The sequence below is a fragment of the Achromobacter deleyi genome, assembly GCF_016127315.1.
In the GTDB taxonomy this organism is placed as follows: Bacteria; Pseudomonadota; Gammaproteobacteria; order Burkholderiales; family Burkholderiaceae_B; genus Achromobacter; species Achromobacter insuavis_A.
Genome location: NZ_CP065997.1, coordinates 4,620,646 through 4,678,316 on the forward strand (window position 1 = coordinate 4,620,646; position 57,671 = coordinate 4,678,316).

Here is a 57,671-nt window from a genome sequence, read left to right on the forward strand (position 1 = left end):
TCCGGCTGGTGACGCACATCGGCGACGTGGGGCATACGCTAGTCGCTGGCCCAACCGGCATGGGCAAGTCGGTCTTGCTGGCGACGCTGGCCTTGCAGTTCCGCCGCTACTTCGGCTCGCGGATCTTCGCATTCGACATGGGCCGCTCCATGCGCGCCACCATCCTCGGCCTCGGCGGCGAGCACTACGACCTGGGCGCCGATGGCGGCATCGCGTTCCAGCCGCTCGCGCGCATCGACCATGAGGGCTACCGTTCCTGGGCCGCCGAATGGGTGGAAGGCCGGCTGTTGCATGAAGGCGTGACCGTCGGCCCGGACGAGAAGGTGGCCATCTGGTCGGCACTCGGCAGCCTCGCCGGTGCGCCGATGGAACAGCGCACGATGACCGGGCTTTCCGTGCTGCTGCAATCGAACGCGCTGCGCCAGGCGCTCTCGCCCTACGTGCTCGGCGGAGCCCACGGCAAGCTGCTGGACGCCGACCAAGACCGGCTGGGCATGGCCGACGTGCAGGGCTTCGAGATGGAAGAACTGATGCACAGCCCCGCCGCCGTGCAAGCGGTGCTGCGCTACCTGTTCGCCTGCTTCGACGAGCGTTTCGATGGCGCACCCACGCTGCTGATCCTAGATGAAGCGTGGCTGTTCCTTGATGAGCCGTCTTTCGCGGCCCGCATCCGCCAATGGCTCAAGACGCTCAGGAAAAAAAACGTCAGCGTCATCTTCGCCACGCAGTCGCTGGCCGACATCAAGGATTCGAGCATCGCGCCCGCGATCATCGAAAGCTGCGCGAGCAGGATTTTCTTACCTAACCCGCAGGCCACCGAGCCGCAGATTCGCACGATCTACGAGGGCTTCGGCCTCAACAGCCGGCAAATCGAAATCGTCGCCACCGCGCAGCCCAAGCGCGACTACTACTACCAATCGCGCCTCGGCAATCGCCTGTTCGACCTCGACCTGGGGCCGGCCGCGCTCGCGTTCGCGGGCACATCCACGCCGCAAGACCAACGCGACATAGACCGCGTGCTGACGCAGGCCGGCGCACCCGGCTTTGCCGGCGCATGGCTGCGCCATCGCGGCCTTGATTGGGCCGCCGACCTGCTGCCGTCCGCACCGGCGGCCGCTTCGTTCCTCAACGCCCAACCACTGGAGGTTTCACCATGAAGACCAAGCCCTGTTTGCTGTCCGCCTCGCTCGCTGCCGCGCTGTCTGTCTCGCTGATGCTCGCACAGCCGGTGGCCGCCATCACTGTGTTCGATCCATCGAACTTCGTGCAGAACACGCTGACCGCCGTTCGCACGCTTGAGCAGATCAACAACCAAATCAACCAGCTCCAGAACGAAGCACAGATGCTAATGAACCAGGCGCTCAACCTCGCGCGTCTGGACTTCAACATCGTCAACCGTCTGCGCTCGACGCTCGCCACCACCGAACGCCTGATCGCCGAGGCGCAGGGGCTGGCCTACGACGTGACGAGCATGGATCGGGAGTTCGCGCGCCTATATCCCGAGCAGTACGCCGCCACCGTCAGCGGCGACCGCATGGCGCAGGACGCCCGCGAACGCTGGCAGAACAGCTTGAACGGCCTGCACACCGCCATGCGGATGCAAGCCCAGGTGTCGCAGAACCTGACCCAAGACGAAAGCGCGCTGGCCGATCTGGTCAGCCAGAGCCAGTCCGCCACCGGCGCGCTGCAAGCCATGCAGGCGACGAACCAGCTCCTTGCCTTGCAGGCCAAGCAGTCCATCCAGGCGCAGCAGCTCCAGATCACGCAAGACCGTGCGGCGTCGCTGGAACTGGCGCGGCAGGCGGCGGCCACCGAGCGCGCCCGCGAAATGCGGCGGCGCTTCCTCGGCACCGGCACGCCATACACGCCGCAGCGCGTGGACTTCTACGGCAACTGACGGGAGACGGCCATGCAATGCGTCCTCGCTCTGTCGGCTTCTCTGCTGGCCCTGCTGCTGACCGCGTGCGGCCAGCAGCAGGCCGAAGACCTGGCCGATGCCTTGACCGCCGATCCCGTGCGGCTCACGGCGCTGCGCGCGCAATGCGCGGCCGACCGGCAAGCCGTGGGCGAGGACGCCTGCCGCGCTGCCGCCGAAGCGTTCCGGCAGCGCTTCTTCGCCGGCCAGGCCGGGCCGGACGAATACCGGACGCTGGCCGATCTGCCGCCCATTCCGCCGAGCTTCGATGAACCCGCCGATGGCGGCGAAACGCCGGCCTCGCCTGCATCCGAGGACACGCCATGAACGACGTGACCATCATCGACCGCTTTCTGGATACGTTCTCGCGCTACATCGACTCCGGGTTCGGGTTACTGCAAGGCGAAGTGGCGTTCCTGACCGCCACGCTCATCGTCATCGACATGACAATCGCCGGCCTGTATTGGGCCATGAGCCACGCAACCGGCCAAGGCGAGGACGTGATCGCCAAGCTGCTGCGCAAGGTGCTCTACGTCGGCGCCTTCGCCTACATCATCGGTAACTTCAACTGGCTGGCCGGCATCGTGTTCCGCTCGTTCGCCGGCCTGGGCCTGACGGCCACCGGCTCGGCCATCACGATGGAGAACTTCCTGCAACCGGGGCGGCTGGCGAAGACCGGCATCGACGCGGGTGCGCCGATTCTGGAGCAGATCGGCGACATGGCCGGCTTCCCCGAGGTGTTCGTGAACCTCGACCCCATCGTGGTGATGTTCCTCGCCTGGCTGGTGGTGATCCTCTGCTTCTTCGTGCTGGCGGTGCAGCTTTTCATCACGTTGATCGAGTTCAAGCTGACCACGCTCGCCGGCTTCGTGCTGGTGCCGTTCGCGCTCTGGAACAAGACCTCGTTCCTCGCGGAAAAGGTGCTCGGCAACGTGGTGTCGTCTGGCGTCAAGGTACTGGTGCTGGCCGTGATCGTCGGCATCGGTTCGGGCCTGTTCGCCGAGTTCCAGACCGTGCCGGATGAACCGTCCATCGACCATGCCCTGGTCGTGATGCTCGCCTCGCTTGCGCTGCTGGCGCTGGGCATCTTCGGGCCAGGCATCGCCACCGGCCTGGTGTCCGGTGCGCCACAGCTTGGCGCGGGCGCGATGGCCGGTGCCGCTGTCGGCGCTGTTGGCACGGGCGTTGCCATTGGCGCCGCCGCGACTGGTGTGGGCGGTGCGGTCATGGCCGGGGCGCGTATGGCGCCGGCCGCCGCCAAGTTGGCCGGCAGCGGTGCGCGTGCCGCTGCCTCGACGGCCGGTAGCGCCCGGTCGGCGTTCCAGGCCGGTTCCGCCGCAGCCGGTGGCGGGGCCAAAGGCGCGATGGCGGGCCTGGGCAACGTCGCCAAGACCGGCGCGCAGGCCGCCGGCCAGAATGCCGCCGCCGGGGCGCGTTCGCTCAAAGACCGGACAGCCGCCGCTTTCCGCGCCGACGGCGCGGCACCGGCTTCTGGCGGCGGTGCGGCAGCGACCAGCGGCGCCGCCACCCAAGGGAGCGCAGCCGAAGGCGATGCCCCGGCCGCCGCCGGGCAGAAGCAACCGGCCTGGGCCAAGCGCCTGCACCGCCGCCAGCAGATGACCCATGCCGCGACCACCACCGCCCACACGCTGCGCGGTGGCGATGGCGGCGGCTCAGGGCAAGGCCCAAGCCTGCGCGATTCCGATTCATAAGGAGAGACGACCATGCGATTCAAGCGACCGCAGGTGCGCTATGCCGATACGCCGCAGCCTGCCACTCCATATCAATCCGCTGCGCAGGTGTGGGACGAGCGTATCGGCTCGGCCCGCGTGCAGGCGAAGAACTGGCGGCTGATGGCTTTCGGCTGCCTGGTGCTGGCGCTGTTGATGGGCGGTGGCCTGGTGTGGCGCTCGGCGCAGTCCATCGTCACGCCTTATGTCGTGGAAGTGGACAATGCCGGACAGGTACGCGCCGTGGGCGAAGCGGCCACGCCGTACCGGCCCAACGACGCGCAGACGGCGCACCACATCGCGCGCTTCATCACGCTGGTTCGGTCGCTGTCCATCGACCCCATCGTGGTGCGGCAGAACTGGCTGGATGCCTACGACTACACCACCGACAGGGGCGCGGCCGTGCTCAACGACCACGCCCGCACCAACGACCCGTTCGCACGCATCGGCCGCGAGTCGGTGACGGTGCAGATCACCAGTGTCGTGCGCGCCAGCGACACGTCGTTCAACGTGCGCTGGACGGAGCGCCGCTACGTCAATGGCGCGGCCGCCGGGCTGGAGCGGTGGACGGCCGTGGTGTCCATCGTGCTGCAAACCCCGCGCACCGAGGAACGTCTGCGCCACAACCCGCTTGGCATCTACGTCAACGGCCTGTCGTGGAGCCGCGAGCTGGATTCTTCCGAAGGAGCCAAGCCATGAACCTGCCTTTCCGCTTTTACGCTTTGCCGTTGATGCTTCTTGTCCTGGCGGGCTGCGCCACGCAGGGCAAGCCGCCGCCGACCATTTCGCTCGATGAGCCCGTGCAGGCCCAGCCGTTGCCTGAACCGCCCAAGCCGGTCGAAGTGGTGGAGGTGCCAACGGTGCTGCCGATGCCGGCGCAGTTGAAACCGCTGCCCGAGGTGGACGAAGCGGCGCCTGAGCCGACCGACGAAACCGTGCGCGTATCGAAGGCTAACGCCGAGGCGCGCATTGCGCCCACGCGCGAGGGCTACGTCAACGCGATTCAAGTCTGGCCGTACACCGACGGCGCGCTGTATCAGGTCTATGCCGCGCCGGGGCGCGTGACCGTGATTTCGCTCCAGCCCGGCGAAGAATTGGTGACAGTCGCCGCCGGCGATACCGTGCGCTGGATCGTCGGCGACACGTCCAGCGGCAGCGGCGACGAACTGCACATCAATGTGCTGGTGAAGCCGATCCGTTCCGGGTTGAAGACGAATTTGGTCATCACCACCAGCCGCCGGACGTACCTGCTGGAACTCACTTCGACCGAACGCGCCTGGATGGCATCGGTGTCCTGGGATTACCCGAGAGATCGGATGCTGGCCTTGCAGCGCCAGGCGCAGGCCGCGCAGGCGACCGCGCCAGTCGATACCGGCCTGTCGCTTGAGCGCATCCGCTTCCGCTACGCGATCAGCGGCAGCAATCCGCCGTGGAAGCCGCTGCGCGCTTTCGACGACGGCGAGAAGGTCTATATCCAGTTCCCGCCGGGCATCGCCCAAGGCGAGTTGCCGCCGCTGTTCGTCATCGGCGCACAGGGCGACGGGCAACTGGTGAATTACCGCTTCCGCTCGCCGTACTACATCGTCGATCGCCTGTTTGGCGCGGCCGAACTGCGCCTCGGCGGGGATAAGGGCGACGTGGTACGCATCGAGCGCACCGACGGCATTGCGCGGGGGAACTGACCATGAGCCAGGATGACACTCCCGACGTTGCCGCGCCGCAGGCGGTCAAGGTCGAACCCGAGACGGTGGCGCTGCGCGCCCAGCCGCGGCCGGTCACACGGCTGAACCGGCGCACGCTGGCCATCCTCGCCGGCGGCCTGTCGGTCGCCGTGCTCGGCGCGTTGATGTGGTCATTGCAACCGCAGCGGCGCACGGTCAACGAGCAGACCGAGCTTTACAACGTCGATCGCGTTTCACGCTCCGAAGGACTCGATCAGCTTCCGGCCGACTATTCCAAGCTGCCGCCGACATTGCCCCCCGGTCTGCCCGAGCTGGGGCCACCGCTGCCGGGCGATCTTGGGCCGGCCATCGTGAACTCGCAGCAGCCGGCCGAAGCCGCCTACGCCGCCCCTGGTCACGACCCGGCCGAGGCGGAACGCCTGGCCCGCTTGAAGGAGGCCGAGGAAGCGGCTGCATCGTCGGTATTCTTCCGCACCGGCACCCAGCAAGCCGCGCCGGTGGCGCAGTCGCAGGTGGCCGCCGCGCCGGGCTTCGCCGCCACTGCGGCCTTCGACCCGATGGCGGCCGGGCCGGCTTCGACGGCGGCCCAGCCCGCCGACCCGACGGCCGTGCAGAACAGGCAAGACCAGAAAGAGGCGTTCCAGCAAGCCGGAACCACGGAAACCCGTAATTCCGGCAACCTGCAAATGCCCGCATCGCCGTATCAGGTGATGGCCGGAACGGTGGTCGCCGGCGCGCTGGTCACGGGCATCAAGTCGGACTTGCCCGGCGACGTGATCGCCACGGTGACAGAGCCGGTCTATGACACGGCCACCGGGCGCTTCCTGCTGATTCCGCAGGGTTCGCGCATCCTCGGCCGCTACAACAGCCAGGTCAGCTACGGGCAGAGCCGCGTTCAAGTCGCCTGGAACCGGATCATCCTGCCCGACACGTCTTCGCTCACGCTCGACAACCTGACCGGCACTGACCCGGCCGGCTACGCGGGCCTGGAGGATGGCGTCGATTGGCATTGGGATCGCATCTTCGCCGGCGCGGTGCTGACCACTCTGCTGGGCGTCGGTGCCGAGCTGGCCGCGCCGGAGAACCGGCAAGACGGCGATCGCATCATCATCGCCGGACGCGACAGCGCGCAGGACAGCATCAATCAGGTCGGCCAGGAGATGACCCGGCGCAACCTCAACATCCAGCCCACCTTGACCGAGCGGCCGGGCCTGCCGGTTCGCATCATCGTCAATCGGGATCTGGTGTTGCGGCCGTACCAGCCGCTGTTCTTCAATCGGGGGACTTCACGATGAGCACGACCAAGAAGCTGCGACTCGGGCCGCTGCCGAAGACCGAGAGCATCAAGCTGACCTTCGCTTGCCCGGCCAGCCTGAAAGCCGACCTCGACCGCTACGCCGCGCTGCACGCGCAGGCGTATGGCGAGACGGTCGATGCCGTGACGCTGATCCCGCACATGCTGGAGGCGTTCATCGCTGGGGATCGAGGATTCAGAAGAATACGTGGGTGACTTGATGTCGAAATGTGGGCCAAAAGCAGGCTGTCATTGCTGGGTGTTAAACGGCGTACCCGATGTTCAGAGCAAGTGACATCCGAAGTCCCGAACGATTGGTCATGGGCATCCCCCTAGATGACCGCCAGGCGAGGGTACGCAGATCAGCGTTGGAACGTCGGTATAATTTTGGCGCGTATTTTTATACAAGATAATGACGGATCTAGCGCTAACTTTTCTACAAAACTACGCTTCAGCTAAATCTCAAGAAGTACTTTTGATCTCAGCGGCAGCTTCGATGAGACGCTTAATCTCTTTTTCTGTAAAACATGCGTCACGTAGATAACGTAACAGATTGAGCACTTCACGTTGGTCTCGAAGGTAGTCCACAACGTCTGGGTCCGTAGAAGAGGACAACCGAAAGAGAACATCCGGGTCCGCCGCAAGAACTCGCGCCAGTTCTTTGATCACTTCAGGTCGAGGTGGGCTCTCCTTGCCTCGTTCAATACGGCTGAGGTAAGCCGGCGAGATGCCAACCTTGGTGGCTGTCTCTCGTAAGCCTAGATCCTGGGCTGTACGCAGTGAGCGGACAGTGTCGCCGAAATTCTTCATCCCTCGCATGCTATCTCAATGTTTAGCGTTGCGCAACACTTAACGAAGCTGGTAAAGTCTGGCGTTTAACGGCAACTTCCAGTATCCCGTCCCCAGGTGAGGGGAGGGCAGGAGCAGTGTCATGAGCAACGACGAAGTGATGCGGATAAGGGAAGTCGCGGCCCTATTGAAGGTCGGAGAAAAAACCGCCTATTCCATGGCCCAAGCCGGCGAGCTTCCCGCATTTAAAGTTCGGGGCCAGTGGCGCTTCTCCCGAAAGGACATCGACATGTGGATCGAGCAACAGAAACACGCAACCCAAGAGTTCGGCGAGGACAGTCACCAATGACATCTAACTCGGCGATCGGAGCTTTTATATGAGCAAAAAGAAGAACATGCACGCCGAGAGCACGATTCCGGCGGGATACGTGCTCGACTATGTTTCCGGAGAACAACTCAAAGAAACAAAAAAAGAGCTTGTCCGGCAGCGCGTGGTTCGCGCCTTGATTCACGAATATGGATTCTCGCCAGAAGATATGGAGCTTGATTTTTCCATTGGCGGCCGTAAGAAGGTTGACATAGCGATCTTCCACCACGGCAAAGAACACAGTATCGAGAATCTGGGCCGCGCTGTAGTTTGCCGTCAGGAGCCGAACGTCGGTAAGAATGCGGTGCGCATCCGTGACTTCGAACAAGCGTCAAGAGACCTCGATGATATCGAGGTCATCATGCGGGAGGTCGAAGCGGTTCAGTACGGTCTGTGGACCAATGGTCTGGAGTTCTTCTTCGTCGAGAAGGAACAGAAACGCTTTGAAACCAAGTGCAGCCCCATAGGCGACTGGCCGATTGCAGAGGAGTCAGTCGGCACCAAGGACGTCATCTCCGATGCTCATACCCGAATCGCCGACAACGAGATGCTCAAGATCACCTTCCGCCGTTGCCACAACTACATCCATGGCAACGAAGGGATGCCGAAGGATGCCGCCTTCTGGCAGTTCCTCTATCTGATCTTCTGCAAGATGCACGATGAGAATCTGCGGGGCAAGCAGCGCCAGGCGTGGAAACGCCGATTCTGGGCGGGCCCAAAGGAGCAGTTCGAGCCACAGGGCCGCAAAGCTATTCGCGCCCGTATCGAAGAGCTCTTCACCGACGTCAAGAAGCAGTACAAGAGCATCTTTCGGGGCAATGAAGAGATCGCACTCTCCGATCGGGCGTTGGCTTTTATCGTTTCCGAATTGGCCAAGTACGATTTCACCCGTACTGACGTCGATGCCAAGGGCGTGGCCTATCAAGAGTTGGTAGGCGTCAATCTCCGCGGCGATCGTGGTCAGTATTTCACTCCTCGAGGGGTCGTGAAGCTGGTAATTGAAATGCTCGAGCCCAAGGAGTGCGAAACATTATTGGACCCGGCATGCGGCACAGGCGGATTTCTAGTTGCCACCCTGGGCTACATGTTGAAGAAATTTCGCGATGAGAAGGACACGCAAGCTGGCAAAGAGAGCACAACAGACTTTCTAAGCGTCCATGAGAGACTAAAGGAGTACGCAGCTGCCAATGTGTTCGGAGCAGACTTTGACCCGTTCCTGATCCGCGCGGCCCAGATGAACATGGTGCTGGCAGGCGACGGTCGGGGGCATATCTACAATATCAATTCCCTGGAATTTCCCCTGGGACACTTGGGTGATTTGCCTCCCGCAAAAAAAGATATCCCGCTGGGGTCGGTGGATATCATTGCCACCAATCCTCCTTTTGGCTCCGATATTCCAATAACTGATAAGCATATTTTGGAGCAATACGAGCTGGCGCACACCTGGGAACCGGACGGCGATGGCGGCTTCCGCAACACAGGCACTTCCAAGAGCAGCGTTGCGCCGGAGATTCTCTTCATTGAGCGCTGCATCAAGTGGCTCAAGCCGGGCACCGGCCGCATGGGCGTCGTCCTGCCCGATGGCGTTCTCGGCAACCCGGCGGCGGAATACATCCGCTGGTGGATCATGCGTGAAACCCAGGTGCTTGCCTCTGTTGACTTGCCTGTGGAAGCCTTTATCGCCGAGGCAAATGTCAACATCCTCACCAGCCTGCTGTTTCTGCGCCGAAAGAGTGAAGAAGAAAAACGCGTTGAGGCTTTGGGCGGCATTGATGGATATCCAGTCTTCATGGCTGTGGCCGACAAGGTTGGCTTCGACCGCCGTGGCAACAAGCTTTACAAACGCACGCCGGACGGCGAGGAGATCGTCGAACCCAAACAGCATATTGAACGCATCCGCATCGGTGGGCGCATCGTGGAACGCACCCTGACCCGTAGAGAAAAGATCGAGGACAACGATCTGCCGGTCATCGCTGAGAAGTACCGCGAATTTCTTAAGGAGCAGAACGGATGAGCGATCAAGACGACATCATTGAAGCTCCGCAGGATGCTGCCGAAGAGAGCGGCCCGGATAACTTTTTCATCGACATCCTGACCGGCAACAAGGAAAGCGCCTCAGCCAAGAAGCTGCTGGTGCAGAAGGTTCTGCGCCAGCTCATCGAAAGCTACGGGTTTGATCGGAACGACCTGGAGGTGAATTACAGCCCCCAGATCTCTGGGCAAGGGCGCAAGCGCATCGACATCGCGATTTTCCGTCCCGATGCCGAGCACAACAACGACAACCTGCAGCGCATCATCCTCTGCAAGAATCAGAAAAAGCGCGACAAGCTCCGCTCCATTGCCGAGGCCGACGCCGACCTGCGAGAGCTCAAGGAACTGCTGGAACTGATCCCAGGCGCGACCCTTGGCATGTGGACCAACGGGCAGGAGGAATTCCTGTTCCAGATCGAGCGCGCCCGTTTTGAAGTCCGGCCCAAACCGTTGGGTGTTTGGCCGGTTCCGGGCGAGCGCACCACCGATCTCGATCGCACCGGCGGTGTCATTCAGGTCAGCGCCGAAGTGGAAGATCTGGAAGACGCCCTGATGCGCTGTCGCCAATATCTGAACCGCAACCTTGGTCTCGATCACAAGGATTCCTTCAAGCAGTTGGCCGTGCTGATGCTGGCCAAGATCCACGACGAGACCCTGTCCACCGGTGAGCGCAAGTTCTGGATCAGGGGTGACGAGCCTTTCACCGAGGCCGGCCAACAGGCCATTGCTCAGCGCATCACCGAATCCATTGCCGCCGCCAAGGCCTGGCAACCGAACCTGCTGACCCGTGGCTGGGATCTGACGCTGGCACCCCACGAGACCGCCCGCGTGGTCATGGAGCTGGCCCGTTACTCCCTGAGCGAAACCCAGCCCCGTTACCGTACCGGGGCCTTCCGTGCGGTTGCCCGCAGCGTGATGGACGGCCGCGAGGGCCGCTACCCCACGCCGCTCAACGTGGCCGAAATGGCGGTGGAGATGCTTGACCCGCAACCCGGCGAACGCATCATGGACTGCTCCAGCGGCACCGGCACCTTCCTGGCCATGACCGCCGCGCACATCTTCAAGAAGAAACTGGCAGGCCTCGGCACCACGCCTGAAGAGGCCACCAACGAACAGATCCGCCAGGCGCAAAACGAGACCGCCGCCTGGGCGGCCAGCAATGCCCTGGGCTGTGACATCGATCCCTTCCTCGCCGTCGCCAGCCGCATGAACGTGTTGTTCACCACCGGCAATCCCGGTCGTGTGTTCCGCATCGATGCTCGCACCTTCCCGGACGGGGATCTTGACGGTGTTGAGGATGCTTGTCGCGCGATGAGCCGGAACCTAGGAGATATGGATATAGTCCTGCTTAACCCCTGGTTCTCCACCCAAGACACCGTGAGCGACACCTCCATCCTGGAGCGCTACGACCTGGGCAACAACTGGGAGCGCGACGAAGAAGGTGGATTCCGCAACACTGGCAATCTAAACATCGGCGGTGTGCCGCCCGAGGTGCTGTTTATCGAACGCGCCCTGCAATGGGTGAAGCCCGGCACCGGCCGCGTTGGCATCCTGTTGCCCGATGGCTTGCTGGGCAATCCCAGCGACGAGTACGTGCGCTGGTGGATTCTCCGCCACTGCGAGGTCTTGGCCTCGGTTGACCTGCCGGTGGAGCCGTTCAAGGTCACGGTGAAGGAATATGGCCTGACGCCTGCCTTGCCCAGTCTCTTGGTTCTGCGCCGCCGCAGCCAGGAAGAGCTCATCAATACCGAACACCCCGAATACAAGGTCTTCATGGCCGTGGTGGACCGGGCTGGTGTAGACGCCCGGGGCAATCTCCTGTTCCAGCGAGCCCCCGATGGAGAGGAACTGGTTTTCGATGAGGAAGTGATCGAGCGGGTTCGAGAAGGCGGTGAAGTGGAAATCCGTCGGACCACACGCCGTAACCGCCGTGTTCATGACGAGCTGCCGCTGGTGGCAGAGAAATACAAGGAATTCCGCGCAAACGGCGAGGTGACGTTATGAGCAGAAAGTTTCAATGTAAGGTTGTGCCAAGTATCTGGATTGAACACAACGGTCGCCGCCTTGACTGCGGGCCTTATGTGTCAGGAGCGATAGAAGCAAAAGAGCTTTTAAGTCAGATGAACACAACTCCGCTGACGGATTTGACCACTGGGCATAAGGGTGGGATCTATAATGGTTCACCCTTTGTCCGGAACTATGTGGAAGATCCAGATCATGGCGTTCCATTTTTGACCACATCCTCTTTGCTTCAGGCTGATCTGACCAATCTTTCACTGCTGAGCAAGCGAGATGCCCGCTCCAGACAGCTTAGTTTCCTCGAAATAAAGCCGGATATGACTCTCATTACCTGCTCTGGAAGCATCGGCAGAATGGCCTATGCCAGGTCAGACATGAAGGGGATTTGGTCAAATCAGGACATCATGAAGGTTGTCCCAAATCCAGACTTAGTTAAATCTGGTTATCTCTATGCCTACCTATGCAGCAAGTTCGGAGTCCCTCTTATTGCCTCCGGAACATATGGCGCAATTATTCCGCATATTGAGCCGCAGCATATCGCCGATCTCCCTGTTCCGCGCCTTGGCATCGTGGAAGATCAGGCTCATGAGCTAGTTCAACAAGCCGCAAATAAACGCGTTGAAGCCAGTAGAATCATTGCGAGAGCTATCGCGCAATTAGAAAGTGCCGCGGGCCTACAAGCGCTACCTTCCAGTAAATCAGATGGCATTCCACTCAGCTTGAGTGTCACACCTTCTTCGAACCTGATGAAGCGGATGGACGGCGCCTTTCATAGTTTGTTTCATCGTGATGCTGTAAGGGCCCTCGAAACCGCATCGGTTCCGACGACCACTGTAGCAAATAAGGCGGTATCCATAGTCGAGCCGAAACGATTCAAGAGAATCCAGATTGATGATCCGGAGTTTGGTATTCCAATGTTCGGAACATCGGCATTGATGTGGGCGGACCCACAGCCCAGCTATCTCATACCAAAAAACATGAGTGATATTGATGAGCTGTTGGTAGATCAGAAGACAGTGCTCGTTCCTCGATCTGGGCAGATATCTGGCATTATCGGCACTGCCGTCCTTCCTTATGGCGCCATAGTTGGATCTGCTGTCTCAGAAGATGCAATTAGAATTAATTGCTCGAATGAGATTATTGCCGGTTTTCTTTTCATTGTACTTAGATCCGAGTATGGGCGCCGCCAACTCAAAGCTCGCGCATATGGCTCCTCCATTCCGCATCTAGATGTTAACCAGATCGGGGAAACTCTGGTGCCTGACCTAGATGATGAGGTCATCGAGGAAATTGGTGCAATGGGCCTACAGAGCGCCAAACTTCGACATGAGGCCATTGAACACGAAGGCAAAGCCCGCCGCCTCGTGGAGCGTGCAATCGAAGAGGGCGGCCGCTAATGGCAAAAGTCATACCCATCGGGCAACCCGCGAACGAATCTGAACGTCAGGCCATTGGTTTCCTCCGGGATCATCTTCCCGATGGCTGGCTGATCTTCCATAACTTCGAGATGCGCCAAGGGCAGGAGGTGTTCGAAATCGACATCGCCATCCTCGCGCCTCATGCGGTGTATCTGGTGGATGTCAAAGGGACGCGGGGCAACATCGATGTGTATGGCTCCAAGTGGTATCCGCAGGGGCGGCAACCGTTTCACTCGCCCCTCGCGAAGCTTCGTCACCACGCGAAGGTGATGGCCAGCTTCATCCGCGATAGCAATCCCGGTCAGATCGAGCTGCGCAAGGCTCATGTCCATGCCGCGGTGTTGCTCACTGCTGATGACGCCGCCGTGTTCGATCAGGCGGGCATCGACAGCCCGGACGTGACCGACTTCAAGCACTGCCTGAAATACTTCCGCGACGCGAGCCGTATCCCTGACAACCGGCTGGATAACATCACCCGCTTCCACTCGCAGATCGCCAAGGCAATCACCGGCACCGCCAAGCCTAAGAGCGCGGCGCTGGTGTTCCGCGACTGGCAGGTGGAAGAGAAGCTGGGCGGCACCGACCGCTACACCGAGTACCGCGCCAAACACAACCTGTTGGGCAAGAGTGGCGGCATGGCCCGCCTGCGGGTCTACCAGGCAGACCCATACCAGGATGAGGCCGCCCGCAAGGCAGAGTTCAAGAAGATCAGCAACGCCTATCGCGCCGTGGCGCACATGCCGACCCACGCCAATGTGTTGGCGGTGAAGGATCTGTTCGTCTCAGACGATGAAGACAAGGTGGTGCTGGTCACTGAGGATCTGCCTGGCCAGGCCCTGCGCCTGCACATCAACAAGGTCTCGATGGCGCTGACCTTCGATCAGAAGCTCCAAGTGATGCGCGACGTGCTGTCGGCCCTGGACCATGCGCACCGGCATGAGGTGATCCACCGCAACCTGACCCCGGACGCCATTCTGCTGACCAAGGGCGGCCAGGCCCGGGTAACCGATTTCGATTTCGCCAGGGTGGGCAAGAACCGCACCTCTACCATCGCCGATCAGGTGGTGGATGATCTGGATGCTGTCTACCAGGCTCCAGAGTGCTTCAAGGACCCGACCCAGGCCAGCATTGCCTCTGACCTCTATGCCGCCGGGCTCATTTTTTACGAGCTGCTGACCGGCGAGCTGCCATTTGAAAGCGTCGACCAGATGATGGAGGCCGATGGCAAGTTCCCCATCAAGCCGTCGGAGCACAAGCCGGACCTGCCCAAGGGGATCGACGAGTGGTTGCAGAAGTTCTGCGAGTTTGACCCCGAGGAGCGGCAAACGAGCGCAGCCATCGCTCGCAAGGCCCTGGATGACCTGATTCTGCCCGAGGCCAAGAACGACTCCGGCCCGGCCGTGGTTGTGCCACAGCTCCCGGATGGCCTGATGAACTTGCCGCAGGATTTCATCCTGGCGGATCGCTTCCGCATTCAGAAGAAGCTGGGTAGCGGCGGCTTCGGCGTCGCCTACAAGGTGTTCGATTCCCTGGGCGATGTGGTGCGCGTCATCAAGCTGGTGACCAAGGACCGCCGCAGCGTGTACGAACGGCTGCGCCGCGAGTACAAGACCCTGACCAATCTCCCCGAACATCCGCATGTGGTGAAGGTGATCTGGGCGGATCGCATGGCCGATGCCAAGCAGACGCCTTACATTGTCTTTGAGTATGTGGAAGGTTTGGATGTTTCCGATCTGATCGATGCCGAGGCGTTGTCGCTGGATGATGCCGTGCGCATCGTGCGCGAGGCAGCCGAGGGGCTGGCCCATCTCCACAAGCACGGCGTTTACCATCAGGACGTCAAGCCCTCCAATCTGCTATGGACGGACAAAGGCGTTCGCATCATCGATTTCAACGTCGCGGTCTCCGAGAACGATGAGGTTCAAGGTGGTGGCGGCACGCGCCGTTACCTGCCGCCGGATTACGACTACTCCTCCGAGCCGGATGCTTCGGATCGAATGGATCGTGACCTCTATGCCTTGGGCATCTCCTTCTATGAGTGCCTGACCGGCAAGTATCCATTCGACGATCCCACGCCACCGATCAAGACTCAGCTCAGGGACCCCAAGCAGTTCAAAGGCTGCGCCGACCTCAGCTCGTCGCTGGTCAATGTGCTGGCGAAGATGATCGCGCCGGAGCGCAAGGATCGGTTTGCGTCGGCGGAGGAGTTCTTGATTACCCTGGCCGAGGTCAAGCGCCTGCGCTCGGTGCTGACGACCGGCGAGATTGGTGCCGGACCCAAGGTGGTGTCCAAGCTGGGTTTCGAGCTGACCAAGCCCAACACCAACCCCTTTGTAACCCACCTGCTGACGCTCTATAGCCAGAGCCAGGTGTCCAACGCAGGCACCCGTGGCCTCGACGAAGTTGGCAAGGCCACCTACGTGTCGACTTATCTGGACGAAAAGCTCAAGCCCACGCTGCTAAAGGGCGAGTTCCGTTTGGTCATCATCAGCGGTAACGCCGGCGACGGCAAGACGGCCTTCATCCAGCAGTTCGAGGCCTTTGTCGAGAGCAAGGGCGCACAGATACAGCGCGGCGCGAACGGGGCTGTGTTCCAGCTCAAGGGGCATACCTACCAAAGCAACTACGACGGCAGCCAGGATGAAGGCGACGAGCGCAACGATGCCGTGCTTCAGAAGTTCTTCGCTCCCTTCGCGGGCAAAGATGCCTCCGGCTGGCCCGAGAATCAGACCCGCCTAATCGCCATCAACGAGGGACGGCTGGTCGACTTCTTCCTTGAGCATGAAGAAGAGTTCCCGTTGCTTGCCAAGCAGATCCAGCAGGGCTTGGCCGGAGCTGCTCCGGAAGACGGTATCGCAGTTATCAACCTCAACCTGCGCTCGGTGGTCGCCGAACCCGAGGAAGGTCAGCCTTCGATTCTGGAGCGACTGATCGCTCGCATGACGCAGCAGGAATACTGGCAGGCATGCGACAAGTGCGATCTCAAGGGCAAATGCTACGCCTATCACAACGCCCGGACCTTCCAGGACCCGGTTGCCGGTCCCAAGGTGATTGAGCGCCTGAAGATGCTCTACACCATTACGCACCTGCGCGGCCGACTGCACATCACCATGCGCGACCTTCGTTCGGCGCTGGCCTTCATGCTGGTAGGCACCCAGGATTGCGACGGCATTCACCACCTCTATCAGAACGGCGGAGAAGAAATCCAGAATCGCATCCTTGACGGTTTCTATTTCAACTCGTGGCTTGGCGGGGCGGAAGGATCCAATGACCGGCTGATTGCCTTGCTGCGCGAAATTGACGTTGCCGAAGTCAGCAATCCCGACCTGGACCGCGAGCTTGGCTTCCTCAATCCCAAGACCAAGACCATGAGCCGCTTCTCGTTCGCGGAGCGGGCTGGGTATGACGATGAACTTGTGGCGACGCTGTTCCGCAATCTGCCTCGCGATTACTCGTCGAAGAACCGAGCGCGACTGATCGCCAAGCATCGCAATTATCTATCGCATATGCGCCGTCGCCACTTCTTTGAGCGACGCGACACCGGCTGGAAGGAGATGCTGCCATATGGAAGCATCGATCCCTTCCTAGATGCCATTGAGCAGCCGGGAGCGAAAAGCGCAGATGAGGTTACAGCTATTCTTCGAGCCATCAACCGGGGCGAAGGTCTGAGCGATCCGGCGCGTTTGGGCAACCAGTTGGCGCTGCGTGTTCGCCAGGTGGATAAGGGCACCATCCGCAGTTACCGTCTCTTTGACGGCAACCATTTCACGCTCCGCACCGAGCAGGAAACAGCGGCTCATCCTTTCCTTGAATGCCTGTCTCAGGCGCTAGTGCTGCTTTACGACTCCGGTGACGGGCATAAGGCCAGCCTGCGCATCAATCTTGACATCTATGAAATGCTGATGCGGCTCAACAACGGCTACCGTCCCAGCATCGAGGAACATGAAGGTTTCCTGTTAAGTCTGGCGGTATTCAAAAACCTGTTATCTGCTGCACTCTATCAAGAAGTTCTGCTGACGGAAAATGGGCTCCGGTTCTACCAGATAAACAGAAAAGAGGATGGCGTATTGGCATTGGGTGTTTCTGAAAAGGGGGCTGAATATCATGTCAATCAAGGGTAGAGACAAGGAATTCAGAACACCTAAGGTCAGTTATTTGCATTGGCAGCACACGGAAATGGATCGTGTGCTGACCATGCTATTTCCTCGCCTCAAATTCAATGGCTATGGCAGTCGCAAGCCGCCACGCGCAAATATTTTGCAGCCAGAAGAATTTGCAGATGAAATGATGCTGTCCGAAGAGGTTAAGCAGTATTTTGAGGGCTTTGACGAACATCCCTCCATTGTCCACAAGTGGGTAGAGACCGAACTTCTTGATGTGGTAAATCGGGGCAAGTCGAATCAAGCTGTCGCCTCTCCACGACCGCTTCATGGAGAGACCTACAAATTTCGAAATGCGAAGCACTGCCGTGACTATGGGGCAGCCGAGCAGATTTATTGGATGCTCTACTATGCCCGCAAAGGCAAGGGCCAGGCCGCCCGAGACACGCTAAAGCGCTTCTTTTTTCCTGGGATTGACCATGTAACCGGTAGGCATGAATCCGGCACGGTCGTCGATGTAGAAACCCAAGCGCTACTTCGCTTCGATTCTCAAGTTACTCAGGACACACAGGACTCCAAGGAGCCCGAGCGCTTTCCACCACTTCTGATCGATCATGCCGACACCATGGCCGACGACCTTCTGCGGCTATTGGCCTATGAGCCCTATATTCCTCGCTCGGTGCTGGTGGATTACCTAAAAACCCTGATGGCATTCCATCTGGCGCTCTACCACCTCAAGCTGTTGCAGATACTGCCCAAGCTGGTGAAGCAGCGCTCGGACAATGCGCTGGAGAGTTCACCTGATCCCGTGGCGCTGGTCGTGGATATGGGGAACGTCAACAATCCGCATATGGTCGAGCTGGCTCGCAGGTCCACTGACCGGCTCTATCGCCAGATTCCTGCCTTTGTGCAGGCCAATTTCGTCGTCAAGAAGCTCGATGAGATGGCGGAATACCTGAGCAAGAAGACGGGCAAGCTGGCTACTCCAGGGGGCGGCGTGTTCACCGTCGGCGATCTGGTTTCTCTACTGAAGCCCGAGCACGACGCCGAGCTCCAAGCCTACTTCAAGTTCCGCCTGGCCAGCTTGATCGAGGAATCGACCTCTGGAAACGAGGACATCGATCCGGAAATCCGGGAAGTCACCGCCATGGGCCTTGGTGAGTTCGAATCCTTCATCGAAATCCTGATGGCATATCGCGGGAAGTATCACCGCCAGTACATCACTGAGTGCCTGGACTCACTGCTGCTGAAGAACAAGGAGAACGGCCTGTTGGCCCAATCCCGAACCAAGGGAAGTCCTCGGCGGTTTGTGCTGGGAAGCAAGCTTCTTGAAGTGCTCCTTCAGGTGGCTGTGCTCACTCAGGATGGCGGGCGTTTCGTGACCCGCGAGGTTCGCATTGAGGAGTTGCTGGCCTTTTTGAGAAGCCGCTACGGCCTTCACATCGACCGGCTGCCGGAAGGAGCACAGGCCAACAGCAGCATCCTCGACAGACGCGCCCTGCGCCTCAATCTAGAAGCCTTCAAGCGTCGCCTGCGTGAAATCGGGTTCTACGAGGACCTGTCGGATGCCTACGTGACCCAGAAGGTATCGCCCCGCTATGCGATTGAGAGAAATGACGGAACAGATAAAACCGGGAGGCGTGCATGAGTAATGCGTTCACCAGGCTTTCCCAGGATAAGTTGAACGCGGCGGTCGCTTGTCTACTGTGCCCCCGTATCGAAGCGATCCTGGGTGACCGTGGCCCAGGCCACTGCATGCGGGTCACCGATCTCGATGACGAGGTAATGGAGTCGGTCTGCAAGAAACTACGTCGGACCCGGCCCGACGGAAACATCTTTATCCTCGGCAGCCATGATCAGGAGGGCCAGCCCTTCCGAGTCACTTCCACCAAACTGGTGGAGTTGCGCAACCCGGACGCGAACGGCGACCTGCGTCAGCCTTTGCTGGTCTTCATACCGACTTCGCTTCGCACCAGCGCCGAGGACTCGTTCGGTGTGGCGACCTTCGAGGAGCTGACCTTCGCCGGTATCTACGAGGACCTTATCGACTCGCTGCTTGATCGGCTCCCGACAACACTGGTTCGCCATGCTCGCGATCTTTTGGGCATCCTCACCGAGGAGGAGTGGTTGTTTGCTGACCATGTTTCGCGCGTGCGGTACCTGCTCACTGCGCTCGAAAACGGGATTGATGGAGAAACCCTCGGGGCCAGCCTGTATGAATTGACGTTGATTCCAGACTTTAAGCTCTTTGCCGATCCCGGCCTGGTCAATGGCAAGATTCGCCGTAACCTCGGCAGCGTCCGCAGTCTGATGGCCTCGCACAAGTCGGTTCGTGGTCGTATCGCCCATCTGGGACTCAGCGACAAGGCATTGGAGTCGCGACTATTCACCTATTTTGAAAAATACGATGTCCAGGAGCCCGAATCCTGGACGCCGCCCATCGCGACCGACAAGAGCTGGTGGAGCATTTCTTTCGACAAATGGACGTTCCAGGAAGAGCTTTCGCTGGACAAGGTCCTGCTGACAGTGCTGGAGACCGACTTGCCGGTCGTTCAGGAGGATGAGACTGACGACCAACTCTCCGGCCTCATCGGGCAACAGGTTCTGGTGCCGAACGACCGCCGCAAAATGAACGTGGCGTTCGAGGTTAGCCCTCACCCTGGCAAGGTCAGCGGGCTTGATCATTTTACGGTTCAGATCATTTCGCAGAATGACGGCCCGGTAGGGAAATCTAAAAAAGTCAAGGCGTGGACGCCGAACCGCCTGCAATGCACGACCAACTTGGCCAAGCTCAATAAGATCGAATTCGAAGAAGGATGGCATTTCATCCGTGTAATGCCTTGGACGGCCGATGGCGATCCGATTCCGCTGGAAGCGGATTCCGCCTCGGAGGGTGCAAGACGTTCCTACGAGAGCGAACCTTTCTACGTCCTGCCCGGTGGCAACATCGAGGAAGAACCACCCCAACGCGCCATACCCATTGAGCAGAGCCTGGAGCATGCGCGTTTCCGGCTGCAACTGACTGCCCTGGGCGATGAACGCGATCCCGATGATATCGCCATCAGTGGTGTCGCCTGGGCCGAGGGCGGTCGTTCCAAGAAGACCTCTCGCCAGGAAACGCTACACGCAAAATTCGGTCGTGAGGGCGCGGTTCAGATCCCGCTTTCGCGTATGCTCAAAACCATCGAGCAGCGCATCTTGGCAGAGCCTAAGCACCCGTCAGGCTGGCGAATGCAGATCAATCTGGATACCGCCGAGCCGCCTTCCGAGGTTGGACTCACGCTGCCATCTTCCGCCGGGATGGCTTCCTTCCTAGCTGCCCGCGAAGAGTTTTTTGCAGCAGTACGCAAAGGCACTGCCGAGCTGATCATGCAGGGGCTTTCGTTCCGCGACTCGGAAAGAGAATGCCTCGCGTATGCTGAAAGCTACCTTGACTTGGTCAGGAGCCTCATCCGTCAGGCCGAGACGACTTCTGGTGCCGAGCGTCAGCAACACTTGCAAGCGCTCAGAAATGTGCTGGCCGTCGACTCCATTCATGTCATCTTGACCGACTTCGGTGGAAGGCACCGGGAGGCTGTTTTGGTCTCCCCAACCCATCCGCTCCGTGCCTTGTGGCTGAGCAGTTGGGTCGCCCTGGGTAAGGATTGGATTGAGAAGATCAAGTCAGGCGGGAAGGATCACATTCCTCACGTCCGTTCCGCGCTGTTGGATGGCCTTGTGCCCTCTGCCTACCCGGTCGGTATTCCCGTCGAGGATGGCCGCATCTTCACTCCGGTGGACAACCTGAATGCTTTCTGGGCGCTCTACGCCCCGACGACCGAGGAAAATTCCCGTGGTCTGATGGCGGAAATCTGTTCGGCTCTTGGCTTGGCCGAGCCCTCTGCGGCGGGAACAGATATTTCCGGACAGGTCATTGCGGACAAGATCGAGCGCTATCTCTCTCAGCATCCCTATGTTCGAGAGTTATCACTGAACATCTTCAACCCTGGGGCCGGATCGGTGATTGCGGAGGCTCTGCTATCGCTCCAGCAGAAGCGTGAGCATGCCGATTTGCGCTATGACGTGCGGCTCTTTAACACCGATCCTGACTCACCTGTTTTGGGCGAGGCCCTTGAGTCGATGGTCCGTCCCGGAGCCACGGTAAACGAGGCCGCCGACGCATTTGCGACCTCAACGGGTAGCCATCTGTTCTCCAAGCTGAACTTGGCCAAGCACCCACTGAACGAATTTCATGCAAATTCCAAGGAGTTCCCGGCGCACATCAGCGTTCTTCTGGATGTTTTTCCCGCCGAGGAGCTTTCCATTGCAGAGAAACCGATGGGAGTGACCCCGCTGCATGGGCTGATACAGGACTTCGACACTGAGTTCGTTGATGACGATTCGGGGACCTTCTGGAACAAGCGGCCGATTGTCGGGCGCTCCCTCGGCGCGGACAACCATACGGCGTGCTTCGATTTGCTGTCGTCCCTGAGCCGACACGTCTGTTTTGCTACCTCAGCGGTTGCTGCTTCTGGTGCCAGCTTCAAAGCTGTGCCTGTGGTGACCCTTGGCCTCGATGTGGCCCAACGAGAACTGATCTACGAGGTTCACCAGGTCAGCGATTGGGTGTTCACCATCGACCGAAATATGGGGATTGAGTTCTTCGACCATGGCGGCCGGAAGAACAGACCGGACTATCTGATTGACTATGTGCCGGGAGCCAGCTCCCAGGCGACACATAACCTGATCATCTCGTCGCGCTCGAACGATGAACTGGAGGCGATGCTGAAGCCGGTGCTGCTTGAGCATGGCTTGTCCGCCGACGGCGAGCAGTCGGTTCAGATCCTGGCAAATCTGCGGTCGCTGTCCGGTCAGCTTGCCCTGAAGCTGATTTCTGCTCGCACACAACAGGCGGAAGCACTTGGTCTGGCTTTGGCTCGGCTCTACCTCGAATATCAGGGCGCATTGAGCAATCAGGTCATTGTGCCGTTGGATGCGCACACAGACCTTTACCGCTCAAGCGGTGAGTCAGATGGTGTCAATGATGCAATCAGCCTACAACGCACCGACTTGGGATTGTTCGACTTGGATTTGAACACCAGAACGATCACTTGCAACCTGGTCGAGGTGAAATGCTATTCGCAAGTTGGCGACTTTGCGGCCTTCAACCAACTGAAGGAACGGATTTCCGCCCAGATCAATCAGAGCGAGCGCATCCTCCAGCGCCACTTTGACCCGGCCTTGAAGAAGCCGGATCGGCCGGATAGATTGCTCAAGAGCCGGGAGTTGGCTCAGATCCTTCGTTTCTATCTAGAGCGCTCACTGCGTTACGGGATCTTTGATGCGACTGCTGCGCAGGAAGCACGAGGGTTACTTGAGTCCATCGAGCAGGGCTACTCGCTTCAGTTCAGACGCTGCGCCCTGATCTTCGACTTCGACAAGACCGGAACCGAGGCCCCTGACAACGAGGTGGGCATTGAATTCCACCGCATCGGCAAGGATCTCATTCACGCCTTACTGCAGAACTGCCGCAATCCTGTTTCAGTCGAGATTGAGGAAGAACCGACCGCACGCCTTCTTAGCGAGCAGTTCATACCAAACGTGCCGAAACTTGAGACCGCGGCCTTTATCGCACCCAAGAGAGCACGGTCAACGTCCTGGACGATGGATGAGCTCTGGGACGATGATCCGGAGGTACCAATCACCGCGCCAGCACTCGCGGCCGCAGAGGATGCACCTGCGCCTGCTCATCAAGAGGCAGAAGAACAGGTGAGCGCTGTCGAGCCAACCTCACCGCCTTCTATCGCTTCGGAAGTAGACAGCGAGGACGAACAACCTGCCGTGGCTGCGGTACCGGAAGCACATGCTGAACCAGAGCCTGAAGGACACCCGGCGTCTGAGCCTGTGCCTCAAGCAGAGGCCAGCTATGACATCATGCTCGGCGTCAATGGCGGCTCGCCTCAGTACGGACTACTCGGAGAGGTCTCCGGTAGAAAAGTCGCGCTAGATCTCAACCACACCCACACGATCAGTCTCTTTGGGGTTCAAGGCGGCGGCAAGAGCTACACCCTTGGAACGGTAATCGAGATGGCCTCTATGCCGTTCCAGCATATCAACGTGCTGCCAAGCCCGCTTGCCACGGTTATCTTCCATTACAGCCCGACGCAGGATTATGCGCCGGAGTTCACCTCGATGATCAATGCCAACTCGGTGGAAGAGGAGATTCACGTCCTTCGCGAACGTTACAAGGCCAACCCAGAAGCGCTTAAGGATGTGCTGATTCTTACCCCTGCGAACAAGGTGGATGATCGCCGGGCCGAGTACCCGGATATCGAGGTTAAGCCGATTGCTTTCTCTGCCTCCGAGCTTAAGGCCGCCCACTGGAAATTCCTGATGGGCGCGATTGGCAGTCAGAGCATGTACATGCGCCAAATCAATCTAATCATGAGGGGACTGCGCGACAACCTGACCTTGGACGCCCTACGAGCAGGCATTGATAACTCTGGCCTGTCCGATCACCTGAAAGAGCTGGCCCAGACGCGCCTGCTGTTCGCTAGTGAATACATTGAGGATAACCAACGGCTTCAAGACCTCATCCGTCCGGGCCGCTTGATCATCGTGGATCTGCGTGACGAGTACATCGAAAAGGACGAGGCGCTCGGTCTGTTCGTTGTGATGTTGCAGATTTTCTCGGAAGCGACTTACCAAGGAGGCGCTTTTAACAAGCTCGTGGTCTTCGATGAAGCTCACAAATACATCGAGAACGATGACCTAGTTTCCGGCTTAGTAGAAGTCGTCCGTGAGATGCGACATAAAGGGACCAGCATCATGGTTGCCTCTCAGGACCCACCATCGGTACCTGTCTCCTTGATCGAGCTGTCATCACAGATCATCTTGCACAAATTCAACTCGCCTGCTTGGTTGAAGCATATTCAGAAAGCAAATGCCGCCCTCGGTGAGTTGACTTCTGACAAGATGAGTCATCTTGTCAGCGGTGAAGCTTATGTGTGGTCTAGTAAGGCTTCTGACGACTCCTTCACCAGGGGGGCGGTGAAAATTAAGTGCCGTCCTCGCATCACACAACATGGTGGCGGCACTAAGACCGCCGTGGGGCGGCCGCCGAAGCAAGCGCGTTAGCGTCCCGTCAGCGGCTTTGAACGGCTCATGCTAGGAATGCCGTCGGCTTGTTGAATGATTATTTTTAGCGGTCCATGTGGGCATTCGGCCGCGAGAGATGTTCTCACGTGAGCCAAGCCGCGCTAAGATGTAATCCGATTGACAATGAAGTCGAAAACGTCGCTTCCTCGAGAATCGCCCCATGTCCCGCGCCAGCAAAAGATGTGGGCCTCTGACGGTAAAAGCGACGGTGAGTACTCATGTCAATTGCAGTCAATCCCTTTAACCATACGGGTTTGAGAGCCCCGTTGATGATCGAGTGGGCGGACGGGTTACAGCGTAGCTGAGCGAACTTTATCGTGGTTAGCGGCGCCACTCTGAATCAGCTCACACGCTATTTTTGTTTGATTCGAGATCAGCGCTGAAGGTGTTTGAGGGCTCGAGCTGAATTTGGAGATCCTCAAGAGCTGTAATGTCTGAGCCATCCACCATGAGCGTATGAAGGTATTCCAATAACTCGTCTTGTCTCGGCTGTCCGAATGCAAGTCGATATATAGCTAGACTACGTTTAAGCCACGCGAGTCGCGTGATTTCCCGACTGAACGGCAGCATCGGCACGCGCCGCTCGACGCGCACGGAACCTTCGTAGATCCAATAGGGGATGAGATCGGTGTCCACTGCCGCCTCAGACCGCGCGTGCTCGAACATCAGCTTCCACGGATCGTCAGGAGCCTGCCCGCGGCCCCTGACGACCGCGGCCTGACGCTCGGCTAGGTTGAGGCGCACGGCATGGCCCTTGAAGCGGTGGACGCGGCCTTCGCGCTGCTCGAGGTCCACCGGGTTGCTCGGCAAGTTCCAGTGATAGACGCGATAGCAATAGGGATGAAAGTCCAGCCCTTCCTGGCCGACTGACGTGGTGGCGAGAACGAACGGCCGGAACGGTGAGTTGAAGGCGTCGCGCACGCCTCCGAGCCGCGCGACGGCGCCGTCTTCGTCCTTGTAGTCGGCGAGCCGCATGGCGAAGCGTCCGCGCATCTGGAACTTGCTGATGGCGAGGGACTCTCCATCGACCTGTACGTCATCGACGTCGATCTGCGACGGGCGGATGGCCAGGGCCTGAGCCATGGTGTGGGCAACACCGATTGCGCGATCCTCGGCTGGGCGGGCCCCGAGACCTTCGGCATCGACGAGGTAATGTGCGTATTCGTCCAGGACGGCCTGTAGGTTGTGCTGGGCGCAATAGGCCAGCACGCGGCGCCAGTAGTGATCGTCGGTATCCCGTCGCAGCAAGGCGACCGCGTCATGCTGATTGAACAGCGCCCGGAACGACCAGGCGACTTCAGCCGCTGCGCTTAGCAAGCGCGGGTCATCCCACGCCAGCTCGGGCGCGATCCGCTTGAGGGCACGAAGAGCGCAGACGGCCGGACTGCCGAGCGCGACGTCAACCAGTAGATCCGAAAGATCGTCGGACGGAGCGCCGATGTCGCGAGTCTTCACCGCTGTCGCTAGTTCGGCGACATGATCGTGGAAGGCGTCTTCGCTCGCCAAGGCGCGCATGCCGTGCGGCGTTTCTAGCCAGGCGCGGGATCGCGCGCCCAGCAGGTCATCGATCACGGCTGGGGCGGCCCACTCGGCGCTGTGCGCGTCCTGATGCGATACCGCGCTTTCCTTCAAAGCACCGAGGGCGGGCTTGAGGCGGTCGCCCACAGCGGAGCGCATTCCCTCCAGCGACAGGGCGGCCCTCGTTCCGCTGAACACCGCCAGCGGATCGGCCAGCTCGGCGAGCGCCGGCGAGGGATAGATCAGCAGCAGCGCGCGCAGACCCGCGAGCCGGCCGTGATCCTGCCGAAACTGCAAGGGACGCAAGCGATGCTGCTCGAAATAGCGCCGGCCGGATTCGCCGACGCCCATGCGCCGTTCGGCTTCGTAGGACAGCAGGGCTGCGATCGCATCGGGCACCATGGACCAGGACGAAAATATCAGCGCCTTGGTCAGCGGGGCCTTGGCTCGCGCCTCGCCGTAATAGGGCATGGCGGCGGGTATCCAAAGGTTCTGTTCCAGATGCTGGCCGAAGATGTCGTCCATGATCGCGCGCATGCGACCGTTGGCCGGGTCCAGCGGCGCATAGGCGTCGATGGCGTCGTGATCGAGCATGGCCGGTCGAGCCGCCTGGATTGCGGTGCGGAGCACGGCCGAAGGCGCGTCGATCTGGTCTTCCAGTAGCCGCTTCAGGCTGTAGTGGCGCATGAAGTTGAGCAGATAGGGCGAAGACTTCCAGTATTCGATGATCTCCGGTGCATCGAGCGTGCGCGCCACCTGAGAAACGGCGGATGCCTGCGCGAGGTCGGTGGGCGCGATCGAGACCGCAATGGGAGGCTCGCTCATCATAGAGTCGCGCTCGACCGTGGATGCGACCCGCTCGGTTCGGGCGATCACACGACGCAGGCGCCGTTCGATGGTCTGGCGGGTCTCGACCGCTGAGGCATGTGACTGTGGGAGGGCATGTAAGAGGCCGCGGAAGGCGCGCATTTCACGCGCCAGCGTGGCTGCCACCTCCGGCCCCTTTTCCCGGCCGTAGAGGAAACTCAGGGTCTCAAGGAAGTCCTGATAGTGGTCGCCTTCGTCGGGCTCGTCGCCGGCGAGCGTGAGCATCCGGTAGGGTGTGGCGGAGAGCAGCAAGGTGCGGGCGCCATGCCCGTCGCCTCCCGAGTAGTCGAACAGTTCGCGCGCGAGGATCGCCGCGTCGCTGTCGCCATGCAGCAAATCCCGAAACCGCTGGAACTCGTCCATGATGATGAGGTCGGGTTTCAGCGCATCCACGCAGGCGTGGGACAGCTTGGCGCGGAGCCGGGCGACCAGGCTGTTGCGGGGCTGTGTCATTTCTGCGGGATAGGTGTCCCGGCGGCGCGGGAAGAGTTCGCAAATCCGTTCGAGTTCCTCGAACAGGTCGCGATCCGCCTGCACTTCGCGGCGGAAACGCTCGAGGATGCGCTTGTCGACGCCTTCGAGGGTGAGGTTGTCCACAGCGCGGTTCCAACCCTCGACGCCGGCCGTGACCTGCAACAGGTTGTGCAGGCCGCGCGGGCGCGTAACGAGGTCGCGCAGGAGATGGAACAGCAAGGCGCGTTCCTGCGTCACACCCGTCGCGGAGCGCAGATCGAAGGTTGTGCCCGGCGTCAGGCTGATGAAGTTCACCCTGTTGGCGTCGAGGCCCGCCTGGTCGCGCAGTTGCAGGGGAACGAGCGTCATGCGGGTCGGCAGGGCCAGCTCGCGCCGCCCGAGGACGTTCAGCCGGTTGAGGTTCTGGGCGGCGATCGCCTGGTTCGAGCAGATGTAGAGGATGTCGATCCGCTTGGTGTTGTCCCACAGGTGTTCGATCATGCGGGCGATGACCCCCCGCGCCACCATCGTCTTGCCGAGGCCGACTTCGTCGGCGACCAGGAACTGGCGGACAGGATCGTCCTGGCCGTAGAGCCGATCAAAGACGTAGTCGACGGTGCGCCGCTGAAAGACTTTGAGGGGAGCGAGCGCCACGTCGGCGCGAAACCGTTCATTCGGCATGCGCGGCATCCTGCGTGGCGAGCGCAATGCGGAATGTGTTCCAGAGTGCGCGGAACTCGGCCGGAATCGGATCGGTATCGTCTCCGTCGCCGGTTTCCAGGCGTGCGATCAGCCGTTCAACGGCGCGAAGCTGGTCCCCGCCCCGGCAGAAGGCCCGAACCATCTCCTCGAGGATGGGCGCGTCGTCGCTTGCCGCGCGCCAGGCGCCCTGACCTGACCTGTCCTGCGCCGCGAGGGCGGCGGCGAATGGATCGCCCAATTCGGAGAGGAGCAGCCGGAGATAGCGGAAGAAGGCGTCCTTGCTGTCGATCACCCAGCGCAGGATCGCGGCGTGGCGCTCTGCGGGCAGCCCCTCCATCTTGAGCCCGGTGCTGAATAGGATCGAGACGTCTTCCGTCTCGTCCGTCAGGTGACAGGCGAGGAACCGGGTAAGGTCGACCAAGGGCATTGTGCCAAGGTCGGCGGGCTGTCCCTGTCGGAGCGGCTCCAGCACATCGCACGCATGTCCTTCGCCCCGCGTGATCGGCCAAACTCGCAGCGCACCGAGCCCGGTAAGGGGCAGCGGTTCGGACGGGATCAGCCAGACCCGCCAGACCGGCGCGCCATCGGCGGCGTGCTCGCCGCGCTCGCAACGGAGCGTGAGGCCGCTGCGGCAAATCTCGCGCCGGGCCTGATCCAAACGGGCCTCGGCGGCTCGTTGCGTGGCATCGGCGGCTCCCGTCTCGTCGCGGACGAACGGCCGCGTCAGCCGGCCAAACCCCTTGTCGCCGAGGATCTCCTCGACGCTGCCGACCCGCGATCGCTTCCCGGTCAGGGTGGTGAAGATCTCGACATTGCTGCCGGTCAGCAGTGCCGGCCGCGTGGCGTTTCCCGAGCCGACCGTGATCGCGGTGTCCCAGCCGCGTTCGGCGATGAACGCCTTGGCATGGAGCCCTTGCAGGGCCGCTGCGTCCTCCTCCTCGCCATCTTCCGTGGCCGCCATTTCGTCGAGCACGGCCACGCGGGCAAAGCCATCGAGAGTGGCGCCGGGCACCTGGGCGAGTTCGTCGGATCGCCCGATGAAGATGGGCTTTTCGGCGCTGGCCAGACCGGCGAGCATCGACAAGGTTTGATCGTCGCAGAAGGGCGAGACTACGCCCAGCCGAACGCAGGGTTCCGGGCGCCATGGCTTTCCGCCGAGGCCATTGACGGCGAAGGAGACGCTCTGGAACGGTTCGGGCAGGCTCCATTCGGCGCGGCGCATGTCTTCGGCCAGGTCATCGACAAGCGTCTTCATTCCGTCGGGAACGCCGACGGTCGCGAGGTCGGGGAGCTGGCGAAGGAAGTCGGCGACCGGGCGGTTGACGGCTTTGGGCTGCCTGGTGATCACGCCATCGAGGGTGGCGGCGATGTCCCATGAGCGATCGCGCGTCAGGTTTCTGGAGAGAATGAGCAGACGCAGGCGGGCGGGGTCTTCGGGCTGCAACGGCGTGAAGCGCAGCGCCCACATCTTGGGGTGGAAGGCCCCGCCTTGAGGGGCGGCGACCTCGACGATGATGCGTTCGAGCAGCGAGCAAAGGCGGGAATGTGGCCGGGCGCTCGCCTGGATATGGCCGGCGTCGGTGAAGACGACGAGGCGGCCGGCGATGCGCTCGGCGCCTTCCAGCAGCGCCAGAGGATGAGAGAGAATGTCGTCGCGGTTCTCGGAGGCGAAGAGCGCCAGACTGACCGGCACGGCGAGCGCGGTCTCGAAGTCGAGCGAGAAGGTCGCGGCGACCGCCGAGTCGAAGACATAGCCCGCCGGCGGCTGAAGATTGGCGCCGTAGAGCATTCGCTGTTCGGGATCTAGGCTGCGGCTATTCAGCATGGGCGAGATCCCGCAGGTGGGATTTGGCCTGCGCCCAGCGGAAGCTGAGGCGATCTGCGCCCGATGCGCCGGTCCAGCGGTCACGGACAGCGTGATTAGCGTAGCGGGACTGGCTGGTCTTGAGCCGGCGTTCGCGCTCCTCGACGAGCCGCCGCGCCGCGGGCGCCGAGATTACCTGCTCCGTCCCGGCCAGAACCAGATCGCGCCACTCATTCACGAACTGCTTGGCGGCTGGTCGGACGGCGTGCGCTGGGTGCTCCACGACATTCCAGAAATCATCGAGCGACCACGCGCGGACTGCGCCGGTATCGAGTTCGTCGCTCCAGGCTTCAAGCCGAGCGCGATAGTCCTCTATCCAGTCGTCGCGCTGGCGCAGCTCGCTGAGCGCGAGGTTATAGAGCAGCGCGGCGCCGTGCATCACATGGGAGAAGATTTCCCCATGCTGGACGAGGCGGCGCGCTGCGGATGGAAACGCCGACAGATGGGGGTGCGTCCAGATGTAGTCGCAGCCCGCGTCGATGCCTTCGCGCGCCAGCATCGTGAGCAGTGCGGTGGGCTGGCTGGCGATCAGGCGGTCGATGAGGAATTGCGCCTCGTCGGTGGTCAGGCGGAAGACGGCGTGCTCAAGCAGGTCGCCGGGCATCTGAGGCAAGGCTGGATTCCAGAAGGCGGGCGTCTGGGCGCCGGCCAGAGCGTCTTCGCCGCTGGATGCGCCGCGCGACCGGCCACGGCCCCGCAAGGCGACGAACAGACTGTCGAGCGAGCCCGGAAAGACCCGGATGCCCCACGCGCCCAGGCCAGCCCAATAGACGGAACTCGGCAACCGCTGGAGCCGTGGTCCTGCATCCCGGCCGATGATGCCGTTGAACTCACCGCCGGCTTTCAGGGCGTCAGCAAGCCGGATTTCGGTGTCGCGCGCCTCGGTGCGGAGCTGCGCTTCAGGGACTTCGCGCTTTTCCAGCGCCCGATAGAGCCAGGGAATGAACAACATGTATCGCAGGCGCGTCTGGATCGTGCTCGTGCCCGGAAAGAGGTGATCGGCGATGGAATCCCGGATCGCCCCCAGCCCCAGCTCGTCGCGGGTCTCGCGCTCCTGAAAGAGCGCCATGATGCGCTGCGCGCGCTCCCGCTCGGCTTCATCGAAATCGATCCAGGCAAGAGACGACATGGGCTCAGGCCGCCTCGCTCTCGGTCGGCTTCGTCGGCAGGACGGGAATGACGGTGCCGGAGGTCATCAGCACGATCAGGCCGCGGTCGGCGCCGGTCATGTCGAGATAGGCCCGCACCTGCGCGCGATAATGATCGAGCGTTCCCGGCGTCGGCGTCACATCGCTTTTCCAGTCCACGACGACGGCGGGGCGGCCCTCGGCCGTCAGGGTCAGGGCATCGGCGATCCCGGCCGTTGCGGTTTCCACGCCGTCGGCCGCCTGTGCGGAATAGACGGGAAATTCGGCGAGAAGACCCGGCCGCAGGGCCGCGATGTCAGGCAGAGCCAGGGCGCGGGCCACGCAGGCCGCCAATTCCTGCGCCGACAGCCCCGTCGCCGGGTTGGCGACAGGACACTGGCCGAGGGCGCGGATGAGGTGGCCAGCTCGTTCGGTCAGGGCGGCTTCCTCCTCCTGGGTTTCGCCGGTCAGCACCTCTTCCATGAGCTTGTGGAGGATCAGCCCGCGCTCGCGGCCGCCCTGCACCGGGGCGACGGCATCCAGCTCGGGAGGCTGGTCGTCGCCTGACCCTGTCCAGAGGGCCGCCTCTTCTTCCCGCATCACGGTCCCGGCGGCGTTTTCGTCACGGCTGGGCGCGAGCCAGGTCAACCGCGTCTGCGCGGCCGCGATGGCTTCGGCTTCGGCGGCGAAGCTCGCGCGCGTCTGGGTGTTGCCCGCGCCCGCGCCTGCGGCCGCGAGACCGATAGGTAGGTGAGAGACGTCCAGGCCGGGCAGGTCGGCGAGCGACAGATCGACGAGACCGATCCAGGCCGATTTCGACGGCGTGGCGTTGAGCCGGGGCAAGACGAGGAGTTCGCGGGCGCGGGTGGCCGCGACATACCAGAGCCGGATGCGTTCGCGGTCCAGCTCCTCCTTCTCCGCCTGGCGCGCGGTTTCGTAGCCCTCGGGCACGACTCCCAGGACCGGGCAGTAGAAGGTCTCGGTCTGGCGGTCGATCACGGCGCTCTCGGGCGCCATGACGCCGGTCATGGTGTTGACCGGAATGACGATCGGCCATTCCAGCCCCTTGGCCGCGTGCATGGTGAAGAGCGCGACCGCTTCCTCCTGGGCGTCGGGCCTTCCCTCGACGGCGCGTGCCTCGTCGGACCACGCCGCTGTCATCGCCTCGGCGAAGGCGCGCAAACCGCGCACGGCGTAGCCGGTCGACAGGCTGAGATAGAGATCGACATTGGCGAGCGCACGCTCGGCCTGGCCGCGATGGCGCTCGAGGAGGAGCGGACGGACGCGCAACACATCCACGGCCTGCGAGAGCAACTCGTGCGGGGTCGTGCTGTTGCCGCGCCGGGAGAGCGATTGCAGCCGCTCGATGACGTCGCGCGCGAGCGGGTGCGCGATGATGGCGGGATCGATGCTGAGATCCAGACGCGGAATCCGATCCGGCTGTTCCTCCGAGCGCGGAAGCCCCCAGATGATGTCCAGCAGGTCTTCTTCGGTGAGTCCGACAAGAGGCCCGCGCAGCAGCGCGCCGAGCGCCAGCGTGTCGCGGCGGTCGGCCAGAACGCGGGTCAGCGCGATCAGATCCTGCACCTCCTGGCGGCGGAACAGCCCCTTGCCGGCTTGTGTCGCCACGGGGACGCCGCGGCGTTCCAGGGCCTCCTCATAGCGCCACAGCTCCGCGCCGGTTGGCGCCAGCAAGGCGATGTCGCCCGGCTGGCAGGGGCGCTCGGCGCCGCTACGACGGTCGATGATGGGGTGGCTTTCGATCAGCCGGGCGCACAGCTCGGCGATGGCGTCGGCTTCAGCATCGCGCTGCTGTTCGGCGCTGGCCTTGCCGTTTTCGTCGGCCACGGCGATGTCGAGAGCCGCCAGGCACAGGCCGCCCCGATCGTCATGGAATGGGTCGAGCGCGGTGAAGCCCGGCTGGCCATCGGCCGAGAGAACGGCCTCGAAGCGCTCGTTGACGAAGGTGAGGATCGAGGCGCAGGAGCGGAAGTTGGTGGAGATCGACAGAAGGCTGTCGGGGTCCTGGGCGCGGAAGGCGTCGCGCGCCTGCACATAGGCGCCGACGTCGGCGCCCCGGAAGCGATAGATCGCCTGCTTCGGGTCGCCGACCAGGAAGAGCGCGCCCGGCCGGATTTGGAAGCGGGTCCAATCGTCATCGCCATCGACCGGCTCGCCACACAGCCGCCAGAAGATTTCGGTTTGCAGGGGATCGGTGTCCTGAAACTCGTCGACGAGGACATGGGCGAAACGCTGTCCCAGCGCCTCGCGCACGGCGTCGTGGTCGCGCAGCAAGTCGCGCGCGGCGAAAATCAGATCGTCGAAATCGAGCTGGGCGCTGGCGCGCTTGTGGTCGCGATAGCGTTGCAGGATCGGACGCGCTTCGCCGATCAGCGCGGCCAGGGCATGGCCGGCGACGGCCTGCGCCAACGCGACCCAAGCGTCGCAACAGGCGGTGTAGTGGGTCTCGGCGGCGTCGTTCAGCCGGTCGCCATCGGCCTTGGAGAGACCGGCCTGTTTGGCCGTGGCGGCCCATTTGCCCTTCTTGCGGTAGGAGGCGAAAGCGCCGGTCTTGGTGCAAAGATCCGGGTGGGGCCGCGCGGTCAGGAGCCGAACGAGGCCCGCGGGCGTCGCGGGATCGGAACCGTTCGCCACGGCGGTCGCCATTTCAGCCAGCCGCTCGACGATCGTTACCGTTTCCGGCTCGGCCGCCGCCGTGCCATCCATGAAGTTCGCGAAATCCGCCGTGGCCTGCCGGAACGCCGTGAGGTGGCCGCCAAGTGGAGAGACGGGCGGGGCCGTGAGTGTGGGGCGACGGCGTATACTCTCGGCGATCTTATGGATGAGCGCCACGGTCTCGCCGGGGCTGTGCAGCACCAGCTCGGCCAGGATACCGCCCTGACCGCCGGACAGGCGTTCGCGCAGCCAGCCATCGACAATCTCAAGGAAGGTGAGGTCGGCCTGGTTGCGATCCGTAACGCCGGCGCCGGGATCGATGTCGGCCTCCGCCGGATAGGGCTTGATCAGGCGCTGGCAGAAGCCGTGGATGGTCGAGCAGGTGATTTCGTCGATCGCGGCGCTGGCGGCGGCGAGATTGTCGCGATGGGTCTGGGATAGCCCATCGGGCAGCGCCACACGCAGCTCGGTCGCGATCGTGCCGGCCGAGAGATCGGCAACGAACTCGCGGACACGTGATAGCAGCTCGCTCGCGGCGAGTTCGGTGAAGGTGACGGCGGCGATGGAGCGCGGCGCGACGCCTTCGGCCAGCATGGCGGCGATGCGGCCGGCCATGACGGCGGTCTTGCCTGAGCCCGCGCCGGCCTCGACCAGGATCGAGCGATCATGGAGGCTGATCGCATCGCGGCGCGCGCCGTCGTCCTTCAACACTTTGGACACGCTGCTCATCATTCCGCCTCCCAGACCTGAGCGACTTCGCCAAGCCGCTCCGTGGCGGCCGGCATTTTGCGTTTGCAATAGGTGGCGCTAGCGTTGGCCGGCAGGGCGAAAGCGAGGTCGTCATAGTCGCCGCCGGTATCCGGGCCAGGCAGGGCCGCGCCTCCGGCGAGACTCGACCGTGCCGCGCGCAGATAGCCCGTGATCTCCTCGAGCACGGCCTCGGGATCGTCGAGCTGGAGATTGACGGGCTCGCGCGGATAGAGCAGCGAGGCGCTGATGGCGACATCGTCGCCGAGGAGCGCCTTCACCGCGAAGGCATAGAGACAGCGCTGAAGCTCTCGTCCGCCATTGAGGCGGATGTCGCCGCGCGGCGGCCGTCCGGTCTTATAGTCCCGCACGAGGGCGCGCTTGCCGTCGCCCGAGATGTCGAGCCGGTCGATATAGCCGGCGATGTTGAAGCCCGTGTCGGGAATCGCGACCGGCTCGCTCGCATCCCAGGGCGTTTCCGCGTCGGATTTCGGCTCCAAGCCGCCGAAGGGCACCTCTCCGTAGGAGCGTGCGCCCGGCAGGACATCATCACCATAGGACAAGGCGCGGCCCGCCATCACGCGGGCGTCGTCGAGCGTGCGGCTCCAGATGACGGCCGGCGGAACCGGGCGCTCGCTTTCCCAATCGGCGGCGACGGCTTGTGCGGCCCGCGCCACCGCTGCTTCGATGGCCTCGGCGTCGGCGGAGGCAAGACCGTCTCCGGTTTCGAGGTCGCGCAAGGCGCGGTCGAGAACCAAGTGAACGAGATCGCCGATCCCGAGCGCGTCGAGCACGAGCGGTTCGGTGCTGCTCTGCGGTTCATGCCATCCGAACGCGTAGACCCACACGAAACTCAGCGGATTGCGCAGCAGGCGGCGCAGCGAGCTGGCCGACTGGGTGCGGCCGAGGATGGCGAGAACGAGCGGATGATCTGCCCGCACGAGCCCGTCATGGGGAGTAATCTCGGCCTGCCCCCAGTCGCGCCAGCAGCCCTGCGCACCGACCGCTTGCGGATCGGCTGCGAACTCTTGGGGCCGGGCCATGAGGCGGTCTGTTTCGCTGAAGGCGTGCGCCGGTGTCGCGTTGCGGCGCAGATAGGTTTCGTCGCCACGCCCGGCGAGCAGAGGGCTGCGACCCAGGAGACGCCCGTCGTTGTCGCGCCGGGCGCGCGACAGAACGACGGTGTCGGCCGTCGTGGCAAGGATCGTCTCGAAGTCGCGGCGGTCGGCGAGGTTGACCGGCAGCGGGTCGAGCACCTGGGTCGGGATGATATGGCCCGGGATCAGCCGGTCCTCGGCGATCCCGCGCGGCCAGCGCGAGGAATTAAGCCCGATGAGCCGCACGAAGCGGCGGGGCGATGCCGCGAGCGCGCTGGCCGGCATCCAGGCGACGCAGACGCACGCTTCCAGTCCGTCGTCCTGCTTCAGGGTCTCCAGCGTGGCGTCGATCGAGGCGGCGGGGCCGGCGAGCAGAGCCTTGCGCCAGATCGCTAGCGCGCGGCCCTTGAGGAAGGCTTCTCCGATCTCGCTGGCGGCCGCCGATCCTTTCACAAGGGTCTCGACCGCCGTGCGCAGCGCAGCAACGTGGTCGGCGCCGTCGGGCCAGTCTTCTGGCGTCAGCCGGGCCAGCAGGCGGTTCCAGGCGCCTAGCGTCGAGAGCGGCGCATCGGTCGGCAGCACCCGCAGCCAGCCTTCGGGCAGGGTCTCGAAAGGCCCGCTGTCCCGGCAGAGCGCCGCGAGGCGGCGCAGCCGCGACTGCGACAGGCCGCGAACTACGATGTCGGCCAGCGCCGCAGCCGCCTGGCCCTCGCGGGTGGCGACGGTGCGGATGCCATGGATGAAGTGAAGGTCGATGTTGGCGTCGGCACGCAGGGCCAGGAAATGATCGTCATAGTCGGCGGGCGAAGCGGTCGCGATGGCGATGTCCGAAGCCGGGATGCCCGAGGCAAGCAGGCTGCGCGCCCAGCGCATCGCCTCAATGGCCTCGTGATAGGCCGTCGCCGCGCTGGCGGCACTGATTCCCGGCGCATGCGCCGGTGCGCGCGAGACCGTGACGCCGGTGCCGTCCAGCCATGCGGGAACGCTCCTCGGGCCGGCCGTCCATCGCACGGGGATATGGGCGGTGAGCGCCTGGAGCAGCGGCCGCCAACAGGGCGAGAGTTCGGTAAGGCCGACGATCTCCAATGGGCCGAGGACCGCCGTGGCATGACAGATACGGGCGGTTGCGGCGGTGACGATGTCGCGAGGCCGCATCATGCCGGACGGAAGCTGGTCGAGGACGGCCGCTTCCAGACGCGCGATGGCGGCGAGACGCGGGTGATCGGCCGCGCGTGCGGCAAGATCGATGCCCGCGCGCCAGGCTTTGTGGAGCGTGTCGGCCGCGGCGTCGATCATGCCGGGAAGAGCCTTGATGCTCTCCAACTCCCCCATCGGCGTGGCAGGCAAGGCCGCCTGGATGGCCGCGCGCAGGCTCTCGTCGTCGATAGGGCGGGCGAAGCCGCCCGCCAGCCGGACGGCGGCCTGCTCGAAGGACATGATCTGGAGACCGTGCCGACCACCAAGGCTCGCCGCCAGGCGACTCACCCGCATGGCGAGGCGACCGTGAATGATCAGGGTAGATCGGTGAGTAATGCTCATAGCAGCACGCCCACTTGTTCGCTGCTGAGTTTGGTGGCCGGCCAGAGCCCCCCTTCCACCGGGTCGCATTTTGTAAAGTCTGCCAATTTGGCGAAGAGAACTACGTCGATCTTCAGCTCGGCAGCGACGGCCGGACCTTGCGGTTGTGTCTCGTCCATGGAATCCCCTGTGGCGCCCCTCCGTAACAGGCATTACGCCCTGTTACGCTCTGCCAAGATATTAGCGCTAGTTGCCAGACATTTCGGCAGGCAAGAGCCAGCGCAGCGCGGGAGGTAGATCGGGGCCGGCGGATCCGGTTCTTGCAGGTCACGGCAGGCAGGGGTAATATGTCAAAAATATAAGACATTTTAATCGCTTGCTATTTGCCATGAATCTCATCGATATCGGCCATTCCGTGCGGGTCCGGCGCTCTGAACTGGGCTTGTCCCAAGCGCAGTTGGCTCACCTCAGCGGCCTGTCTCGTCAGACGCTGGTCGGCCTGGAGAACGGCACCCTGAGCGATCTGGGCGTCAACCGGGTGGGAGAGGTCATGGCGGTGCTGGGTCTGGACAGTCCGAAGCCGGATACGCAGGCGCGGCGCAAGAAGCGCGGGCTCTGGATGGCCGCCAAGACGGCGAGTGTCAGCTATGCGCAGGAACTGGCGCCCGAGACGCTGGAGCAAGCCTTGGCGAGTGGGGAAGTACCTGCTTCATTTGCTCCGCACCTGACGCATTTGCTGGATGAGGCGCCCGTGCCTGTCGTCGTGATGGCTGTTGAGGAGGCTGCCTCGCATACACACCAGCCGCCAAAGCAGGTCTGGCGCAACGTGGCGAAGCTGGCCGGATCGTTGTCCGTGCATCGTCGCGAACTGTGGGCATGAAGTCCGGAGCATTGCCCAGCGGTCCCTGGGAAAAGCTGTTCCCGCGGGCGCTGGCGCTGATTGACGAGATCAGTCGATATGGCGGCATTACGGACCCATTCTGGACGTTGGGTGGTGGAACGGTGCTGATGTTTCGGTACAGCCATCGGCTGAGCAAAGACATCGACATCTTCGTGCCTGACCCCCAGTACCTCGGCTTTGTGTCGCCGCGATTGAGCGACACCGCTGCGGATTTGACGCAGGACTACACCGAGCAATTAGGTACCTTCGTCAAACTGCAGTTCGAGGAGGGCGAGGTCGATTTCGTCGCTGCTCCCAATTTGCTGGAAGATGCCTGGGACACATGGGATATCGGCGGTCGCGCAGTCAAAGTAGAGACTGCCGCTGAAATCATTGCCAAGAAGATGGACCACCGCGGTGATCGGGTCACGGCGCGGGATCTTTTCGACTTTGCGCTCGTGATCGAGCGCGAGCCTCGGCAGCTTCTGGCAGCGACGCCATTCCTTCTACGCCATCGGGAGGCATTCCTGTCCCAGATCCGAGCGCCGCATGCCAGCTTGCGCGCTGCGTTCGAGGCCATCGCTACGTTGGAGTACACGCCCAGCTTCGATCATTGCGTAGCCGTGGTCGGGGATTTTCTGGGTGAACTGTAGCCTCTTCGCATGTGGTCATTCCCCGTCGTATTGGAGCGCGCTAAGATGCATCCTGATCGACAATAAGTTCGAAAATGTCGACGCCGCGCAAATCGCTCCATAATCCGCGCCAACCTTAAACGCACGATTTTGACGGTAGACGGCGACGGTATGGAATTTGTCGATCACAGAAAATCCCTTAAATCATAGGGACTTACGAGGCCCGTTGATGACAGAGTGGGAGTGATTCCGCTTCGCTTTGCGAACAGTAAATGAGCCTGTCCGTATTTTTGTGGGCGAGGCGTTTTAAAAGTTGTTATCCCCGCACCGCGGTAAAGCGCTCGCCGAACAGGATAGCAAACTGGTTCATGGCGACTTTCCAGTCGAAGGTCGCCCTGACAGACTTGGCCAGCACGTTGCGTAGCGCCAGCCATAGAAGCTTGATGGCGGCCTCATCCGTTGGGAAGTGGCCTCGCGTCTTGATGATCTTGCGCAACTGCATGTTCAAACTTTCTATGGCGTTTGTGGTGTAAATCACGCGCCTGATGTCCGGCGGGAAGACGAAGAACGGGGTGACGTTCTCCCACGCCCGCTGCCAGGCCGCGACGATCGTTGGGTACTTGATCCCCCAGGGCCCGTGGGCGAACGCCTGGAGCGCCTGCTCGGCCGCTTGTGCGCTGGCGGCAGCGTAGATCGGGCGCAAGGCGGCGGCCACGGCCTTGCGATCCTTCCAGCCGGCGTAATCCAGGCTGTTGCGGATCAGATGCACGATGCAGGTCTGCACCGTCGTGCGCGGGAAGGCCGTGCCGATGGCGTCGGCCAGGCCCTTCAAGCCGTCGACCACGGCGATCAGGATGTCCTGGCACCCTCGGGTCTTCAGTTCATTGAAGACCTTGAGCCAGAACTTGGCCCCCTCGGTCTGCTCGACCCACAGGCCCAGCACGTCGCGCTGGCCGTCGGCCTGCACGCCCAGCGCCAGGTACACCGCCTTGTTGCTGACCCCGCCGTCGTCGCGGATCTTGACCCGCAGCGCGTCAAAGAACACCACCGGGTACATCGCCTCCAAGGGCCGGTTCTGCCAGGCGATGGTCTCGGCCATGACTTCGTCGGTGACCGAGCTGATGAAGTCCGGTGAGACCTCGGTGCCGTAGCTCTCAGCCAGGAACGCCTGGATCTCGCGCACGCTCATGCCTCGGGCGTACATGGCGATGATCCGGTCATCGAACCCGGTGAAGCGCCGCTCGTGCTTGGGGATCAGGATCGGGGCAAAGGAGCCGTCCCGCTCGCGGGGCAGCTCCACGCGCACCGGACCATGATCGGTCAGCACCGTCTTGCCGCTGGCGCCGTTGCGCTCGTTGGCCTGGCCTTCGGGCTTGTCTTGGCCGGGTCGATATCCCAGATGCAAGTTCATCTCCGCGGCCATCGTACGCTCGATCACCGCCTTCTGGAACGACAGGAACAGGTCTTGAACCTCGCTGGGCGTCATCGGTCCCTTGACCAGATGATCCAGCAACTCGGCCGGCACTTCAGGCAGCGGCCCACGGGCCGCTGCCTGAGCGGCTGCTGTGCGTTTCTTCTTCATCGGCATATCCATGATCTTTAGTCCTCATGATATGCCCCGCACACAAAATTGCGGATAGGCCCAGATTAATCGGTTGTCTCCGGCGTGCCTTTATCTTCATTGAAGCTTAGATTCAACTCGGACTCCCAAGCTCCGCCATGTTCGACGACCGCCAGTTTTCGTGCAAAGGTTCCAATGACAGTCGCTCTGCGTGATTCGTCTTCTCCCGCAGCCAGAAGCTCTGTCTCCATTTCTTCGACAATCTGCTGTACGCGAGTGTCATGTGCTTCGGTACTCCATTGGCTAAGTGCGCTATTAAATGCTTGGCTGACACTTTGCGTAATTTTTGTATGCTCAGACGAAAAAGAGCTAGGCGATTTTGCGTTATAAGTCTGTGGAGCACTAAAATTCACGATGAAGCGAGAGAGCGTTGTGCTGCGCGGATTTACTGCCAGACCCCGGGCGGGCAGTCCGGTTCTTGATCCGAGCACTACGGAAAATTTCCAGTAGCCAAATATGGTCACATACGCTACGGATACGTCTCCTACATCGGCGACACTTAATGAGTGCTCGAATCCAGACGGCTGTGCATCTGGTGTCTTGAGATGTGGCTCAAGCTTGAGAATGCTGGGCCATTCGTTCGTAAAATCCCATCCAGCGAAATTGTTGATTGGTGGAGTCCCCGTGCGGATAGCACTGCGAAGATCACTCGAAATGAATGCTCTGGCCTGCTCGTTTCCGTAAAGAACAACAAATCCAACTACGGCCGTTTTTGCTACGCATCGCCATACCTTTGGTCCATCAAATGATGGACGGAAATGCACTTGTGGAACTTTCTGCTGCACTCGTGTCGCAGCACCAACTTTGGCGGAAAGCCCTCGCTTGGAAAGAATATCGAGCATCCGCTTTGCGTCGGCCTCATCGCGTGCGGAGAGTTGATGCTCAGAGTTCAGGGTGATCTGCCCTGGTATCCGGCCAGGTCGCATTATCGGGACGAACCCGGGCGCCAAATCGAATTCTGCGCCGTTCTGCATCGTGCCTGCTTTGAGGAGCGTTGGTGGAGGTGCTTTTCTTCCAGACCAAATCTTCAAGCCGTTTCGGATTTCTTTAAAGCTTTCGGCTAGTGCATCGTCGATCTTGCCCGTTTCATCTGAAGCAAACGCGTTGTTGCACGCTTGGCATGTTGCTCGATATGTGCTGATTCGTCCGCCAAGTGCAGAAAGAAATACGTGTTCTTCACTACCTGGGGCCAGCTCCGTATCGCAAAACAAACATTTTTCCATCGCCGCTCCGTTGTGACGCGGCTTTCTCCATTTCCGAAGAGATGTGCAAGCCGCCTTGATTATTGAGATAAGGCTTTTGGGGAATATTAGGCTGAAAACAATCATTTATGGGCCCGTCGCTCCGTTTGCCTGTCCGTGCCTTCGTTGAAAGAGCAGGGCTGGTCTTGCCGTTTCCTTCACCGTACCACGGCGTTCTCGCCGTCAAGGGCTACGCGTGCTCGCACGCTTGCGGCCGTAGCCGGCTACGCCCCCCGACGGCTTGCGCTGCGCCGTGCTGGCGACGGTTCCGGGCAATTCCGCCCGTGCAACCGGAGATCGCCATGAGCGCACTCATCACCGACGAACAACGCTACCTGCTGCTGGCCAACGGCCGCGAATCACTCCAGAACCCGGACTTTGATCCGGCACCCGTGGTCAAGCTGTTCACGCCGGACGCCGGCGCGACCTGGCTGCTGACCGAGATCGACCCGGACGATCACGACCACGCTTTCGGCTTGTGTGACCTGGGCCAGGGAGAACCCGAACTCGGCTGGGTCAGTTTGCAGGAGTTGGCGACTGTCCGGGGAAAGCTCGGCCTGCCGATCGAGCGCGACTTGCACTTCCGCGCGGAGAAACGCTTGAGTGCCTACGCGCGTGATGCGCGGCGGGCTGGGCAAATCGTCGTCTGACTTCGCAAGCGCGTCGTCCTTCGGGCGACGCGCTTTTTTCTGCTGCGCCGGCATGGCATCCCGAAACCGCAAAGGCTGCTTGCTCACCATCGAAGACCACGGGGCAACTTCATAACTGCATGGGCGTCCCCGGCCAAGCAGCATGGCCGGTCGCGCTGTCGTGCTTCGCATCGAGCCTCGCTGCACGAGTCTCGCTCCTGACGGGCTTCCATCGTTCCCTCGCTCCGCTCGGCTGACGTCTCCGGCCCGGATTCCTCGATCCCGGCCTGCGCGCTTCGCTTGCGTGCGGTCGGCGCACGGGGATGTCCGGCACTAGCTGTATTCGCCTAGCAACTAGGCGTCCTGCTATTTGAACTGGATACCTTTGATAGCCAGCATGGGTGAAAGCAGGCACGTGAACGTGACTGCGGCAAGGTCCGGTCCTGACGATTTGTAGAAAGTCGTGCACTCTACCGCGATGTCGTACCGTTTCGCGGCATTTACATCAGTTAATGACTCGGTACAGAACGCAAGAGTCATCGGTCGGAACGGCCCGCCCCTTGCGGTACGATCTCCGCTCCTACCGCGTCCCCCTTTTGCGACACTACCTTTCGAGCGATCACGGGCGCTGCCAAAAGCAGCTGTCGTTCCTTCGAAGGCCAACGCTTTGTCGTTCAACAGCAAGCCTGGTATCCATCCCCACGCTGAACAAATCACGAAAACGGAGAAACCGAATGCACGTAAAGGCTCTTGCACTGTGTTTGATGGCAGGCTTCGCCACTTCCGCCGCAGCCCAAGACAGCACCCAAACCCTGCAACAAGCCTTGAAGCAGATTCCCCAGGTCGTCCTCTCCGCGCCGGCGGCGATGCAGGTGTTTTTCCTGGACGTGCAAGCCTGGCGATCGCTGGAAAAAGCCGGCCCTTCCGCGGACGGCATGCGCCGCCTGTCCATTGCGCAACCGATCCGTCCGCTCGAATCCATCGGGTTTGGCCTGGAGCAGTGGTCGGCCAACGCCAGGGTCCCGTTCGACGAGGTCTCCTATTTCGCCGGATTTGGCCAGGCGCCCTCGAACATCAGCTATTGGGGATTGAAGGACAAGAAGGCCGTCGGGACATTGGTTGCCAGCCTGAAGCAGGGCGATTTCGCCGCGGTCGACGGCGATGCGCCGGGCCTCATCGCCAATGATGGCGAAGGCAAGATGAACATGCAGAAGGCCAATCAGAAGGATCCCTGGCGCGGCATGATGGGCAAGGCCAGCTTTGTGCTGCCGCTCGATACCGCGTTGATCCAGGCGTCTTCGGCAACGGGCATGAAGATACTGGCCCAGCCTGCGCCGTCGGTGGCGGATAGCGAAGTCGTGGCCGCCTCGCTTGCCGGCCTGAAGGAGGGCGTGCCCGCGGACCGAGGGCGGATCGTGCAGGCCGCGGTCATCTCTCCTGTCATGGGTCTGGCCGCCGTGGATCCCGCGAAGGTGCTGTTGTCGACCAATGGCGATATGGATATCGCGAAGCAGAATCTCAAGGCCGCCGTCGAGGCGAATGGCCGGGGTATTCCGCCGTATTTCTCGGGGATCCTGGCCGATGCCCAGATCAATAACCTGCCCGCGGTCGTGATTTCCCTGGCGTATGCCGATTGCGCCACGGCCAAGCAGGCCGTCGACGGGATCCGCGCCGCGTGGAAGGAAAGCATGACTGGCGTGAAGGATGCCAAGGTCGCCGGCACGACGGCCCAGGCCGGCAAGCTGTGCGCCGCAGTGGTGAGAGTGACTGCGCCGACGGCGGAGAATGCTGGCAATCCGGTGCTGGCCGAGGTGATGAATCGCTATATGCGGCGCGAGTTCACCGTGCTGCAGATTGGCACGGCGCGCTGATCGGACCCCGCATGGGGGAGCGCGCCGTTCGTCGCGATCAGGAGGTCGCGGCGTTCGCCAATTCCCCCACCGCAATCGCGATCTTCCCCCGCAGCCCATTGTTCGCGCTCTCCAGCCGCGCATGCGCCGCCGGAATATCGGCAAGCGAATACACCGCGCCCACATGCGGCCGCAGTTGACCGCGCTCCACCAACGCGCTCAGCTCATCCAGCTTGCCGCGATTCTGCCGCGTGAACACGAAGTGGAAGCTGGCGTTCTTGCCCCACGCCTGGATCAGGTTCTGCGGCTGGGCGATATCGACAATCGAGACCACGCGTCCCAGTTGCGCCAGCACGTCGGGGCTGCGCGACAGCGTGTTGCCGCCGATGGTGTCGAACACCACGTCGACGCCGCGCCCGCCAGTCTCGCGCAGGATCGCGTCGACGTAGTCTTCCTTTTCGTAGTCGATGGTGACGTCGGCGCCCAGGTCGCGCACGAATTCGGCATTGTCGTCGCGCACGGTCGTGAAGACCCGGGCGCCGATGGCCTTGGCGAGCTGGATCGCCACATGGCCGACGCCGCCGGCGCCGCCATGCACCAGGATGCTTTCGCCGACGCGCAGTCCGGCGCGCACGACCAGGGCTTCCCAGGCGGTGCCGCCGACCAGCGTCAGGCTGGCCGCTTCCAGATGGCTCAGCGAGGCGGGCTTCTTGCCGACGATGCTTTCGGCGGCGACGTGGTATTCGGCGTAGCTGCCGGGGCCGTCGAAGATCTGCGGGGTGTACCAGACCTCATCGCCGGGGGCGAAGGCGGTCACGCCCGGCCCGACGGCTTCGACCACGCCGGAGACGTCGTGGCCGGTGATGGCGGGCAGGGGCGCCAGGTCGGGGTAGTCGCCGCGGCGGACCTGGTAGTCGAGCGGGTTGATGGAGGTGGCGTGGACGCGGACCAGGACCTGGCCCGGTTGCGGCACGGGCTTGGGCACGTCGCGCAGTTCAAAGGATTCAGGGCCGCCGAAGGCGGTGAGTACGATGGCTTTCATGGGAGGATTCCTCATTTCGATAAAACGGGATATCGGGAAATTTCGATATCAAGGGGCAAAAAAAATGGAGCGGCAGGGCAAAGCCACAACACCCTACAGCTCTTTCCCGATGATCTCGGCCAGGGCGCTGATGGTGGCTTCGTTGCGCTTGTAATACGTCCACGAGCCGATGCGCGTGGCTTCGACCAGGCCGGCGCGTTGCAGCGTGGCGAGGTAGTCGGACACCGTGGACTGCGACAGCCCGACGCCTTCCTGGATGCTGCTGACGCAGACGCCGACCGTATTCACATCCCCCTCGTCCTGCGGCGGGAAGCTGTTGGCGGGGGCCTTCAAACCCTTCAGGATTTCAAGGCGCGTGCGATTCGAGAGGGCTTTGAAGACGTCGAGCAGGTCCATGGGAAGGTATGATATCGGAAATTCGCGATATGTCAATGCCTCGCTTTTTCAAGACCCGGGCGCGCTCACCGGAAGGTGCCGCCCCTCGAAACACTCGATCAGCAATTCGGTCAGCGCCCGCACTTTGCGCGGCGGATGCTGGCCCGGCGGGCGGATGACGTAGATCCCCGCGGGCGGGGGCGGGTGGCGCGTCATCACCGCCACCAGCGCGCCGGAGGCGATGTAGTCATCGACCAGGTAGTCGGGCAGCACCGCGACGCCCAGCCCGGCGGCCGCGGCGACGGCGAGGGCGACGCCGCTGTCGGCCTTGAAGCGGCCCTGCGGGCGGACGCTGATGACCTTGTCGCCATCCTGCAGCTGCCAGGCTTCCGTGCCTTGCATGACGGCCTGGTGGGCGGCCAGTTCCTCGGGCGTCTGCGGAGCGCCGTGCGTTTTGATGTAGTCCGGGCTGGCCACGAACTTGCCCAGCAGCGGGCCCACCCGCCGGGCGATCAGGTTCGAGTCCTGCAGGTTGCCGACCCGGATCGCGCAGTCGAAGCCCTCGGCGATGAGGTCGACGAAACGATCGCTGTAGGCAGTGTGGATCTGCAGTTGCGGATGGCGCCGCGCCAGTTCGGCGAGCACCGGCGCGACGTGGGCCGGGCCGAAGGACAAGGGCGCGGCCACGCGCAGGCGGCCGCAGAGTTCGCCGGTGGGCAGGATCGTTTCGCGGGCGGTCTCGATTTCGGCGCAGGCTCTGGCGGCATGGTCGCGGAACGTGGCGCCGGCCTCGGTGAGCGCCGCGCCGCGGGTGTTGCGCGCGAGCAGCTGGACGCCCAGTTCGGCTTCGAGCCGGGCGAGCCGGCGGCTGACGATCGACTTGGACACGCCCAGCCGCAGCGCGGCCGGCGAGATGCCGCCGGTATCGGCCACTTCCACGAAGGTCTGTAGGTCCTGGATGTCCATTGCGCGTTCCCTGTTGCCCGGCTGCCGAGCCTTGAATGGTACCCGGCGCCGGTGTTGCGGATTACGCGACACAGCTCGTCGCGGGACGGCACTACCGCGCGGGATGCCCGGCCAAGACAATGAAAGCCCGGGGAATCGTCGCCGCGGGCGCCGGCTTCCCTGAAACCCCCATCCCGTTCGCAACGGCAACAGAGGAAATGTGCATGACTTTTCGCAATGGCCTTGATTCGCTTCTCCGTCCCGAAGATTCCGTGCTCGTGCTGATCGATCATCAGCCGTACCAGCTCACCAATCTGAACAGCCACGATCCGCAGACGGTCGTCAACAATTCCACGGCGTTGGCCAAGTCCGCCAAGGCCTTCGGCGTTCCCACCATCCTGACCAGCGTGATCGCGGATCGTGGCGGCTTCATCTTTCCGCAGATCACCGACGTGTTCCCCGGCCAGGAGGTGATCGACCGGACCTTCATCAACACCTGGGAGGACCGCAAGGTGGTCGACGCGGTCAAGGCCACGGGCCGCAAGCAGTTGATCATCGCGGGGCTGTGGACCGAGATCTGCGTGGCGATGCCGGTGATCCAGGCCCTGGGCGAGGGCTGGGACGTGACGGTCGTGACCGACGCCTGCGGCGGGGTCTCGGTCGAGGCGCACGAGGTGGCGATCCAGCGCATGATCGCCGCCGGCGCCAACATGATGACGTGGCTGGCCGTGGCGGCCGAATGGCAACGCGACTGGGCGCGGACCGAGCATGCCGGGGAATTGACCGACATCCTGAAGCAGCATGCCGCGGGCAGCGGTATCGCGTATCTGTGGGAGCAGCAGCTGCTGAACACGCCCGCGCCGGGTCGCTGACAGCGGCCGGGGCATTCCATGCCTGCGGGGGCGGCGGCGCTTGCGCCGCGCGGCCCCCGGGCGAAGGGATATGCTGGCATCATCCGGGAAGAGTTGAACTAGACTACGTCGGCGTCCACCGACGCCGCGATGACTCCCGTTGATCCCATAACCGCCCTTTGAGATGCCCCATTCCTTCTCCCGAGTCGCCCTTCTCGCCGCCGGCCTGCTCCTGACCGCCGTCAGCCACGCCCAATCGCCGCAGGTCGGCGCCTGGCGCAAGGTCTCCGATTCCCAGCTCGATAAGCAATTCCATTTCTCGATGCTGCCCGCCGCGGCGCCGGTGGCGAGCAAGTGGGCGGCCTTCGACGTCAAGGCCGGCAAGGTGGTGTGCTGCCTGGTGGTGCAGGGCGAAGCGGTCACCGAGGCCGAGCTGGAAAGCGCCTACGACATTCCCGGCCCGTGGATCACCGACCTGACCAACGGCTGGAACCTCGACGCCGCGCCGTACCGGCCGCGCGTGCAGCTGCTGCGCGTCGAAGGGGCGCTGGCCGGGCACGAATTCGGCGGCGGCGCGGATGCGCGGGGCGGCTTGCTGGTCCCGGCCGATACGCGCGCGGTGGCGCGGGATGCGCTGGAGATTGGCGGCCAGCGCTACAGCGTGACGCGCCAGGACGCCTCGCTGGCCGATGACGATGGCGGCCTGACCACCTATAGCCTGCGCCCGGCCGCGGGCGGCGCGGCATTGAAGGTGGAAGTGCCGTTCGCGACGTATTGAGCATGGGCGAGACCCTGCGGATCGAAGAGGCCCCGCTGACCGGCGACGACATCGCGCTGCTGCGCCGATGCAGCCGCGGCAAGACCTTGGCGCTGATAGCCTGCCTGTTCATCTTTCTGCTGCTGGTCAGCATGACGCTGCTGGTCGCCGTGCTGGCCGTGTCCGAATGGCGCTCGCTGCGCGGCGCCGATGGCGTGATGCTGCTGCTGGTGGTCGTCGGCGCGGGGGTGGGCGTGGCGTTCTTCGGGCGGCGGCTGCTGCGGGTGCCGCGCGCCTGGCGCAGCGTCGCGCGCGCGCTCAAGGGGCGCGCGCCCAAGCAGATCGTGTCGGGTCACCTGACCGGTTTCGGGCCGGGCGAGCGGCCGGGCATCACTTATGTGTTCGGCGACCAGCGCGTGGATGTGGCGCTGCCGTTCTGGAACGAGGTCACCAGCGATACCCGCAGCGGCGCCCGGCCGGCCGACGCCGTGGCGTTGACGGATCTGCCGGTGCGGCTGCACGTGTTGCCGTTGTTGCCGGATGCGCCGGGCCTGTTGCTGCGGGTGGATTACCCGATGAGCGGGCAGGCCTGGACGTCGCTCGAGGAGATCAGCGACGCCGATCGCGAGAGCGTGAGACGCGAAGAGCGGGGCGTGCGCAAGTTCTTCCTGCTGGCGGCGCTGGCGCCGCTGGCGGTCAGCCTGTTCGTGCCGCCGGTGATCCTGCTGGCGGCGGTCCTGGCGCTGATGGGGCTGGTGCTGGGCATGCGCAGTCCGCGCCTGAAGCGCGCGCGTCACAAGCAGGGCGTGCGCGGGGTGGTGGAAGAGGTCGTGACGTATCGCCTGCGCACGCCGAACTCGCTCACGGTATCGCTGGCCCACAATTACCGCGTGGGCGGCGTGATGTATCGGGTCGACCATCTCGGGCCCGCCGCGCTGCCGGGGCAGCGCGTGGAATTCGAATACGTGGACGCTGGCGCGCTGGGGCAACGGGAGCTGTCCTTCCGGATCGAAGACCAGCCCGCCATGACGTTGTGACCGCGCGCCTGGCCGGCAGGCGCGATGAATCTTGATGACGACAGGGAGTGAGGCGTGTCCGAACCAATCGATGTGTCCGGCGAACCCGCGGGCTCGGTGAGCCGCGATGGCCGTTTCCGGCTGGGCCTGACCGGGCCGGACAGCCACGTGCTGGTCAGGGAGGCCGGGCGCGGGGACGTGATCCTCGGGCCTGCCGGCATGGACCGGAAGGCGGATCTGCGCGTGGCGCCTGATGACGCGATTCATTGGCCGGCGTTCGATCCGTTCGCCACGCCGGCCGGCTCGCCCTGGCCGCGCCACCTCTACTATCACGGCAATGACAGCGGCTTTCTGGGCTGGTCCGAACGACGCCGCATCGAACAGTTCACCTGGGCGCCGGCGTTTGCCGATGCGCGCCGCATCGACGCCCGCGCGGCCGATATCCAGACGCTGCAGATCCGGCTCGATGCGGTGGCGGGGCCTCTGGACATCACGGTGCCCGGCGGCATGCGCCTGGGCCTGCTGGGCGATCTTTCCCGGATCGCCGTGACGGGGGCGGCGCCGGACATGCTGTCGCTGCATCCCGCGTTGGGCCGGCGCGCCAGCCAGGCGCCCTATGTGGTGCCCGACCTGGGCATGCTGCGCACGGTGACGACGCTGGCGCTGTACGGCGAGCCGTTGGCGCAGCCGATATCGTTGCAGGGGATCGAGCGCTTTGCCGTGTTGGAACAGCTGTCGCTGTGGGGCGGCTTTGCCGACTGGGACGCGCTGGCCCGCCTGCCGCGCCTGAAGAGCCTGGAGATCCGCTTCGCGCCGGATCTGGCGGGCCTGCCGGCGCTGGATAGCTGGCCGTTGCTGGAGCGCTTCATCGGCTTCAACGTCGAGGACGGCGCGGGCAAGCGGCTGAAGGCGCAACTGAAGGCGCGGGAAAAGGTCCGCGCGTGGGCGGACTACACCTCGGTCAGCAAGCTGCGCAAGCCGGAGTGGTGGCAAAGCGAATATGGGCGGCCGTTTTCGGGGTGGAGCGGCCGCATGGCGAAGTCGGCCAACGCGGCTTATGACATCGCCCTCGATGCCTTGCAAGGGGCCCGCGACGCGGATGCGGCGCAGTCGGCCATCCAGGCGTTCGCCGGTCATTTCAACGACATGAAGGGCATTGAGACCGCCGAGCGCGAAGACATCGGCGAGGCCGTGTGGCAATTCAGCCAGCTCGCGCGGGTGGTCGAGCTGGGCGTGACGGAGGCGCAGGCGTTGCGTTGGTTCGATGCGGTTCGGGACTATTGACGGCGTCAATGCGTGGCCGCCAGCCCCTCCAGCCGCGCGGCCGGCAATAGCGAAAACACGGTCTTCATCTCGCGCGCTTCCTCGCCGGGGCTGCGTCCGAACAGGCGCTTGAACTCGCGGTTGAACTGCGACGCGCTTTCATAGCCGACGCGCCCGGCGGCCGCGGCGGCGGTGAGGTTGTCGCGGATCATCAGCAGGCGGGCCTGGTGCAGCCGGATGGACTTGATGTACTGGATCGGCGAGGTGCCCGCCACGGTCTTGAAGTGGGCGTGGAAGGCGGGGGCGCTCAGGCCCGCTTCGCGCGCCAGGGTGGCGACCTCCATGGGCTGCGCATAGTCGTCGTGGATGCGTTGCAGCACCCGCGAGATGCGGCCGAAATTGCCCTGGCTGGCCAGCGCCGCGCGGATCGCGCCGCCCTGTTCGCCAACCAGCACGCGAAAGCACAATTCCCGCACGATGCCCGGGCCGATGATGCGGGCCTCGACGGGCGAGGCCAGCGCCCGCAGCAGCCGCAGTGTGGTGTCCGCCAGCGTGTCATCCAGCGGCGTGGAGGTGATGCCTTCCGGCGCCGGCGGCGCCTGCCCGTCGCGGCCGTCCAGCGAGAGGACCAGGTCGGCGATCGTGGTCGGGTCGAGCCGGATCTGTATGGCCAGCAGCGGCTCCTCGGGCGAGGCGTCGGTTTCGGTGGAGAACGGCAGCGGCACCGACAGCACCAGGTAATGGCGGGCGTCGTAGCGGTACACCTTGTCGCCCAGGTAGCCGCGCTTGCTGCCCTGGCAGACGATGACGATGCAGGGTTCGTACAGCACCGGGGTGCGTCCCAGCGGATGGTCGGCGCGCATGAAGCGCACGCCGTCGAGTTGGGAGCGGGTGTAGCCCTGGTGCGGCGCGAGCTGGTCGAGCAGGGCGGACATCGTGTCTCGGGCGGGCAGCGGCGCCGTCATGGTGGAATGCCTCGGGTAAGAGTCTTGGGCATCATTTTGCACCGAATCCGCGATAAATAAAGGGTGGGGAATAGGAATGGGCAATCATCCCATAGCCCTGTGCCTATCCTGCCGGGGCCGCCGCGCCTAGCATTTGATCCTGTAATCCAACCCCTCAGGAGAGCAGGAAATGCAAACGATCCAAACCAACAAGACCTGGTTCATCACCGGCGCGGCGCGCGGCATCGGGCTGTCGCTGGCCCGCCAGTTGCTGGCCCGTGGCGACTACGTGGCCGCCACCTCGCGCACGCTGGCCAGCCTGCACCAGGCGCTGGGCGAAGACCATCCGCGCCTCTTGGCGCTGGAAGTGGACCTGGTGTCCGAGGCCAGCGTCCAGGCCGCCATCGGCAAGACCCTCGCCGCCTTCGGCCGCATCGACTACGTGGTCAACAATGCCGGCTACGGCCAGCAGGGCCCGATGGAGGCGCTGGACGACGACGAGGTGCGCCGCAACTTCGATGTCAACGTGTTCGCGCCGCTGCATGTGCTGCGCCATGCGCTGCCGCATCTGCGCAGGCAGGGCAGCGGCCATGTCTTCAACGTCGCCTCGATCGCCGGCTTCACCGGCGGCTACGCGGGCTGGGGCTGCTACGTGGCGACCAAGTTCGCGCTGGCCGGGCTGACCGAGACCCTGGCGGCGGAGACCGCCGAATTCGGCATCAAGGCCACCGCGGTGTACCCGGGACCGGTGCGCACGGATTTCCTGAACGACAACAGCCTGGTCATCGCGCGCCGCAAGATCGCCGACTACACCGCGGCCCAGGCCTCGCTGGACCTGCACCGCGAAGGCATGAACGGCCGGCAGGACGGCGATCCCGAGAAGCTGGCCCTGCTGATCCAGGAGGTCGCGGCCCTGGACGCGCCGCCGCTGCATCTGTTCGTGGGCAAGATCGCCAATGACCTGGCCGAGCAGAAGCTGGAGACGGTGCGGGGGGATTTCGATGCGTGGCGTCAGCGGGCGGGGGTGGGAACGGACTTTGCCTGAACGGCGACGCGCCTGCCAACGTCAGCGCGCCGGCCGGTGTTGCAGGCGGAACATTGACTGCATGCCGGCCAGGAATTCGGCGTCGCTACTGTGCCAGCGCGCGTTCGCCAGATGCTCGCTGTCGGGACCGGCCGGAAACCGCAGTTGTTCGCTCTCGTCCGTTGCCGCGGCGTGGATGGCCGCGGCAACCTGTTCGGGCGTCGTCACGGCAACGCCGGGCGCGCCCAGTTGCGCGAACAGTTGGGCGGCATACGCCTCATAAGGGGCGGTCACCAGCCCGTTCATGCGCGGCATGCCGTTCGCCGTGAACGCGGTACCGGGGCCGTAGCCGGGTTCGACCAGGCGCACGCGCACCCCTACGGCATGCAGTTCGTAGTACAGCGCCTCGGTGAAGCCTTCGATGGCCCACTTGCTGGCTGCGTAGGGGGCCACCAGTGGCATGCCTGCGAAACAGACGCTGGACGTGACATTGATGATCGTGCCCTGGCCTCGTTCGCGCATCAGCGGGATGACGGCCTGGCTCGTACGCATGACGCCGAAGGTATTGGTTTCGAAGACCTCGCGTATGGTCGCCAGGGGCGTGGTTTCCAGCGGCGAGAGCAAACCGATGCCCGCGTTGTTGACCAGGACGTCGATCTGGCCGAATGCCTCCAGCCCCTGGGTGATGGCCTGGTCGATGCTGTCCGCGTCGGTGACGTCCATGCGCACGACGCGCACGGCCCCCGGTCCGGCGGAACGGAACAGGTCCGGATCCGGGCGGCGCATGGTCGCGATGACGTTCCATCCCTGCGCGGCGAAATAGTCGGCGGTGGCTTTGCCGTAGCCCGACGAGCAGCCGGTGATCAATGCGGTTTTCATAGTCGCTCCTTGTTCGATAGGGGCATCGTAGAGCGGTTGACCAAGACGATAAATAGCGAATAGTCTATGACTCATGCGAGATCGTCTTGATTCAGACCCGCTGGGCGCCGTCGTGGCCTTGCTGCGTCCGCGAACCGTTCTGTCCAAGTTCGTTAGTGGCGCGGGGCGATGGGCCGTGCAATATCCCGACTTCGGGCATCCCAGTTTTGGCTTGATGCTGACCGGCGCGTGCTGGCTGCACGTCGACGGCGGCGAGCCATTCCTGTTCGAGGCGGGAGACTATCTGCTGTTGCCTTCCACCCCGGGCTTCCGGATGGGCAGTGACCCGGAGGCGTTGGAGACGCCGACGATACGCGTGGCCACGACCGAGCCCGTGGCGGCGGTGCGTCACGGCGAGCCGCGCGACGAGGCTGCCGTCAGGATGTTGGGCGGTTTCTTCATGTTCGATGCCGCGAATGCGCCGCTGCTGTTGGAACGGTTGCCGAGGGTGGTGCATATCAAATCGGGCGATCGCGGCGCGGAGCGGTTGCGCTGGATGGCGGGCGTGATTGGCGAGGAAAGCGCCAACCCGCGGCCTGGCGGCGATGCGATCCTCACCCGCCTTGCCGAAATCATGCTGATCGAGGCGTTGCGCTGGCATCCGTCGCCAGCGGACGGCGGGGCGACGCCTGGCGGCCTGTTGGCCGGGCTGGCGAATCCGCGCATGGCAGCCGCGCTGCGCCTGATCCATGGCGATGTCGCGCACCGCTGGACCATCGAGGAACTGGCGGGCCGGATCGGCATGTCGCGCGCGGCATTCGCGGCCCGTTTCATGCAAGTCCTGGGCGTTCCGCCAATGGAGTATGTGCTGCGCTGGCGCATGGCGCTGGCCAAGGACATGTTGCGCCATGACGGCTTGTCCCTGGGAGAGGTCGCGCATGCAATCGGCTATCAGTCCGCGAGCGCCTTCAGTGCGGCGTTCAGCCGCTCGGTGGGGCTATCGCCGAGCGTGTTTGCAAGAATGGATGCGGCCGGGGACGAGCCGTCGTCTCGCCCCGTGTCACCGCGGTCGCCCGCGCGTCGCCGGCGCCCTGATTTCCCCCGCGATCTCTGACAGCGGAACCTCCCCGAACGCCGTCATCAGCGCCGCCTCCGCCGTCGCCAGCGCGGCGTTGATGCGCCGGTTCACCGCCGCCTCCACTGGGCAGGCGTCATTGTCCTGCGCGGGGCCGACGGCGAACAGGGACGTGTGCGCGATGGCTTCGCACACGTCCCGCACCGTCAGGGTCTCCAGGTCGCGGGCCAGCGCCCACCCGCCGCCCGGGCCGCCGGTGGAGGTGACGAAGCCCGCGTCGCGCAGCGCGCCCATGGTGCGGCGCACGACCACGGGATTGGTGTGCAGCATCAGCGCGATGGTCTGCGACGTGGTCGTGCCGCCGCGCAGGTGCATGTGGATCAGGACGTGCAGCAGGCGGGCGAGGCGGGTGTCTCGTTGCATGGATTCGGGGCCGTGGAAATGTGCAACTTTTAATGTTACTCTTTTGGCGAACATTTGTGCCATTCCACGCCTTTATCGAGAGCCGACATGCCCGCAGCCCGCCAACGCTTCATCGAGACCAACGGTATCCGCCTCCAGGTGAGGGAACAGGGCGAGGGGCCGTTGGTCATCCTCTGCCACGGCTTTCCCGAGACTTCGCATGCCTGGCGTCATCAGCTCGATGCGCTGGGACAGGCGGGGTTTCACGCGGTCGCGCCGGATCTGCGCGGCTACGGCGACAGCGACTGTCCGCCGGACATCGCGCACTATTCGGCGCTCGACGTGATCGGCGACCTGGTCGGGCTGGCGGACGCGCTGGGCCAGCGCCAGGCGGTGCTGGTCGGCAACGACTGGGGCGCGTCGATCGCCTGGCAGGCGGCGCAACTGCGGCCGGATCGGTTCCGGGCCGTGGCGGCGTTCGGCTTGCCGATGATGGGACGCGCGCCGATGGCGCCGAGCCGGCTGTTCCCGCAGAACGAACAGGCGTGGTTCTACACGCATTACTTCTGCGAGCCGGGTTTGGCCGAACAGGAATTCGAGCGGGACATCGCGCTGACGCTGCGCAAGATCTACTACGGCGCCTCGGGCGCCCTGGGCCCGCGCGAGGCCGCGACGCCCAATCCCTTCGGCATGGTGCCGCGGGCGGGCGGGCTGCTGGATGCGTTGCCCGATCCGGCCGTGTTGCCGGCGTGGCTGGCCGCCGCGGACCTGGCGCAATTCGCGCGCGCCTTCGGCGTATCGGGTTTTCGTGGCGGCTTGAACTACTACCGCAACCTGGATCGCAATTGGCGGGACCAGGCCGCCTTCGCCGGCCTGCGCGTCGAGGTGCCGGCGTTGTATCTGGCGGGCGAATACGACACGGGACTGGCCATGCCCGGCATGCGCCAGATCATCGAGGCCATGCCGGCCATCATGCCCGGCCTGCGCGGTTCGCAGGTGATCGCCGGCGCGGGGCACTGGTTGCCGCAAGAGGCGCCGGACGCGGTCAACGCGGCCTTGATCGGCTTTCTTCGGGCGCTGTGAGGGACGGGGGAACGTCTTTCGGCAAGGATGAGGCCGTGCGGCCAAGGAAGGCCGCGCGGATTCGGACTCAGCCGGCTGCCTGCCGTTCCGTCATGTAGCGCCCCGGCGACGTCCCCAGCGCCTTGCGAAACATGGTGACGAAGCCGCCGGCGCTTTCATAGCCCAGTTCATCGGCCACCTGCTGCACCGAGGCGCCGGTGCCGAGCCACTTCACCGCCAGCATCAGGTGCAGTTGCTGGCGCCAGCGGCCGAAGCTCATGCCGGTCTGCTGCGTCAGCAGGCGCGCCAGGGTGCGTTCGCTCAGGCCCACGCGCCGCGCCCAGCTCTGCATGGTGCCGCGGTCGGCGGGATGGTCCATGATGGCCTGCGCGATCTTGCGCAGGCGGGGATCGGACGGCATGGGCAGGTGCAGGGTGCCAAGCGGCGCCGACGCCAGTTCGTGCAGCAGCAGCGAGACCAGGTGCATGGCGGGGCCGTCTTCGGGATACAGCAGCGGCAGCTGGGCCGAGCGGATCACCAGTTCGCGCAGCAGCGCGGTGGTCGACACCGCGCAGCAGGTGGCGGGCAGGTCGGTCGCGACCGCGGGATCGACGAAGGCGACGTAGACCTCGATGGTGCCGGCGGCGGTGATCTTGTGCAGCACGTCGCCGGGGACCCACAGCGCGCTCTGCGGCGGCACCAGCCACAGGGCGCCTTCGAGCTCGCAGGTGAGCACGCCGCGCAGCAGCAGCATCAGTTGCGCCTTGCGATGGCGGTGGAAGTCCTTTTCGAGCCGGTCCAGTCCGTGCAGGTCCAGGCTGGCCACGTCGATGCCGGTGGTGCCCATGGTGACGACGGGGCGCGGCACCAGGTCGGGCTCGATCCATTCCGGGGGGTCGGCGAGGTCAGTGAGGACGGGCATGGCGGTGATCGCGCGGATTGGCAGGAATTCGGAATTTGTTGGCGTAGTTTACCAATGCTGCCAGATCCAAGGCTTCCTACCATGGCGGCACGGCGGCGCGATTTGCCACCGTTCATTGCCAAAGGAAGCAATCATGGATTCACTGAGCAGCGGGCGCGTCGCCCAAACCCTGCAACGCCTGTTGGCCGAGGCGGAGATCGCCGACAAGGGCCTGATGGACCAGTTCGAAGGCGGCATTGCCGCCATTTCCGAGCAGGCCTATGCCGACATCATCGCCGACATGGTGGCCGAGGAAAGGCGCGATCTGCGTGGGGTGTATCGCGGCTATGTCGGCAATTTCCTCAACGTCGCGCCGCGATACGGCCGCTTCCTCTACCAGTGCGCGCGGGCGCGGCGGGCCACGCGCATCGTCGAGTTCGGCACGTCGATGGGCATCTCCACGATCTACCTGGCCGCGGCGTTGCGCGACATGGGCGGCGGGCAGGTGATCGGCACCGAACTGGAGCCGGAAAAAGCGGCACGGGCCCGCGCCAACCTGGAGGCCGCCGGCCTGGCGGACCTGGTGGATATCCGCGTTGGCGATGCCCGCGAGACGCTGGCGCACCTGGATGGCGAGATCGACCTGGTGCTGCTGGACGGCGCCTTCAGCCTCTACCTGCCAGTGCTCAAGCTGCTCGAGCCGCACTTGCGCGGCGGCACGCCGATCCTGGCGGAGAATGCCTGGGAACACGGCAACGACTACCTCGATTACGTGCGCGATCCGGCCAACGGTTATCTGTCCCAGCCGCTGCCGGTCACCGAGGGCCGCGGCAACGAATTCACGATCGCGACGCGATGAACGGGGAGCGCACGCAGATGATGAATCCCCCCCAAGGCCGGATGAGCCGCGCCTTCACCCGGCTGTTCATGAAGCCGACGCGCATCATGGCGGCCGAAACCCTGGCGGGCGGCATGCGCCTGCTGACGCTGCAAAGCCCGGCGTTCCGCGAGGCGCGCTGGGTGCCGGGGCAGAAAGTGCAGATCGCGATGGGATCGGCCTTTGTGGCCAGGACCTATACGCCGATCGACTGGGACGCGGCGCGGGGGCGCACCCGCATCGTGACGTATTCGCATGGCGGCGGCCCGGGCAGCGCCTGGGCCGAACGCGCCGAGCCGGGAGAGGAATGCGATGTGCTCGGTCCGCGCGCATCGCTCAACCTCGGACGCATCGAGGGGGGCTGCGTGTTGCTGG

The 57,671-nt window shown here is 63.4% G+C and carries 44 protein-coding genes (2 of these 44 only partly in view); 28 read left to right on the top strand and 16 right to left on the bottom strand.

The window, feature by feature from the left end; genetic code table 11:
- The 8 genes in view from trbE to I6I07_RS21085 are tightly spaced (at most 12 nt apart) and all read left to right on the top strand, a layout consistent with a single transcriptional unit that may run on beyond the window.
- Positions 1 to 1,157, top strand: partial view of a conjugal transfer protein TrbE gene (trbE, locus tag I6I07_RS21050; RefSeq protein WP_198483563.1) — the 3' end only. Its footprint begins 1,294 nt before the window's first position; the window shows 1,157 of its 2,451 coding nt (coding positions 1,295-2,451); its start codon lies off the left edge, out of view; it ends in the stop codon at positions 1,155 to 1,157.
- The gene (trbJ, locus tag I6I07_RS21055; RefSeq protein WP_198483564.1) at positions 1,154 to 1,897 is read left to right on the top strand and encodes a P-type conjugative transfer protein TrbJ; all 744 of its coding nucleotides are present in this window, start codon (positions 1,154 to 1,156) and stop codon (positions 1,895 to 1,897) included. The genes trbE and trbJ overlap by 4 nt, the downstream gene beginning before the upstream one ends.
- A 12-nt stretch (positions 1,898 to 1,909) precedes the next feature.
- Positions 1,910 to 2,242, top strand: coding sequence for a hypothetical protein (locus I6I07_RS21060; protein WP_198483565.1), 333 nt, complete (start codon positions 1,910 to 1,912; stop codon positions 2,240 to 2,242).
- On the top strand, positions 2,239 to 3,627 hold the full coding sequence (gene trbL, locus I6I07_RS21065) for a P-type conjugative transfer protein TrbL (RefSeq protein ID WP_198483566.1): 1,389 nt from the start codon (positions 2,239 to 2,241) through the stop codon (positions 3,625 to 3,627). Before I6I07_RS21060 ends, trbL begins: the two co-directional genes overlap by 4 nt.
- Before the next feature lie 12 nt (positions 3,628 to 3,639).
- Positions 3,640 to 4,344, top strand: coding sequence for a conjugal transfer protein TrbF (gene trbF / locus I6I07_RS21070; protein ID WP_198483567.1), 705 nt, complete (start codon positions 3,640 to 3,642; stop codon positions 4,342 to 4,344).
- Positions 4,341 to 5,327, top strand: coding sequence for a P-type conjugative transfer protein TrbG (gene trbG / locus I6I07_RS21075; RefSeq protein ID WP_198483568.1), 987 nt, complete (start codon positions 4,341 to 4,343; stop codon positions 5,325 to 5,327). The genes trbF and trbG overlap by 4 nt, the downstream gene beginning before the upstream one ends.
- A 2-nt stretch (positions 5,328 to 5,329) precedes the next feature.
- Positions 5,330 to 6,622, top strand: a complete 1,293-nt coding sequence (locus tag I6I07_RS21080) for a TrbI/VirB10 family protein (RefSeq protein ID WP_198483569.1) — start codon at positions 5,330 to 5,332, stop codon at positions 6,620 to 6,622.
- On the top strand, positions 6,619 to 6,837 hold the full coding sequence (locus I6I07_RS21085) for a DUF2274 domain-containing protein (RefSeq protein ID WP_198483570.1): 219 nt from the start codon (positions 6,619 to 6,621) through the stop codon (positions 6,835 to 6,837). The genes I6I07_RS21080 and I6I07_RS21085 overlap by 4 nt, the downstream gene beginning before the upstream one ends.
- Positions 6,838 to 7,083: 246 nt before the next feature.
- Here the strand turns inward: I6I07_RS21085 and I6I07_RS21090 are convergent, their stop codons facing one another.
- Positions 7,084 to 7,431, bottom strand: a complete 348-nt coding sequence (locus tag I6I07_RS21090; RefSeq protein ID WP_198483571.1) for a helix-turn-helix domain-containing protein — start codon at positions 7,429 to 7,431, stop codon at positions 7,084 to 7,086.
- 121 nt (positions 7,432 to 7,552) lie between these two features.
- Here I6I07_RS21090 and mads1 point away from each other — a divergent pair, with 121 nt between their 5' ends.
- Genes mads1 through mads8 form a run of 7 tightly spaced genes read left to right on the top strand, consistent with a single transcriptional unit; the run spans position 7,553 to position 24,461 of the window.
- Positions 7,553 to 7,759: a methylation-associated defense system helix-turn-helix domain-containing protein MAD1 gene (mads1, locus tag I6I07_RS21095; RefSeq protein ID WP_198483572.1), complete on the top strand. Its 207-nt coding sequence runs from the start codon at positions 7,553 to 7,555 to the stop codon at positions 7,757 to 7,759.
- Between the two features lie 28 nt (positions 7,760 to 7,787).
- On the top strand, positions 7,788 to 9,791 hold the full coding sequence (gene mads2 / locus I6I07_RS21100; RefSeq protein ID WP_198483573.1) for a methylation-associated defense system DNA methyltransferase MAD2: 2,004 nt from the start codon (positions 7,788 to 7,790) through the stop codon (positions 9,789 to 9,791).
- Complete coding sequence (gene mads2 / locus I6I07_RS21105; RefSeq protein WP_198483574.1) at positions 9,788 to 11,812, top strand: methylation-associated defense system DNA methyltransferase MAD2; 2,025 nt, start codon at positions 9,788 to 9,790, stop codon at positions 11,810 to 11,812. The genes mads2 (I6I07_RS21100) and mads2 (I6I07_RS21105) overlap by 4 nt, the downstream gene beginning before the upstream one ends.
- Complete coding sequence (gene mads5, locus I6I07_RS21110) at positions 11,809 to 13,224, top strand: methylation-associated defense system restriction endonuclease subunit S MAD5 (protein ID WP_198483575.1); 1,416 nt, start codon at positions 11,809 to 11,811, stop codon at positions 13,222 to 13,224. The genes mads2 (I6I07_RS21105) and mads5 overlap by 4 nt, the downstream gene beginning before the upstream one ends.
- A complete protein-coding gene (gene mads6, locus I6I07_RS21115) occupies positions 13,224 to 17,366 on the top strand; it encodes a methylation-associated defense system protein kinase MAD6 (RefSeq protein WP_198483576.1) in 4,143 nt (1,380 codons plus the stop codon). The genes mads5 and mads6 overlap by 1 nt, the downstream gene beginning before the upstream one ends.
- On the top strand, positions 17,350 to 18,993 hold the full coding sequence (gene mads7 / locus I6I07_RS21120; RefSeq protein WP_420094514.1) for a methylation-associated defense system protein MAD7: 1,644 nt from the start codon (positions 17,350 to 17,352) through the stop codon (positions 18,991 to 18,993). The genes mads6 and mads7 overlap by 17 nt, the downstream gene beginning before the upstream one ends.
- Positions 18,990 to 24,461 carry a methylation-associated defense system ATP-binding protein MAD8 gene (gene mads8 / locus I6I07_RS21125; protein ID WP_198483578.1) on the top strand — a complete coding sequence of 1,824 codons (5,472 nt, stop codon included), beginning with the start codon at positions 18,990 to 18,992 and terminating at the stop codon, positions 24,459 to 24,461. The genes mads7 and mads8 overlap by 4 nt, the downstream gene beginning before the upstream one ends.
- 366 nt (positions 24,462 to 24,827) lie before the next feature.
- Here mads8 and I6I07_RS21130 read toward each other — a convergent pair whose 3' ends face one another.
- Genes I6I07_RS21130 through I6I07_RS21155 form a run of 6 tightly spaced genes read right to left on the bottom strand, consistent with a single transcriptional unit; the run spans position 24,828 to position 37,230 of the window.
- Positions 24,828 to 28,001, bottom strand: a complete 3,174-nt coding sequence (locus tag I6I07_RS21130; RefSeq protein ID WP_198483579.1) for a helicase-related protein — start codon at positions 27,999 to 28,001, stop codon at positions 24,828 to 24,830.
- A complete protein-coding gene (locus I6I07_RS21135; protein WP_198483580.1) occupies positions 27,991 to 29,847 on the bottom strand; it encodes a phospholipase D family protein in 1,857 nt (618 codons plus the stop codon). Before I6I07_RS21135 ends, I6I07_RS21130 begins: the two co-directional genes overlap by 11 nt.
- Positions 29,837 to 31,015, bottom strand: a complete 1,179-nt coding sequence (locus I6I07_RS21140) for a DUF6361 family protein (protein WP_198483581.1) — start codon at positions 31,013 to 31,015, stop codon at positions 29,837 to 29,839. The genes I6I07_RS21135 and I6I07_RS21140 overlap by 11 nt, the downstream gene beginning before the upstream one ends.
- A gap of 4 nt (positions 31,016 to 31,019) precedes the next feature.
- Positions 31,020 to 34,421: a UvrD-helicase domain-containing protein gene (locus I6I07_RS21145; protein ID WP_198483582.1), complete on the bottom strand. Its 3,402-nt coding sequence runs from the start codon at positions 34,419 to 34,421 to the stop codon at positions 31,020 to 31,022.
- A complete protein-coding gene (locus I6I07_RS21150; RefSeq protein WP_198483583.1) occupies positions 34,418 to 37,072 on the bottom strand; it encodes a PD-(D/E)XK nuclease family protein in 2,655 nt (884 codons plus the stop codon). Before I6I07_RS21150 ends, I6I07_RS21145 begins: the two co-directional genes overlap by 4 nt.
- Complete coding sequence (locus I6I07_RS21155; protein WP_176400658.1) at positions 37,069 to 37,230, bottom strand: hypothetical protein; 162 nt, start codon at positions 37,228 to 37,230, stop codon at positions 37,069 to 37,071. Before I6I07_RS21155 ends, I6I07_RS21150 begins: the two co-directional genes overlap by 4 nt.
- A 209-nt stretch (positions 37,231 to 37,439) precedes the next feature.
- Between I6I07_RS21155 and I6I07_RS21160 the strand changes: the two genes are divergently transcribed.
- Positions 37,440 to 37,931 (top strand): helix-turn-helix domain-containing protein, encoded by a 492-nt coding sequence (locus I6I07_RS21160; protein WP_087837358.1) that lies wholly within the window; start codon positions 37,440 to 37,442, stop codon positions 37,929 to 37,931.
- Complete coding sequence (locus tag I6I07_RS21165; RefSeq protein WP_198483584.1) at positions 37,928 to 38,584, top strand: nucleotidyl transferase AbiEii/AbiGii toxin family protein; 657 nt, start codon at positions 37,928 to 37,930, stop codon at positions 38,582 to 38,584. The genes I6I07_RS21160 and I6I07_RS21165 overlap by 4 nt, the downstream gene beginning before the upstream one ends.
- Before the next feature lie 295 nt (positions 38,585 to 38,879).
- Here I6I07_RS21165 and I6I07_RS21170 read toward each other — a convergent pair whose 3' ends face one another.
- Positions 38,880 to 40,151 carry an IS256 family transposase gene (locus tag I6I07_RS21170; protein ID WP_198487615.1) on the bottom strand — a complete coding sequence of 424 codons (1,272 nt, stop codon included), beginning with the start codon at positions 40,149 to 40,151 and terminating at the stop codon, positions 38,880 to 38,882.
- Positions 40,152 to 40,210: 59 nt separating this feature from the next.
- Positions 40,211 to 41,512 carry an HNH endonuclease gene (locus I6I07_RS21175; protein WP_198483585.1) on the bottom strand — a complete coding sequence of 434 codons (1,302 nt, stop codon included), beginning with the start codon at positions 41,510 to 41,512 and terminating at the stop codon, positions 40,211 to 40,213.
- Between the two features lie 215 nt (positions 41,513 to 41,727).
- On the opposite strand from I6I07_RS21175, the gene I6I07_RS21180 reads away from it, so the two are divergent.
- A complete protein-coding gene (locus tag I6I07_RS21180) occupies positions 41,728 to 42,075 on the top strand; it encodes a DUF2958 domain-containing protein (protein WP_198483586.1) in 348 nt (115 codons plus the stop codon).
- Between the two features lie 713 nt (positions 42,076 to 42,788).
- Positions 42,789 to 43,925 carry a hypothetical protein gene (locus I6I07_RS21185; RefSeq protein WP_232625674.1) on the top strand — a complete coding sequence of 379 codons (1,137 nt, stop codon included), beginning with the start codon at positions 42,789 to 42,791 and terminating at the stop codon, positions 43,923 to 43,925.
- 37 nt (positions 43,926 to 43,962) lie between these two features.
- Here the strand turns inward: I6I07_RS21185 and I6I07_RS21190 are convergent, their stop codons facing one another.
- From I6I07_RS21190 to I6I07_RS21200, 3 genes are all read right to left on the bottom strand, one after another.
- On the bottom strand, positions 43,963 to 44,946 hold the full coding sequence (locus tag I6I07_RS21190) for a zinc-dependent alcohol dehydrogenase family protein (protein WP_198483587.1): 984 nt from the start codon (positions 44,944 to 44,946) through the stop codon (positions 43,963 to 43,965).
- Positions 44,947 to 45,039: 93 nt separating this feature from the next.
- Complete coding sequence (locus I6I07_RS21195; protein ID WP_198483588.1) at positions 45,040 to 45,342, bottom strand: ArsR/SmtB family transcription factor; 303 nt, start codon at positions 45,340 to 45,342, stop codon at positions 45,040 to 45,042.
- A gap of 48 nt (positions 45,343 to 45,390) precedes the next feature.
- Entirely contained in the window at positions 45,391 to 46,287 is an 897-nt protein-coding gene (locus I6I07_RS21200; RefSeq protein ID WP_198483589.1) for a LysR family transcriptional regulator, read from the bottom strand.
- A gap of 203 nt (positions 46,288 to 46,490) precedes the next feature.
- Here I6I07_RS21200 and I6I07_RS21205 point away from each other — a divergent pair, with 203 nt between their 5' ends.
- The 4 genes from I6I07_RS21205 to I6I07_RS21220 all read left to right on the top strand — a co-directional run bounded on the left by I6I07_RS21205 (position 46,491) and on the right by I6I07_RS21220 (position 50,174).
- Positions 46,491 to 47,138, top strand: a complete 648-nt coding sequence (locus I6I07_RS21205; protein ID WP_198483590.1) for a hydrolase — start codon at positions 46,491 to 46,493, stop codon at positions 47,136 to 47,138.
- A 163-nt stretch (positions 47,139 to 47,301) separates the two neighbouring features.
- The gene (locus I6I07_RS21210; protein ID WP_198483591.1) at positions 47,302 to 47,895 is read left to right on the top strand and encodes a hypothetical protein; all 594 of its coding nucleotides are present in this window, start codon (positions 47,302 to 47,304) and stop codon (positions 47,893 to 47,895) included.
- Between the two features lie 2 nt (positions 47,896 to 47,897).
- Positions 47,898 to 48,911, top strand: coding sequence for a hypothetical protein (locus I6I07_RS21215; protein ID WP_198483592.1), 1,014 nt, complete (start codon positions 47,898 to 47,900; stop codon positions 48,909 to 48,911).
- Between the two features lie 54 nt (positions 48,912 to 48,965).
- Positions 48,966 to 50,174 carry a hypothetical protein gene (locus I6I07_RS21220; RefSeq protein ID WP_198483593.1) on the top strand — a complete coding sequence of 403 codons (1,209 nt, stop codon included), beginning with the start codon at positions 48,966 to 48,968 and terminating at the stop codon, positions 50,172 to 50,174.
- A gap of 5 nt (positions 50,175 to 50,179) precedes the next feature.
- On the opposite strand, the gene I6I07_RS21225 is transcribed toward I6I07_RS21220, so the two are convergent.
- On the bottom strand, positions 50,180 to 51,088 hold the full coding sequence (locus I6I07_RS21225) for an AraC family transcriptional regulator (RefSeq protein WP_232625675.1): 909 nt from the start codon (positions 51,086 to 51,088) through the stop codon (positions 50,180 to 50,182).
- Between the two features lie 199 nt (positions 51,089 to 51,287).
- Between I6I07_RS21225 and I6I07_RS21230 the strand changes: the two genes are divergently transcribed.
- On the top strand, positions 51,288 to 52,142 hold the full coding sequence (locus I6I07_RS21230) for an SDR family oxidoreductase (protein ID WP_198483595.1): 855 nt from the start codon (positions 51,288 to 51,290) through the stop codon (positions 52,140 to 52,142).
- Between the two features lie 21 nt (positions 52,143 to 52,163).
- On the opposite strand, the gene I6I07_RS21235 is transcribed toward I6I07_RS21230, so the two are convergent.
- A complete protein-coding gene (locus I6I07_RS21235) occupies positions 52,164 to 53,000 on the bottom strand; it encodes an SDR family oxidoreductase (RefSeq protein WP_198483596.1) in 837 nt (278 codons plus the stop codon).
- A gap of 73 nt (positions 53,001 to 53,073) precedes the next feature.
- Between I6I07_RS21235 and I6I07_RS21240 the strand changes: the two genes are divergently transcribed.
- Positions 53,074 to 54,093, top strand: coding sequence for an AraC family transcriptional regulator (locus I6I07_RS21240; RefSeq protein ID WP_198483597.1), 1,020 nt, complete (start codon positions 53,074 to 53,076; stop codon positions 54,091 to 54,093).
- Here I6I07_RS21240 and I6I07_RS21245 read toward each other — a convergent pair.
- Positions 54,040 to 54,477 (bottom strand): RrF2 family transcriptional regulator, encoded by a 438-nt coding sequence (locus I6I07_RS21245; protein ID WP_198487617.1) that lies wholly within the window; start codon positions 54,475 to 54,477, stop codon positions 54,040 to 54,042. The two genes, I6I07_RS21240 and I6I07_RS21245, sit on opposite strands and share 54 nt — an antisense overlap.
- 87 nt (positions 54,478 to 54,564) lie before the next feature.
- Here I6I07_RS21245 and I6I07_RS21250 point away from each other — a divergent pair, with 87 nt between their 5' ends.
- The gene (locus I6I07_RS21250; RefSeq protein WP_198483598.1) at positions 54,565 to 55,539 is read left to right on the top strand and encodes an alpha/beta fold hydrolase; all 975 of its coding nucleotides are present in this window, start codon (positions 54,565 to 54,567) and stop codon (positions 55,537 to 55,539) included.
- 67 nt (positions 55,540 to 55,606) lie between these two features.
- Here the strand turns inward: I6I07_RS21250 and I6I07_RS21255 are convergent, their stop codons facing one another.
- The gene (locus I6I07_RS21255) at positions 55,607 to 56,440 is read right to left on the bottom strand and encodes an AraC family transcriptional regulator (RefSeq protein WP_198483599.1); all 834 of its coding nucleotides are present in this window, start codon (positions 56,438 to 56,440) and stop codon (positions 55,607 to 55,609) included.
- Positions 56,441 to 56,573: 133 nt separating this feature from the next.
- Between I6I07_RS21255 and I6I07_RS21260 the strand changes: the two genes are divergently transcribed.
- Together I6I07_RS21260 and I6I07_RS21265 are read left to right on the top strand one after the other, a co-directional pair.
- Complete coding sequence (locus I6I07_RS21260) at positions 56,574 to 57,278, top strand: O-methyltransferase (protein WP_198483600.1); 705 nt, start codon at positions 56,574 to 56,576, stop codon at positions 57,276 to 57,278.
- Positions 57,279 to 57,295: 17 nt separating this feature from the next.
- A protein-coding gene (locus I6I07_RS21265; RefSeq protein ID WP_198483601.1) for a siderophore-interacting protein crosses the window boundary here: on the top strand, positions 57,296 to 57,671 show its 5' portion. Its footprint extends 341 nt past the window's final position; 376 of the gene's 717 nt are visible here — the first part of the coding sequence; its start codon is at positions 57,296 to 57,298; the stop codon falls past the right edge of the window.

Bases quoted from the DNA above. Each gene is read 5' to 3' on its own strand.
- trbL (WP_198483566.1), top strand. From the start codon at position 2,239: ATGAACGACGTGACCATCATCGACCGCTTTCTGGATACGTTCTCGCGC.
- I6I07_RS21170 (WP_198487615.1), bottom strand. From the start codon at position 40,151: ATGCCGATGAAGAAGAAACGCACAGCAGCCGCTCAGGCAGCGGCCCGT.
- I6I07_RS21200 (WP_198483589.1), bottom strand. From the start codon at position 46,287: ATGGACATCCAGGACCTACAGACCTTCGTGGAAGTGGCCGATACCGGC.
- I6I07_RS21165 (WP_198483584.1), top strand. From the start codon at position 37,928: ATGAAGTCCGGAGCATTGCCCAGCGGTCCCTGGGAAAAGCTGTTCCCG.
- I6I07_RS21215 (WP_198483592.1), top strand. From the start codon at position 47,898: ATGGGCGAGACCCTGCGGATCGAAGAGGCCCCGCTGACCGGCGACGAC.
- I6I07_RS21090 (WP_198483571.1), bottom strand. From the start codon at position 7,431: ATGAAGAATTTCGGCGACACTGTCCGCTCACTGCGTACAGCCCAGGAT.
- I6I07_RS21130 (WP_198483579.1), bottom strand. From the start codon at position 28,001: ATGCCGAATGAACGGTTTCGCGCCGACGTGGCGCTCGCTCCCCTCAAA.
- trbG (WP_198483568.1), top strand. From the start codon at position 4,341: ATGAACCTGCCTTTCCGCTTTTACGCTTTGCCGTTGATGCTTCTTGTC.
- mads6 (WP_198483576.1), top strand. From the start codon at position 13,224: ATGGCAAAAGTCATACCCATCGGGCAACCCGCGAACGAATCTGAACGT.
- I6I07_RS21210 (WP_198483591.1), top strand. From the start codon at position 47,302: ATGCCCCATTCCTTCTCCCGAGTCGCCCTTCTCGCCGCCGGCCTGCTC.
- I6I07_RS21160 (WP_087837358.1), top strand. From the start codon at position 37,440: ATGAATCTCATCGATATCGGCCATTCCGTGCGGGTCCGGCGCTCTGAA.
- I6I07_RS21155 (WP_176400658.1), bottom strand. From the start codon at position 37,230: ATGGACGAGACACAACCGCAAGGTCCGGCCGTCGCTGCCGAGCTGAAG.
- I6I07_RS21195 (WP_198483588.1), bottom strand. From the start codon at position 45,342: ATGGACCTGCTCGACGTCTTCAAAGCCCTCTCGAATCGCACGCGCCTT.
- I6I07_RS21085 (WP_198483570.1), top strand. From the start codon at position 6,619: ATGAGCACGACCAAGAAGCTGCGACTCGGGCCGCTGCCGAAGACCGAG.
- mads7 (WP_420094514.1), top strand. From the start codon at position 17,350: ATGTCAATCAAGGGTAGAGACAAGGAATTCAGAACACCTAAGGTCAGT.
- trbJ (WP_198483564.1), top strand. From the start codon at position 1,154: ATGAAGACCAAGCCCTGTTTGCTGTCCGCCTCGCTCGCTGCCGCGCTG.
- I6I07_RS21250 (WP_198483598.1), top strand. From the start codon at position 54,565: ATGCCCGCAGCCCGCCAACGCTTCATCGAGACCAACGGTATCCGCCTC.
- I6I07_RS21140 (WP_198483581.1), bottom strand. From the start codon at position 31,015: ATGTCGTCTCTTGCCTGGATCGATTTCGATGAAGCCGAGCGGGAGCGC.
- I6I07_RS21145 (WP_198483582.1), bottom strand. From the start codon at position 34,421: ATGATGAGCAGCGTGTCCAAAGTGTTGAAGGACGACGGCGCGCGCCGC.
- I6I07_RS21135 (WP_198483580.1), bottom strand. From the start codon at position 29,847: ATGCTGAATAGCCGCAGCCTAGATCCCGAACAGCGAATGCTCTACGGC.
- I6I07_RS21240 (WP_198483597.1), top strand. From the start codon at position 53,074: ATGCGAGATCGTCTTGATTCAGACCCGCTGGGCGCCGTCGTGGCCTTG.
- mads5 (WP_198483575.1), top strand. From the start codon at position 11,809: ATGAGCAGAAAGTTTCAATGTAAGGTTGTGCCAAGTATCTGGATTGAA.
- mads1 (WP_198483572.1), top strand. From the start codon at position 7,553: ATGAGCAACGACGAAGTGATGCGGATAAGGGAAGTCGCGGCCCTATTG.
- I6I07_RS21190 (WP_198483587.1), bottom strand. From the start codon at position 44,946: ATGAAAGCCATCGTACTCACCGCCTTCGGCGGCCCTGAATCCTTTGAA.
- I6I07_RS21225 (WP_232625675.1), bottom strand. From the start codon at position 51,088: ATGTCCGCCCTGCTCGACCAGCTCGCGCCGCACCAGGGCTACACCCGC.
- mads8 (WP_198483578.1), top strand. From the start codon at position 18,990: ATGAGTAATGCGTTCACCAGGCTTTCCCAGGATAAGTTGAACGCGGCG.
- I6I07_RS21230 (WP_198483595.1), top strand. From the start codon at position 51,288: ATGCAAACGATCCAAACCAACAAGACCTGGTTCATCACCGGCGCGGCG.
- I6I07_RS21080 (WP_198483569.1), top strand. From the start codon at position 5,330: ATGAGCCAGGATGACACTCCCGACGTTGCCGCGCCGCAGGCGGTCAAG.
- I6I07_RS21205 (WP_198483590.1), top strand. From the start codon at position 46,491: ATGACTTTTCGCAATGGCCTTGATTCGCTTCTCCGTCCCGAAGATTCC.
- I6I07_RS21255 (WP_198483599.1), bottom strand. From the start codon at position 56,440: ATGCCCGTCCTCACTGACCTCGCCGACCCCCCGGAATGGATCGAGCCC.
- I6I07_RS21235 (WP_198483596.1), bottom strand. From the start codon at position 53,000: ATGAAAACCGCATTGATCACCGGCTGCTCGTCGGGCTACGGCAAAGCC.
- I6I07_RS21150 (WP_198483583.1), bottom strand. From the start codon at position 37,072: ATGAGCATTACTCACCGATCTACCCTGATCATTCACGGTCGCCTCGCC.
- I6I07_RS21175 (WP_198483585.1), bottom strand. From the start codon at position 41,512: ATGATTGTTTTCAGCCTAATATTCCCCAAAAGCCTTATCTCAATAATC.
- I6I07_RS21185 (WP_232625674.1), top strand. From the start codon at position 42,789: ATGCACGTAAAGGCTCTTGCACTGTGTTTGATGGCAGGCTTCGCCACT.
- trbF (WP_198483567.1), top strand. From the start codon at position 3,640: ATGCGATTCAAGCGACCGCAGGTGCGCTATGCCGATACGCCGCAGCCT.
- I6I07_RS21245 (WP_198487617.1), bottom strand. From the start codon at position 54,477: ATGCAACGAGACACCCGCCTCGCCCGCCTGCTGCACGTCCTGATCCAC.
- mads2 (WP_198483573.1), top strand. From the start codon at position 7,788: ATGAGCAAAAAGAAGAACATGCACGCCGAGAGCACGATTCCGGCGGGA.
- I6I07_RS21180 (WP_198483586.1), top strand. From the start codon at position 41,728: ATGAGCGCACTCATCACCGACGAACAACGCTACCTGCTGCTGGCCAAC.
- mads2 (WP_198483574.1), top strand. From the start codon at position 9,788: ATGAGCGATCAAGACGACATCATTGAAGCTCCGCAGGATGCTGCCGAA.
- I6I07_RS21260 (WP_198483600.1), top strand. From the start codon at position 56,574: ATGGATTCACTGAGCAGCGGGCGCGTCGCCCAAACCCTGCAACGCCTG.
- I6I07_RS21060 (WP_198483565.1), top strand. From the start codon at position 1,910: ATGCAATGCGTCCTCGCTCTGTCGGCTTCTCTGCTGGCCCTGCTGCTG.